Here is a 47,759-nt window from a genome sequence, read left to right on the forward strand (position 1 = left end):
CCGCCCCCGCCGATTCGATGTATTCGCGCGGCCCCTGGACCTCGCGAATACATCGACTCAGGCTGTTGGGCGAGGTCCGGCACCGCCGTCAGGTCGATGTGCCCGAAGCGGCGGAACATCACCAGGATGACCGCCAGCGCGATGCTGATCTCGGCGGCGGCGATCGTGATGACGAACAGCGTCACGACCGGCCCGGCGGCCAGCGGTGCGTCCGGTCGGACCCCGGCGGTCACGAGCAGCAGGTTCGCCGCGTTGAGGATCAGCTCGACCCCGATCAGCACGAGGACCGCGTTGCGGCGGGCGATGACACCGTAGACGCCCAGCCCGGCCAGGACCGCGGCCAGCATGACGGGCCACTGCAGGTGGGTCACGACCGGGACCTCCGGTGCAGGACGACCCGCGAGACGGCGAAGGCGCCGACCAGCGCGACCAGCAGCAGCACGGAGAGCAGCTCGAACGGCCAGACCCAGGTGCCGAAGATCGCCGACGCGATCTGCGGCGTGGTCACGGCCGGGGTGTCGAGGTCGACCGCCTGCCCGGCGATCACGGGCAGGGTGGTCGCCGCCACCAGCGCCGTGGTGGCCGCCCCGAGCAGGGCCGCGACCGCCCGCTGCCAGACCGGCGCGTCGATGTCCGGCTGGGGACCGATGGGTGCGCGGGTCAGCATGAGCGCGAACAGGACGAGCACGACGATCGCCCCGACGTAGACGAGCAGCTGCACGATCCCCACCAGCTCCTGCCCGAGCACGATGTAGCAGCCGGCGAGCGAGCCGAGGCAGACCAGCAGCCACAGGGCGGCGTGCACGACGTGCCGGGTGGAGACGGCGAGCAGTCCGGACAGGGCGGTGATGACGCCGACGACGACGAAGACGATGTCCCGTGTCGTCACGCGTCATCTCCTGCGGGCGGGGTGGGAGGCGCCTGCGGCGGGTTCGATCGCGGCGGGCGGGGGGCACGCGGCGGGCGCGCGGCACCGCCGGCGCCGGCCTCCCCCCGGGCGGCACCGCCGCCGCCGGGCTCCGCCCCGGGCGCTCGGGGCGCCCGAGCGGGGCGGGCCGGCTTCGCGGCCGCGGTGACCTCGGCCGGGTCGGCGCTGCCGGGGTCCAGCGCGGGCGGGGCCGGGACGGTGGCCATCCACTGGCCGAGGCGCTGCTTCTCGTGCAGCAGGTCGTGGATGTCCAGCTCGGCATACTCGAACTCGGGGCTCCAGAACAGCGCGTCGAACGGGCACACCTCCACGCAGATGCCGCAGTACATGCACAGCGAGTAGTCGATGGCGAAACGGTCCAGCACGTTGCGCTGCCGGGCCCGCCCGCCCTCGGTGGCCGGCGGCAGCTCCTCCTTGTGCGAGTCGATGTAGATGCACCAGTCGGGGCACTCGCGCGCGCACAGCATGCACGAGGTGCAGTTCTCCTCGAGCAGCGCGATGACCCCCCGGCTGCGCGGCGGCAGCTCGGGGCGCACGTCGGGGTACTCCGCAGTGTGCGTGTGACGGGTCATCGTGCGCGCGGTGGTCGCCAGCCCCTGCACGATCCCGGGCAGTATGCCGCCCAGCCCGCTCCGCGCGCGCCCGCCGGCCCGCCCGACGCCCTTGGTCACCGTCGCAGGGCCGGCGTGCGACGGGGAGCGGTCGACCACGGGCCGTTCGAGGTCGCCCGGTCCCGGCTCGACGGGGCCAGGCTCGACGGGGCACGGCTCGACGGGGCCCGGCTTCTCGGCGCTGTCGGTCATCGCACCAGCACCACCCCGACGGCGGTGACCCCCAGCTGCAGCAGGGCGACCGGGACGAGCCAGAGCCAGGCGAGGCGCTGCAGCTGGTCCTCGCGCAGCCGCGGCCAGGACACCCGGAACCAGATGACGACGACGGCGACGAGCAGGCCCTTCAGCAGGGTCCAGACCCACCCGAGGACCGCCGACCACGGCCCGGCCCAGCCGCCGAGGAACAGCACGGCGAACAGCAGCGCCATGACGACGATCCCGGCGTACTCGGCCAGCAGGAAGAAGGCGAACCGCAGCCCGGTGTACTCGGTGTAGGGGCCGAAGACGATCTCGGAGTCGGCGACCGGCATGTCGAACGGGACGCGCTGCAGCTCGGCGAGCCCGGCGACGAAGAAGACGAGCGCACCGGGCAGCTGCCAGAGCAGCCACCACGGCGTCCAAGCCTGCGCGATCCCGACGAGCGAGAGCGTGCCGGCCGCGAGGGCGACCGAGGCGACGACCAGGACCATGGGCAGCTCGTAGGAGACGAGCTGGGCAGCGGCGCGCATCGCCCCGAGGAGGGAGTACTTGTTGGCCGAGGCCCAGCCGGCCATCAGGGTGCCGATGATGCCGACCCCGCTGACAGCCAGCACGAGCAGGGCGCTCGCCTCGACGTCCGCGCCGACCAGGTCGGGCGACAGCGGGACGAGTGCGAGCGCGACCAGGTAGGGCACCAGCGCGACCGCCGGGGCGAGCCGGAAGGCCGACCGGTCGGCGCGGGCCGGCACGACGTCCTCCTTCTGCACGAACTTGACCCCGTCGGCGACCAGCTGGGCCCAGCCGTGGAACCCGCCGGCGTACATCGGCCCCAGCCGGCCCTGCATGTGCGCCATGACCTTGTGCTCGGTCTGCCCCACCAGCAGGGGCAGCACGAGGAAGGCGGCGAGCACGGCGAGCGTGCGCAGCACGACCTCCAGCCAGGTCAGGCCGCTCATCGCGGGCCCCACTCCGGCGGCGGGACGCCCGGGGCCTGGACCCGGCGGCGGGCCGGCGACCCCTTGACCGCCTCGCCGTGCCCCTCCCCCGGCTCCTTGCCGCCGGGCCACGGTTTGCTCGCCCGGGCCGGCAGCACGAACGACTTGCGCAGCGGGGTCCCCTCGAACCCGTCCGGGAGCAGCAGCGGGCGCAACCCGAGACCGGTGCCGTCGTCGAACCCGGCGAAGTCGATGCCGAACATCTCGTGGGTCTCGCGCTCGTGCCAGGCGGCGCCGCGGAAGACCGGGGTGAGCGACGCGACCACCGCGCCGTCCGGGACGCGGGTGCGCAGCAGCACCGAGCTCAGCCGCTCCGGCGCGGAGACGTCCATCAGGTGCACGACGACGTCGAAGCCGGGCTCCTGCGCAGCGTCGGTCTCGTCGACCGCGGTCAGCCAGTCGAAGTACGAGAAGCCTTGGGCGGCATGCTCGCCCACGACGGCGGCCCACTCGTCGAGGGGGACGTCGGTGACCTCCGAGACCTTCACCGGGCAGCCTCCCCGGCCGTCCCGTGCCCGGCGCCGCGAAGGAGCGGGCGCGCGAGCTCGGCGGCGCTGGGAGTGCGGTGGGCGGCATACCTGCTGGCCAGGGCGGCCCCGGAGAGCGTCTCGCCGGCGATCTTCTCCTGCAGGCGGATGATCCCCTGCAGCAGCGCCTCCGGGCGCGGCGGGCAGCCCGGCACGTACACGTCGACCGGGATGATCTGGTCGACGCCCTTGGTGACGCAGTAGGAGTCCCAGTAGGGGCCGCCGGAGTTGGAGCAGGCCCCGAACGAGATGACGTACTTCGGCTCGGGCATCTGGTCGTAGAGCCGGCGGATCGCTGGCGCCATCTTGTCGGTGACGGTGCCGGAGACGACCATCAGGTCGGCCTGTCGCGGGCCCGGCGCGAAGGGGATGACGCCGAGCCGGATGAAGTCGTGGGTGCCCATCGAGGTCGCGATGAACTCGATGGCGCAGCAGGCGAGCCCGAAGTTGAAGACCCAGAGGGAGTAGCGCCGGCCCCAGTTGAGCACCACCTTGATCGGCCGCGGCGCGTGCTCGCTCAGCGGGCCGACGCGGGGCATGGGCAGGTCGACCGGCATCACACCCACCTCAGCAGCCCGCGCCGGGCGGCGTGGGCCAGACCGAGCACCACGACCGCGATGAAGATGGCCATCTCGACCAGGCTGGCGACGCCGAGGCGGGCGTCGCGCAGGACGAGCGCCCACGGGTAGAGGTAGACCGCGTCGACGGCGAAGACGACGTAGAGGAAGGCGAACACGAAGTAGCGCACCTTGGTCTGGGCCCAGCCCTCGCCGACCGGGTCGACGCCGGACTCGTACGTGGTCAGCTTGGCCGGGACGGGCGCGTGCGGGGCCAGCAGGCTGCGGGCCAGCATCGCCACGGTGACCAGCAGCACGCCCGCGCCGAGGACCGCCGCCACGACGATGTACCCGGACATGTTGGCAGCCTAGCCACTGGGGCCCCGGATGCCGCCCAGCCGGCCGCCCCGATTCCGCTGCGTCGGCACGGGGCGGGTGGCGCGCGGCACGCCGTCCCACGTGGTGGGGATCTCCCACTTGGTCCGCAGCCCACGATCTACGATGGAAACGACCCACGAGAACGACGAGGAAAGCGCCACATGAGCACCACCACGGTCAAGCGGCTCGATCGCGTCGTCATCCGGTTCGCCGGTGACTCCGGCGACGGTATGCAGCTCACCGGCGACCGGTTCACCTCGGAGACGGCGCTGCTGGGCAACGCCCTGTCTACCCTGCCGAGCTTCCCGGCCGAGATCCGGGCCCCGCAGGGGACCCTGCCCGGGGTGTCGAGCTTCCAGCTGCACTTCGCCGACCACGCCGTGCTGACGCCCGGCGACGCGCCCGACGTGCTGGTCGCGATGAACCCCGCCGCGCTCATGGCCAACCTGCGCGACCTGCCCCGCGGGTCGACCCTGATCGTCAACATCGACGAGTTCACCAAGCGCAACCTGGCCAAGGTCGGCTACGCGGCCAACCCGCTCGAGGACGGCTCGCTCGAGAGCTACGACCTGCACCCGGTCGCGCTGACGTCGATCACCGTCGAGGCGCTGGCCGGGTTCGCCGGCCTGACCCGCAAGGAGAAGGAGCGGGCGAAGAACATGTTCGCCCTCGGGCTGCTCTCCTGGCTCTACACCCGGCCCATGGAGGGCACCGAGCTGTTCCTGAAGGCCAAGTTCGCCGCGCAGCCCGAGATCCTCGAGGCCAACCTCACCGCGCTCAAGGCCGGCTACCACTACGGCGAGACCACCGAGGACTTCGCCAACGCGTACGAGGTCGCACCGGCCGCGATGCCGGCCGGGACCTACCGCAACATCACCGGCAACACCGCCCTGGCGCTCGGCCTGGTCGCGGCCGCGCACCGGGCCGGGCTGCCGCTCTTCCTCGGCTCCTACCCGATCACCCCGGCCTCCGACATCCTGCACACCCTCTCGCGGCTCAAGCGCTACGGCGTCACGACCGTGCAGGCCGAGGACGAGATCGCCGGCGTCGGCGCGGCTCTCGGGGCGAGCTTCGGCGGGGCGCTCGGCGTCACGACGACCTCCGGGCCGGGGTTGGCCCTGAAGGCCGAGACGATCGGGCTGGCGGTCTCGCTCGAGCTGCCGTTGGTCGTCTGCGACATCCAGCGCGGCGGGCCATCGACCGGCCTGCCGACCAAGACCGAGCAGGCCGACCTGCTGCAGGCCATGTTCGGGCGCAACGGCGAGTCGCCGGTCGCCGTGCTCGCCCCGGCGACGCCGGCCGACTGCTTCGACATCGCCCTGGACGCCGTGCGGATCGCGACGACCTACCGCACCCCGGTCATCGTGCTGTCCGACGGCTACCTGGCCAACGGCTCCGAGCCCTGGCAGGTCCCGCGCACGGCCGAGCTGCCCGACCTCACGGTGGAGTTCGCGACGGCGCCCAACGGTCAGAACGCCGAAGGCAAGCCGGTCTTCCACCCCTACCTGCGCGACCCGCAGACCCTGGCCCGGCAGTGGGCGGTCCCGGGCACCCCGGGTCTCGAGCACCGGGTCGGCGGCATCGAGAAGGCCGACGTGACCGGCAACATCTCCTACGACCCCGACAACCACGACCACATGGTGCGGCTGCGCCAGGCCAAGATCGACGACATCCGCGTGCCCGACCTGCAGGTCGAGGACCCGACCGGCGACGCGGAGCTGCTGGTGCTCGGCTGGGGCTCGACCTACGGCCCCATCGCGGCCGGCGTCCGGCTGGCCCGGGCGCTCGGGGCGAAGGTCGCCCAGGCCCACCTGCACCATCTGGCGCCGCTGCCGGCCAACACCGGCGAGGTGCTGCGGGCCTACGAGCACGTCATCGTCCCCGAGATGAACCTCGGCCAGCTCGCGCTGCTGCTGCGTGCCAGGTTCCTCGTCGACATCCAGTCCCACACGGCCGTGCGCGGGCTCCCGTTCCCGGCGACGGAGCTGGCCGACGTCATCGTGCGCGCAGGCAAGGAGCAGCTGCCGTGACCCCCGACCAGGCCCTCGACACCGCCGTCGCCCCCGGTGCGGGCCGGCCCGGCCCGGCCGAGTCCGGCACCGCCCGCGTGCCGCGCCTGGCCGAGGGCGAGACGCTCACCAAGAAGGACTTCACCTCCGACCAGGAGGTGCGCTGGTGCCCGGGCTGCGGCGACTACGTCATCCTCGCCGCGATCCAGGGCCTGCTGCCGGAGCTGGGCCTGAAGCGCGAGAACATCGTGTTCATCTCCGGCATCGGCTGCTCGTCCCGGTTCCCGTACTACCTGGACACCTACGGCATGCACTCGATCCACGGCCGGGCCCCGGCCATCGCGACCGGGCTCGCGACGAGCCGCGAGGACCTGTCGGTGTGGGTCATCACCGGAGACGGCGACTCGCTCTCGATCGGCGGCAACCACCTGATCCACGCCATGCGGCGCAACGTCAACCTCAAGATCCTGCTGTTCAACAACGAGATCTACGGCCTGACCAAGGGCCAGTACTCGCCCACCTCGCGCCTGGGCCAGGTGACCAAGTCGACGCCGCTCGGCTCGGTCGACCAGCCGTTCAACCCGGTGTCCCTGGCGCTCGGGGCTGATGCCAGCTTCGTGGCCCGCACGCTCGACTCCGACCGCAAGCACTTGACGCAGGTGCTACGGGCCGCCGCCGCGCACCGTGGGTCCGCGCTCGTCGAGATCTACCAGAACTGCCCGATCTTCAACGACGGCGCCTTCGAGGTCCTCAAGGACCGCACGTCGGCGCAGGCCCGGCTCATCCACCTCGAGGCCGGCCAGGAGGTCACGCTGGGTGACCAGGTGGCCGTCTGGGACGACGTGAGCGGCATACGGCTCGTGCCGCGGGAACAGGCCGACCCCGCCCGCATCGTCGTGCACCACCCCGAGGCCCCCGACCCGAGCGCGGCCTACGCGCTCTCCCGGCTCGACACGCCCGACATGACGCACGTGCCACTGGGGATCTTCCGCGACGTGACGCGGCGCACCTACGACGACGCGGTCCGCGAGCAGGTCGCGGCGGCCCGCACCGCCCCGGTGACCGATGCGGACATCGACGCCCTGCTGGCCGGACAGGACACCTGGACCGTGAGGGAGTGACGTCGGGCCGGCCGATGTCCACCAGCCTGCGCTCGCCGGCGGGCGTGCGCACCAGGCTCGGCGGGGGGCTGTCCGAGACCGGCCGGGGGACGGTCCTCGGCTTCGCCGCCTACGGGCTGTGGGGCTTCTTCCCGCTCTACTTCGACGCCCTGCTGCCGGCCGGCCCGTGGGAGATCCTCGCGCACCGCATCCTGTGGACCCTCGCCTTCTGCGTGCTCGTGCTGCTCGTGGCGCGCGACTGGCGCTGGCTCGGGCCGGTCTTCCGAGACCGGCGGCTGCTGACGGGCCTGGCCCTCGCCGGGGTGTTCATCGCGACGAACTGGGTCGTCTACGTCGCAGCGGTCCTGTCCGGTCACACCAGCGAGGCGGCGCTCGGCTACTTCCTGAACCCGCTCGTCACGGTCGCGCTCGGGGTCGTGGTGCTCGGTGAGCGGCTGCGGGTCCTGCAGTGGGCCGCCGTCGCGATCGGTGTCGTGGCCGGGCTCTTCCTCGCGATCGCCGGCGGACGGGTGCCGTACGTCGCCCTGGTCCTGGCCTTCTCGTTCGCGCTGTACGGACTGATCAAGAAGAAGCTCGGGGCCACCCTGCCCGCCCTGCACGGGCTGACGGTCGAGACCATGGTGCTCGCCCCGGCCGCAGCGGTCATCCTGTTCGTCGTGGGACGCGCAGGCCACCTGACGTTCGGCGGGTACGGCCCGCTGCACACCTGGCTGCTCGTAGGCGCGGGGGTGACCACGGCGTTGCCGTTGCTGTGCTTCGCCGCCGCCGCCCGGCGAATCCCGCTGGTGTCGATCGGGCTCATCCAGTTCGTCACGCCGATCCTGCAGCTGCTCTGCGCGGTGCTCCTGCTCGGCGAGCACATGCCGACCGAACGCTGGATCGGCTTCGCGATCGTATGGGTCGCCCTGATCCTGCTGACCGCCGACTCGCTGCTCAGCCTGCGAGGGGCTCGCGTGCAGGAGCGGGACGTCCCAGTGGACGACTGCCCCCGCTGACGCTGCCGCACTGCCCCACCGCCCTCGGCCGCACCGGCCGTCGGCGGCATACCCGGACACCCCGCGGGCCTGATGCCGCAGGGCTGCCCTTGCGGCCACCCGCTGCTTGCGGGAGGGTGACCTTGGCCGACGAAGCCAGCCGGTCAGTGACCGGAAGTCGACATCAGGGACGCAAATGTCGCCGAACGCCTCTCGAGCACCCGGACCGGCAGATGCCGGCTCGACCCGCACCCTGCCCTACGCGGAGGACATCCTCCCCACCGAGAAGGCCAGCCTTCCGGTCGTCGTCTGGATGGCCGTCGCCCAGTTCGGCATCTTCCTGGGCCTGCTCGCGCCGGTGACGGTCAGCCTGGCCCTCAAGGTGCAGGATCTCGTTCCGGCCGCCGAGGCCCCTGGCGCGCTCGGGATGGTGCTGTCGGTGGCCGCCGTCATGGCGCTGGTCGCCAACCCGGTCGTCGGGCGCCTGTCCGACCGGACCACCTCCCGATGGGGTCGCCGGCGGCCGTGGATGATCGCCGGATGTGCCGTCTTCATCCTGGGCATGGTCGTCATCGCCACCGCCGGGTCGGTTGCGATGGTTCTCGTCGGCTGGCTGCTCGGACAGCTGGGCGACAACATGATCCTCGCCCCACTGCTGACGACGATCGCCGACCAGGTCCCCGAGTTCCAGCGGGGCACCGTGTCGGCGAACGTCGGCATCATGCAGAACGTCGGGATCCTGGCCGCTGCGTATGTCGCCAGCTGGTTCGTGCACAACATGTTCCTTCTGTTCGTCGTGCCGGCCGTGATCGCCACGATCACCGTGGTGGTCTACTGCATCGTCCTGCCGGACCGGCAGGTGCGGGTCCACGCGGAGCCCGGTGGCTGGATGAAGCTGCTGCGCACGTTCTGGGTCAACCCGCTGGAGTTCCCCGACTTCGGCTGGGCCTGGGTCTCCCGGTTCTGCATGATCCTCAGCTCGTTCCTGTTCATCACCTTCCGGCTGTTCTTCCTGCAGCACCGGGTCGAGCTGACCACCGACGAGGCGGTCCAGGCGATCACGGCCGGGGTGCTCATCTACACCATCGCCCTGGTCATCGCCGCCAAGATCGGCGGCTGGCTCTCCGACCGCTACCGCCGCCGGAAGGTCTTCGTGATCGCCACGGCCGCGCTGTTCGGGGTCGGCACCTACCTGCTCGCCCACGTCACCTCCCTGAGCGGCTACTACCTGGTCGAGGTGCTCATGGGCGCCACCTACGGGATCTACTACGCCGTCGACATGGCCCTGGTCGTCGACGTGCTGCCCAACCCCGACGACGCAGCCAAGGACCTCGGCGTGATGAACATCGCCAATGCCCTGCCGCAGTCGCTCGCCGGCGCCCTGGGCGGGTGGCTCCTCGGACTCGGCTCGACCGAGGGCACGAACTACACCCTGCTCTTCCTCGTCGCCGGCATCGTCGCGGTGCTCGGCGCCGCCGCCATCCTCCCGATCAAGAAGGTGCGCTGACATGACTGTTGCAGATCTCACCGACATCCCCCGGATCGTCGCCGAGCTCACCCTCGAGGAGAAGGCGTCCCTGTGCTCCGGGTCCGACTTCTGGCACACCCAGGGCATCGACCGTTTCGGTATCCCCGCCGTCATGCTCACCGACGGCCCGCACGGGCTGCGCAAACAGGCCGGCGAGACCGACCATCTGGGCCTGAACGACTCGGTTCCGGCCACCTGCTTCCCGTCCGCCGCGGGCCTCGGCTCGACCTGGGACCGCGACCTGCTCCGTCGGGTCGGTGAGGCGCTCGGTGCCGAGACCCGCGCCAACGACGTCGCCGTCCTGCTCGGGCCGGGCATCAACATGAAGCGCACCCCCCTGTGCGGACGCAACTTCGAGTACTTCTCCGAGGACCCGTACCTCACCGGTGAGCTGGCCGCGCCGCTGGTGGCCGGCATCCAGTCCCAGGGGGTGGGCACGTCCCTCAAGCACTTCGCGGCCAACAACCAGGAGACCGACCGGATGCGGGTCTCCGTCGAGGTCGACGAACGCACCCTGCGGGAGATCTACCTGCCGGCGTTCGAGGCCGTCGTCACCCGCGCACACCCGTGGACCGTGATGTGCGCCTACAACAAGATCAACGGCACCTACGCATCGCAGGACCGGTGGCTGCTGACCGAGGTGCTGCGCGACGAATGGGGCTTCGAGGGCCTGGTCGTCTCGGACTGGGGCGCGGTCGACGACCGGGCGGCCGGTGTGGCAGCCGGCCTCGACCTGGAGATGCCGTCGTCGAACGGGGTCAACGACGCGAAGATCCTCGAGGCCGTCCGGTCGGGGTCACTCGCCGAGGCGGACCTCGATGCCGCCGTGACCCGGGTGCTCACCCTGGTCGCCCGGTCCCAGCAGCCGGGTCCCGAGCCGATTCCGTGCGACCTCCAGGCCAACCATGCGCTGGCCCACGAGGTGGCCACTCGCACGGCGGTGCTGCTGAAGAACGACGGCGTCCTGCCGCTGGAGCCGGCCGAGCTGACAAGCACGGCCGTCGTCATCGGCGAGATGGCCCGCACGCCGCGCTACCAGGGCGCCGGGTCCTCGCAGGTGAACCCGACCCGGCTGGTCAGCGCACTCGACGCGCTCGCCGAGCGCGGCCTCGACGTGCCGTTCGCGCCGGGCTATCACTTGGCCGAGGCGGCCGACGCGACCGTGGCGAACCGCTCCGAGGAGGAGCTGCGCCGTGAGGCGGCCCTGCTGGCCACCGGCCGGACGGCCGTGCTCTTCCTCGGCCTGCCCGCAGCCGACGAGTCCGAGGGGTACGACCGTGAGCACCTGGACCTGCCGACGAGTCATGTCGCGCTGCTCCGGGCCGTCGCCGAGGTGGCCGAGCACGTCGTCGTGCTGCTCTCGAACGGCTCCGCCGTCGCCGTGGCCGACTGGGAAGAGCAGGCCGACGCCATCCTCGAGCTCTGGCTGGGTGGACAGGCCGGTGGCAGCGCCGCCGTGGACCTGCTCGTCGGCGATGCCGCACCGTCCGGTCGCCTTGCCGAGTCGATGCCGCAGCGGCTCGTCGACGTGCCCGCCCAGCTCAGCTTCCCGGGCGAGGCCGGCTCCGTGCACTACGGGGAGCGGGTCTTCATCGGCTATCGCGGCCTGGACGCCGTCGAAGCCCGGGTGTCCTATCCGTTCGGGCACGGCCTGACCTATACGAGCTTCGAGTACTCCGACCTGTCAGTCGAGGTCGCACCGGTCAACCCGCAGACCCGTGACCACGACGTCGTGCTGCAGGCCCGGGCCACGGTGACCAACACCGGCGAACGGACCGGCGTGGTGGTGCCGCAGCTCTATGTCGGCCGGCCCGGCTCGGCTCTGGCGCGGGCTCCGCGCGAGCTGCGCGGGTTCGACCGGCTCGAGCTGGCCCCCGGAGCCTCCGGGCAGGTCGAGTTCGCCCTGACCCGGCGAGACCTGAGCCACTGGGATGCCCGGGAGCACGGGTGGGCGCTCGAGCCGGGCACCGTGGTCGTGTCGCTCGGCTCGTCGTCGCGAGACCTCCCGCTCGTGCACATCGTGCAGCTCGAGGCACCGCCACTGCGCCGACCGCTGACCGACCATTCCACCATCGGGGAGTGGATGGAGCACCCCGAGGCGGGCGCCGCCCTGCGTGCCGCGATGGGCGAGGCCGGCGCGCTCTTCGGAGCGGACAGCAGCGACCCGATGATGGCCACCTTCCTAATGTCGATGCCGGTGGTCAAGGTCCCGCTGATGAGCATGATCGACTCGGTCACGCTGGACGACCTCGAGGAGCTGCTGGCCCGCTACGGCGGTCGCTGACGCTCGGCAGGCGACGCCTCGACGGTGCAGGGCATCATGGGGGTATGAGCGAACCAGTGGCGACCAGGACCGAACACGACTCGATGGGCGAGGTGCAGGTCCCGGCCTCCGCACTGTGGGGGGCCCAGACCGCGCGGGCGGTCGAGAACTTCCCGGTCAGCGGGCAGGGCATACCACCCGAGGTGGTCCACGCGCTGGCGGCACTCAAGTCCGCCGCCGCCCAGGTCAATGCCCGGCTCGGCGGGCTCGACGCGGACCGCGCGGCCGCGATCAGCGCCGCGGCCGACGAGGTCGCCCAAGGACGGCACGACGACCACTTCCCCATCGACATCTTCCAGACCGGCTCCGGCACCTCGACCAACATGAACGTCAACGAGGTGGTGGCCCGTCTCGCCCACCTCCGCAGCGGGCTCGCGGTCCACCCGAACGACCACGTCAACATGGGCCAGTCGAGCAACGACACGTTCCCGAGCGCGCTGCGGATCGCCGCGACCCGTGCGGCCCTCGAACAGCTCGTGCCCGCGCTCGAGCACCTTGCCGCCTCCCTCGGCCGCAAGGAGTCGGAGTTCGCCGAGGTCGTCAAGTCCGGCCGCACCCACCTGATGGACGCCGTCCCGGTCACCCTCGGGCAGGAGTTCGGCGGCTACCGGCGCCAGGTCGAGCTCGGGGCGAGCCGGGTCGCGCACGCCGCGACGGCCACGAGCGAGCTGCCGCTGGGCGGCACCGCGGCGGGCACCGGGCTCAACGCCGCCCCCGGTTTCGCCGCCGCGGTCATCGCCAAGGTGGCCGAGGCGAGCGGCATCGGCTTCACCGAGGCGCAGGACCACTTCGAGGCGCAGTCGGCCCAGGACGCCGTGGTCGAGCTGTCCGGAGCGGTCAAGGTCGTCGCGGTCAGCCTGACCAAGATCTGCAACGACCTGCGCTGGATGTCCTCCGGCCCCCGCACCGGCCTGGGCGAGATCCACCTGCCGGACCTGCAGCCCGGGTCGAGCATCATGCCGGGCAAGGTCAACCCGGTCATCTGCGAGGCGACCGTGATGGCCTGCGCACAGGTCATCGGCAACGACGTGACGGTCACCACGGCCGGCGCGGCGGGCAACTTCGAGCTCAACGTCATGCTGCCGGTGATGGCGAAGAACATCCTCGAGTCGATCCGCCTGCTGGCTGCGACCTCGCGGCTGCTGGCCGACCGGTGCGTGGACGGGATCATCGCGGAGGTGGAGCACGCCCGCCAGCTGGCCGAGAGCTCGCCGTCGATCGTGACGCCGTTGAACCGCTTCATCGGCTACGAGGCCGCGGCGGCCGTGGTCAAGCGCGCGATCAAGGAGCGCCGGACGATCCGTGAGGTGGTCATCGACGACGGCCATGTCGCCGACGGCAGGCTCACCGAGGCGCAGCTCGACGAGGCGCTCGACGTGCTGGCGATGACCCGGCCACCGGCCCGCTGAGCCCAGCCGTATGCCGCTGGGCCGGCGCCCGCTCGAGGACTCTGGCCTCGTCCCTGCGCGTCATCCCCAAACGCACCCGCGCACCCGCCGCACACGGCCGGGCGGTGCACCACCGTGCGGTCCGGGTCAGCGACCTGCTCCAACCGGGCCCCGGCCCGGCCTGGCTGCCCACCCGACCTACGACCGGTCTTCTTGCGCAACGACTTCGGCGGTGCCTTGTCCGGCCCGTCACCAGACGGCGGCTTGGACGAGTAGGCCGAGTTCATCCCCAGACGCCGACGCAACTCGGTGTTCTCGGCCTCGAGCTCCGCGACCCGGGCCTGCAACACCGGCAGCCGAGCAGCCTCGGCCTCCAGCTCAAGGACCCGGGCCTGCAGCCGCGCCATCGTCGCGAGGGTCTCATCAAGCGACGCAGCGAACATCTCCAGACCCTACAGAGCCACCAGCCACATCAACCCCACGTCACGCCGGACAGCACGCCGAGTCCTGAGTAGTTACGTTACGTTACGCCGGCACGCATAACGAATTGGCTACTTCGCTTGAATTACGGCCGCACTTCGGCGACGGTGGAGGCCATCTACAGTTTCCGCGATTGAGGACGGACGGATCATCTCACCCGCGGAACAAGAAGGAGGAGTTTTCAAATGACGCGCCTTTTTGCAGCCATGGTGTCGACCATTGCTTCCGCCATCGTGCTGGTGCCGTCGGCAGTGACATCAGGCACCGTCGAATCGCGCGCATCGTCATCTGATTACGGTATCCTCAGTTCTTGACAGTACGACTACTACGATGACTATTTCTATACCGAAGAATCGTGCAATGCACGCGGCTACCAGATATTCTACTACGAGAACGTACCGAATATGATGCAGTGGTACTGCCACCTTGACATCGGAGAATCGAAATGGTCGATGGACATCCAGTGGTACACCTGATCCTGAGCCCTGGCGATCAGGTCACGGCATGCGGGGTGCTCCAGTTCACCGGTGAAGATCGTGCACAGTTGTGGGTCGTAGCACCATGGAACCCGTCGAGGCCGGGAAGAGTCGCCGGTGGCGAAGTCGGGATCCAACTAGATCAGGGACCCAGCCGGGTCGCTGGGGCAATCACTCGCGTGATCGGCACGTGGGCAGATGGTCGAATCGTCAAAGCGAAAGCTACCCGTGAGATTGCGCCAGACGCTGGGTGCGGGCTGCATTCGACGAATCTAATGTCACCCAGAGACCTGGGAACAGAGCGCTGTGTTGATCTGCTGAATAGCTTAAGATCCTTTTCTCCCGCTCCTGTCCTGGGGAGCGGTGGATCGGAGTCAGCATTGAGCATTTCCGTGCTCTTTGTCACCTCCCAGTTGGTGGATGCACTTGTTCAGCTCCCCGTGTCTTGCGAGTTGTACGCATCCATATTTCCCAGCGCCCTCATGACTAGGTCATGACTGCCAGAAAGAGCCCCCAGCATTATTGAGGTCTTCTCACCGGACCCCCAGACCTCCGGAAGTAGCGGCGGGTTGAGTGTGGAGGTTCATGGTTCATGCCGGGATGACCTGGTAGGTGCTGGGGCGGCGGTCGCCGGGCAACCCACGGGCGATGGCGCGGTACTCGTCGGGGTCGGCCAGGTAGGCGTTCAGGTGTTCGGCCAGCCAAGCTTCGGCGCCCCGCGCGAGTAGCCGCAGCACCATCTGCAGGCCGCGGCGGGCCAGGTGCGGTCGGGCGCTCGTTTCGCCTCCGGGTCCAGCTCGGTCGCGGCCACCTTGGCCGGGATCGGTTTTCAGGGCGGCCTTCGCGGCGGCCGGCGCGGTCCAGTCTTGGGGTGTCGCTTCGAGGTAGCCGCTCGGCCTCGACCCAAACCATCTCAAGGCGTCCAGGCTTCCCTGCCGCGTCACCATTCAACGTTCGGACGCAGCTCTGCGGGCGACCCGGTGGAGTGGGCTCACGCTGGTTGCACTGCGGTCTGGGTGATGATCTCAGCCACGTCTTTGGGCCGGGAGAGCATCGACGAGTGCGAGGCCGCCAACTCGACCACGGTCTCGGTGCGTTGGGCGAACATGTGGCCACCGGCCCGCTGAGCCGTCGCGTGTGAGCCCGGTGAGCGGCATACCGCCGGTAGTATGCCGCTCACCGGGCTGAGCGGTGGACGGGTGCGTTGCACTCGGGTGACGAGGATGGTCGCGGTGGGCGAGCTGCCGGCCCGTCAGAGGTCCGCGCGGGCCACGAGATATGGGTCTCGGACGAGCGCGCGACGCGCCCCCACTGTCGAGGCGAGGGCCCCGAGCATCCCCAGGAACAACAGCAGGCCACCGAGCACGAGCCACGGGACCTCCAGCCCGGCCCGCGGAGAACCGACGAGGCTCAAGGCGGCCGGCAGCAGGGCGTGCGCCGCAATGACCCCCAGAACAACCCCCATGATGCCCGCGCAGGCCGTGACAAGGACGTTCTCGACCAGGACCAACGCGGACAACCGCTCCCGTCCCCAACCCAGGCTACGAAGGAGGGCGAACTCCCGGAGTCGTCGCCGACCCACGTCGAGCGATCTCGCGATGGCCGAGGTGACGAAGACGAGACACGTGAGACCCGCCAGTGCCCACGCACCGACCCGGACAAGTCCGGGGGCGCCGGCAAGATCTGCGACCCGGTCCGCAGTTGCCCGCGCGCCGAAACCGCGTTGCACAAGATCTGCAGCGACCGTCCTTGCCGCTGCGGTCGAGCCGGTCTGCAGCACTGCGGCATCCGCACCTCGAGTGGCGGCAAAGGTGCCGGCCGGTATCCCGGCCCGGGCGGCCGCCAGCTCGAGCGAGTCCTTGAAGCCGATGTAGGCGGTGTCCGGTCGCTCAGGAGTGACCTTCAGGGAGTAGATGCCGACGACACGGAAGCGCCTCGCCACGCTCTTTCCCGCTCCCTCCGCAATCCGGACCGTCGCGTCGATAACGATGTCCTGACCCAGCAGCCCGGCCGTGCTATGCGCCTGTACCCGTTCGGGCAACACGATCTGCCCGGCACCGGACGGGGACCTGCCCTCGACCAACAGCGTCTTTCGCAGCGGCTGCCAGGTCGCACCGGCCAGAACAGCGCCCCGATCCGGCCACGGCAAGGACGTCGCGTAGTTCGGGTCGACGGAGTCGACCCCGGGTAGTGCCGCCATCTCGTCGAGAGCGCTCGTGGTGAGCGCTCGAGTCGACTCGCCCGGCATCGGAGCGGTCACCTCGACCTGGCCCAGGCTCCCGGTCCGCACGTACTCGGTCGTCACCGCGGAGGTGACACTCGTCGACAACGAAAGCGTGGCGATGGCCAGCGTCAACAGCAGGACGAGCAGGGCAACCTGCGAAGCCGTGATGGCCACACCCCGCCGGACTGTGAGCAGCCCCCAACGGATCATCCTTGCACCACCCGCTCCGAAGCCCACTCCTTGGTCGTCAGGTCGGCAAGCTCCTCGTCGTGGGTGGCCATGAGCACCGTTCCCCCATGGTCGATCACTTTCTGCAGGGCTGCACGAACGAGCCTCGCGGACTGCCGGTCCAGGTTCGCCGTGGGCTCGTCGGCAAGAACCAGCGCGGGCCGGCCGACAAGCGCGCGTGCCAGGCCGACCCGCTGACGCTGCCCCCCGGACAACGTCGCCGGTTTCGCGTCCGCGTAGGGACCGAGCTCGAGCTCGTCGAGCGCGGCCAAGGCTGCCGCCCTCCTGGACCGCACCGGAAGGCCCTCCTGGGCGGCGACGTTCTCCCAGACCGACAGGTACGGAAGCAGACCCGCGTCCTGCCACACCAGGCGAATTCGATCCCGACGCAGGGCGTCCTTCTCCCGGGGCCTCAGGCCCGCGGTGCTGATGCCGTCGAGCTCGATGTCCCCGGAGAGGGGCTCGAGTATCAGGGCGACGGCGGCAAGCACGGTGGACTTGCCGCTACCGGACCTCCCCGACAGCCGGCAGACCTCGCCCCTTTCCACGGACAGGTCTATCGGGCCGAACACAGGACCGCCGGAGTAACCCACGACCGTGCTACGAAAACGTAGGACTGGGCACATTGAAGTGCTCATCGCAGGATCTCCTCCAGGTCCAGCCCCAGCCGGTTGGCCAGGTCGTACGCGGTCCAGGTGGCGGATATGGCGGCGGGCCTCGCCGGCGTCCAAGCAAACAAGCTCTTCGTCCCCTCGTCCTTGTAGCGCTTCAAGACAGGGGGGCGAAGACACGCGAGTCCGTGCCGACGCAAGCGATGTGGGCAGCGCTCCTTGGTCATCAGGTTGCTCCGCCTTGCTGAGGCTAACGGTCGTGAATGAAGGCAGTCAACCGTCTTCTATGGGAAACGGTTAAAGGGATGGTCAAATGTTCGAACAGGTCCGGCCATGTTGTAGCGGCCCCCGGGTGCCGACCCGAGCCGGGTCAGCCGAGTCGCTCGACGACCCCGATCGGGAGGGCCTGCAGGGCCACCTTGGCTGCACAGTCCGGCACCGGGTCCAGCAGTCGCTGTGCCTCCCGTGCGACGGCATACGTCTCCTCGCGGGCCCGTTCCAGGCCGGGGTGCACCCGCAGCAGGGCGAGGGCCTCCTCGACCCCGGCGTCGTCGTGCGACAGGTCGCGGGCGAGCAGCTCGTGCAGGCGCGCGTCGGCCGGGTCCCGGGAGGCCCGGGCCCGGATCACCGCCAGCGTGTCGACCCCCTCGCGCAGGTCCGTGCCCGGGGTCTTGCCGGACTCCCCAGACTCCGAGGCGATGTCGATGACGTCGTCGGCGAGCTGGAAGGCGATGCCGATCTTCTCGCCGTAGCGCCGCATGGTCTCGATGAGTGCGGGCGAGCCGCCGCTGAACATCGCCCCGTAGCGGCCTGCGGTCGCGATCAGCGCGCCGGTCTTGTCGGCCAGGACGGACAGGTAGTAGTCCACCGGGTCGGTGCCGGGCGGGCAGGCCCGGTCGTCGCGGATCTGCCCGGTGCACAACCGGATGAAGGTCCGGGCCTGGATGAGCACCGCCTCCGCGCCCAGCCTCGCGATGATCTCGGACGCCTTGCCGAAGAGCAGGTCGCCGACCAGGATCGCCGTCGAGTTGTCGAAGGCCGCGTTGACCGACGCCACCCCCCGGCGCACGTCGGCCTGGTCCATGACGTCGTCGTGGTACAGCGAGGCGAGATGGGTCAGCTCCACACCGGCCGCGGCCTGGACGACCTCGTCGTTGATGCCGCCGGCGAGCTCGGCCGCCAGCAGGGTCAGCAGCGGGCGGAAGCGCTTGCCCCCGGCTGCGGCCAGGTGCCCGGATGCCTGGGCGATGAAGGGGTCGTCGTGGTCCACGACGCGCTCCAGGAAGGCATCCACCCGGGCCAGACCGTCCTCGAGACGCGCCGTGAGCTCCGGCGTCGCCCCGGGGATGGCCAGTACCGGCGGCGTGACTTGTGTCGTCATCTAGACCCTTCGAGCATTCAACGGACGAACTGCGACGCGCGGTCGGCCAGGTCGAGCAGCGACGCGGGGACGATACCGAGCACGAGGGTGATCAGCGTACCGATCGAGATCGAGAACGTCATCGCCGCGGACGGGATGACCACCTCGACCGAGTCGTCGGCCGGCTCGCTGAAGAACATCAGCACGATCACCCGGGCGTAGACGAACACGGTGATCGCGCTGCACGCGGCACCGATGATGACCAGCCCGAGGCCGGTCGTGCCGCCGCCGCTTATCGCGGCCGCGAACACCGCGTACTTCGCGGTGAACCCGGACGTTAGCGGGATCCCGGCGAAGGCGAGCATCAGGAAGGACATGGTCCCGGCCACGATCGGGTGCTTCTTGCCGAGCCCGGCCCACTGGGACAGGTGTGTCGCCTCGCCCCCGTCCTGCCGCACGAGGGTCACCAGCGCGAACGCCGCGATGATCGAGAAGCCGTACGCCACCACGTAGAACATGACCGAGCTGACCCCGCTGCGGTCCAGGGAGAGGACGCCGACGAGGATGAAACCCGCGTGGGCGATCGAGGAGTAGGCGAGCAGCCGCTTCATGTCGGTCTGGGCCACCGACAGGACCGAGCCGACGATCATGGTCAGCACCGCGACGATGATGACGCCGTTCTGCCACTGCCACGCCGCCGTGTCCAGGCCCACGTAGGCCAGCCGCAGGATCGCACCGAACGCCGCCGCCTTGGTGCAGGCGGCCATGAAACCGGTGACCGGCGAGGGGGCGCCCTGGTAGACGTCGGGCGTCCAGGCGTGGAAGGGCACCGAGTTGACCTTGAAGAGCAGCCCGACGAAGACGAAGAAGGCACCGCCGAGCAGCAGCCCGTTCAACCCGAGCTGGTTGGAGGTGATCGCTGCGCTGAGGTCGGGGAAGTAGACCGACCCGGCGTAGCCGTAGAGCAGCGCCGTGCCGAAGAGGAAGAACGCCGAGCTGAAGGCCCCCAGCAGGAAGTACTTCAGGGACGCCTCCTGGGACAGCAGGCGGCGCCGGCGGGCTAGTCCGGACAGGATGTAGAGCGGCAGCGAGAGCACCTCGAGGGCGATGAACATCCCGATCAGGTCGTTGACCGTGGGGAAGAGCATCATGCCGCCGATGGCGAAGACCGTCAGCGGGAAGACCTCGGAGGTGATCAGGCCGGCGCGGGTCGAGGCCGCCTCGATGGCCGAGCCCGGGGTCGAGGCACCGCTCGGGGTGAACGCGTCGGAGCCGACCCCGCCGAAGCGCTCGGCCATGGTCAGGATGCCGAGGATCCCCATCAGGATGAGCCCGCCCTGCAGGAACAGGGCCGGCCCGTCGATCGCCAGGGCGAACAGGCGCCGCCCGCTCGCCCCGTCCGCGAAGCCCATCGTCATGCCCCGATGGCCCGTCGCGATGACCACGGCCACGAAGGCCAGCACGAGACCAAGGACGGCGATGGTCGCCTGGGTGGTGTGCCGCCCCTTGCGCGGCATGAAGGCCTCGACGAGCACCCCGACCAGCGCCGTGCCGAAGACGACCAGCAGCGGCAGGACGGCCAGGTAGTTGATGTTGGCCTGCTGGAAAACGGCCGGAGCAACGCCGCTCACTTGGTGCTCCCTTCAGCCAGGGTGGCCGGATGGGCCTGGACGTAGGACAGCGTGTGGTCGACGGCCGGGTTGAGCACGTCGAGGGCCGGCTTCGGGAAGAGGCCGAAGACGACGAAGAAGCCGAGCAGCGGGGCCGCCACCCACTTCTCCCGGACCGACCAGTCCTTGATGTGCGACAACCCCTCGGGCTTGGGCCCGGTCATGACCCGCTTGTACCAGAGCAGGATGTACATGGACGCGAGGATGATCACCAGGCAGGCGATGACGGTCGCGGCCGGGAAGACCCCGAACGCGCCCACCATGACCAGGAACTCCGAGACGAAGCTCGACAGGCCCGGCAGGGCCAGGGTCGAGAGCCCGGCGATCAGGAAGGCACCCGCGATCCCCGGGGTGACCCGCTGCCAGCCACCGAAGTCGGGGATCCGTTTGCTGCCTCGACGCCTGATGAACATCGCCGCGAACAGGAACAGGCCGGCGGTTCCGAACCCGTGGTTGAGCATGTACAGCGAGGCCCCCACAGTGCTGGTGTTGGTCAGGGCGAAGATGCCCAGGACGATGAACCCGAAGTGGCTCACCGAGGTGAACGCGATCAGCCGCATCATGTCGGTCTGCCCGATCGCCAGCAGCGCACCGTACATGATCGAGATGACCGCAAGGACGACGACCACGGGGGTCGCCCAGGCGTTGGCCTCCGGGAACAGCTGCAGGCAGAACCGGATCATCCCGAAGGTGCCGACCTTGTCGAGCACGCCGACGAGCAGCGTGGCCGTGGCCGGGGTCGCCTCGGTGGCCGCGTCGGGCAGCCAGGTGTGGACCGGCACCATCGGCGCCTTGATGGCGAACGCGATGAAGAAGCCGACCCAGAGCAGCCGCTCGGTCGTGGGGTCGATGGACAGGCCGGTCAGCTTGGCGATCAGGAAGCCGTCGGCGCCACCGGGACCCTGCAGGTACAGGGCGATGACGGCCACCAGCATCACGAGGCCGCCGGCGAGCCCGAAGAGCAGGAACTTCATCGACGCGTACTGCCGGCGTGGCCCGCCGAAACGTCCGATCAAGAAGTAGATCGGCACGAGCATGGCCTCGAACAGGATGTAGAAGAGGAACACGTCGGTGGCCGCGAAGACACCCACGATGAACGGGACCAGCGAGAGCAGCAGCCCGTAGTACGCCTTGACCCGGCGCCCGCCGTCGCCTTCGTCCTGCACGTCGTGCCACGCGGCGAGCAGGCAGACCGGCGTCAGCACGAGCGACATCAGGATCAGGATCAGCGCGATGCCGTCGACCCCGAGCGAGTAGCTCACCCCGAACTGGGGGATCCACGCGTGCTGCTCGGCCAGCTGGAACTGGGCCGACGAGCCCCGGTCGAACTGGCTGGCGGCAGCAGCGCCGACCCCGAGGGTGACCAGCGAGACGCCGAACGCGAACCGCTTGGCGAACTCTGCCGACCCGGGCAGTATGGCCGTGAGGAACGAACCGACGGCGGGGATGACGATCAGCAGCGTCAGCCACGGGAAACTGGACATCTCTGACATCACTGAATCACCCACAGCGCTCCGAGGATGGCGACGATGCCCGCGAGCATCGTCAGGGCATAGGACCGGACGAAGCCGTTCTGGATCTTGCGCATCCGCTCCGCCCAGCCGCCGATGAAGGCCGCCAGCCCGCCGGCTGCGCCGTCGATGCCCTCGCCGTCGGCGAAGACGAGCGATCTGGTCAGGTGGATCCCGGGACGCATCAGCAGCGCCTCGTTGACCTGGTCCTGGTAGAGGTCCACCCGGGCCGCCCGGGTCAGCGCGTTGCCGGTCGGAGCCACGGTGGGCACCTCTTCGGCCAGGTAGCGCCGCCACGCCCAGCCGCCGCCGACGAGGACGAAGACCAGGGTCACCGCGATGATCACCGGCACCGGCAGCACCGGGTGGTGCTCCTCGACCGCGCCGGTGATCGGCTCGAGCCAGGTGGAGAAGGCACCGGTCGGGCCCAGGATCAGACCCATGAAGGCGGACCCGAGCGCGAGCACGATCATCGGGACGGTCATCGAGGCGGGCGCCTCGTGCGGGTGCACGTCGTCGGTCCAGCGCCGCTTCCCGTGGAAGGTCATGAAGAACAGCCGCGACATGTAGAACGCGGTGATCCCGGCGCCGATCAGCGCGGCCAGGCCGAAGACCCACGGCCGCCATCCCTCGCCGACGAACGCGGACTCGATGATCTTGTCCTTGCTCCAGAACCCGGCGAAGGGTGGGATGCCGATGATGGCCAGCCAGCCGGCCCCGAAGGTGAGCCAGGTGATCTTCATGACGGCGGACAGGCCGCCGAACCGGCGCATGTCGACCTGGTCGTTCATGCCGTGCATGACCGACCCGGACCCGAGGAACAGCCCGGCCTTGAAGAAGCCGTGGGTGATCAGGTGGAAGATCGCGAAGGCGTAGCCGATCGGTCCGAGGCCGGCGGCCAGCATCATGTAGCCGATCTGCGACATCGTCGAGGCGGCCAGCGCCTTCTTGATGTCGTCCTTGGCGCAGCCGACGATCGCCCCGAAGAGCAGGGTGATCGCGCCGACGATGACCACGAGCAGCTGCGCCGTCGGCGAGGCCTCGAAGACCGGTCCGGAGCGCACGATCAGGTAGACACCGGCGGTGACCATGGTCGCGGCATGGATGAGCGCGGACACCGGGGTGGGGCCGGCCATCGCGTCGCCGAGCCAGCTCTGCAGCGGGAACTGTGCCGACTTGCCGCAGGCGGCCAGCAGCAGCATCAGCCCGGCCGCCGTCATGAACCCCTGGTTGATCCCCTGCAGCCCGGCCACTCCGGCGTTCACCGTGGCGAAGTCGAGGGAGCCGAAGTGGAAGAACATGATGAACATCGCGACCGAGAGGCCGAAGTCGCCGACGCGGTTGGCGAAGAACGACTTGTTGGCCGCGGTGGAGTAGGCCGGGTTCATGTTCCAGAAGCCGATCAGCAGCCAGGAGGCCAGACCGACGCACTCCCAGCCCATGTAGAGCACGAGGTAGTTGTCGGCCAGCACGAGCAGCAGCATGGAGGCGACGAAGAAGTTCAGGTAGGCGAAGAAGCGTCGCCGGTCCGTGTCCTGCGCCATGTACCCGATCGAGTACACGTGGATGAGTGAGCCCACGAAGGTCACCAGCAGCACGAAGGCCATCGACAGCGGGTCGACGAGCAGGTTCAGGTTGGCGGTGAACGAACCGGCCACCACCCACTCGTAGACCGGCACGGCCCACCCGCGGTCCCCCGGCGCCTGGGCATACATCATGAAGAACAGGATCAGCCCGACGACGAACCCGCCCCAGGACAGCAGGGTGGCCAGGTAGGGCCCCCACCGGTCGGTGCGGCGGGCCCCGAGGAGCAGGATCGCGGTGCCCAGCAACGGCAGGGCGACCAGCAGCCACGCGTATGACGCGAAGCCGGTCGCCGCTTGTGCCTCGCCTTCGCGCGTGGCGAGGCCGGCGGCATACGTGCCGGCCGAACTGAGCAGGCTGGGGAGAGCAGTTGGCATGCCTGGAGCTCCTTACAGCTTCAGCAGGTTGGCATCGTCGACGGATGCCGACCGGCGGGCCCGGAAGATCGCCATGATGATGGCGAGCCCGACGACCACCTCGGCCGCGGCGACGACCATCACGAACAGGGCCATCACCTGCCCGTCGAGATCGCCGTGCATCCGGGAGAAGGTGACGAGGGACAGGTTCGCGGCGTTGAGCATCAGCTCGACACCCATGAAGACGATGATCGCGTTGCGCCGCACGAGCACGGTGACGCCGCCGATGGCGAACAGCAGCATCGACAGGTAGATGTAGTGGACCAGGCTCACTTCGTGTCTCCCTCCGCGATCTCCCGCTCGATGTGGCGTTCGACGTCCCGAAAGCCGTCGGCCCGGGCGACCTGGTCGCGAGCGACCAGTACCCGCGAGACCGACTTGGGCTCGGGCCGCCCGTCCGGCAGCAGCGCCGGCGTGTCGACCGCGTTGTGCCGGGCGTAGACCCCGGGCGCGGGCAGGCCGGCCACGGCCCGATTCTCCCTGACCCGGCGCGCTGCCCACGCGGCCTGTGTCTGCCGCGGCAGGATCCGCTCCCGGTGGGCCAGCACCATCGCCCCGAGCGCCGCCGTGATCAGCAGCGCGGAGGTCACCTCGAAGACCCAGACGTACTGGCCGAAGATCTTCTCCGCGATGCCGGTCACGTTGCCGGTCGCGTCGTTGTTGGCCACCAGGCGGTCCATGCCGGCCTGCATCGACTTCTCGTCGAAACTGACCTGCGCCAGGGTGAAGAAGAGCACCCCGGCCAGTCCGATGGTGAAGATGAACGACCACCACCGCTGGCCCTTGATGGTCTCGACGAGGGACTCGGACGAGTCGACGCCGATGAGCATGATGACGAACAGGAAGATCATCATGACCGCGCCGGTGTAGACGAAGATCTGGATGACGCCGAGGAAGTCCGCCTTCTGGATCAGGTAGATGACCCCGAGGGTGACCATGGTCAGCGCCATGCCCAGCGCCGCGTGCACCGCCTTGCGCGCGAAGACCAGACCGAGAGCGCCGAAGGTGGCCACGGCCGCGAGGACCCAGAAGGCGACGGCCTCAGCGGTGCTGGTCACTGGCTCATCTCCTCGTCCATGCGGGCGTTCCGGGCCTGGACGTAGGCGCGCTGCGCGTCCGTGGGGCCGGTGACCTTGCCGCGGTAGTAGTCCTTGTCCTCCATGCCGTCGGCCATCGGGAACGGCGGCTGGAGCATGCCCTCGTGGACCGGAGCGAGCAGCTCGTCCTTGGTGAAGATGAGCTTGGCCCGGTCGTTGTCGGCGAGCTCGTAGAAGTTCGTCATCGTCAGGGCACGGGTCGGGCAGGCCTCGATGCAGTAGCCGCAGAAGATGCACCGCAGGTAGTTGATCTGGTAGACGCGGCCGTAGCGCTCCCCCGGCGAGAACCGGCCGGTGCCGCCCGGGCTGTCGTCGTTGTCGGCCCCCTCGACGAGGATCGCGTCGGCCGGGCAGGCCCAGGCGCACAGCTCGCAGCCGACGCACTTCTCGAGCCCGTCCGGGTGCCGGTTCAGCTGGTGGCGCCCGTGGAAGCGGGGCGCAGTGCGGCGTGGCTTCTCCGGGTACTCCTCGGTGGCGACCTTGCGGAACATCGTCGCGAACGACACGCCGAAGCCCGCGACGGGCGCCAGCAGGTCGGCCCAGAAGGCCGGGGGCCGGCCGAACCCGCTGTCGGAGCCGCTGGGCAGTGCCTTCGACGCGCCGTCCTGCGGCAGCCCGCCGGCGCTGGTGTCGTCAGCCATGGTCCTCCTCCTTGACGGCGGTGACGGTCCCACCCGTCACGACGGACTGTCCGCTCGAGCCGCCCGCGGTGAGCGCCACGCTCGGCTCGCGCAGCCGCTGACCGGGCAGGGGCGGGACGGGGTAGCCCCCGGCGAACGGGTCGATCTCCTCGGGCGGGGCGACCCGCTGGGCCGCCAGGCGTGCCTCGCGGCGGCCGTCCCAGATCCAGGCGACGGCCAGGGCGATGACCGCCACGACCGCGATGATGACCAGCGTCGAGTTGTTGAAGCCGAGCGGGCCGATCGAGACGGTCCCCTCGCCCAGGAAGCCGAGCTGCGCGCCGCGGATGAACGCGACCGCGATGACCCACGCGAGGGTGATCGGGATGAGGACCTTCCAGCCGAACCGCATGAACTGGTCGTACCGGGTGCGCGGCAGGGTGCCGCGCAGCCACACGTAGCCCCAGATGAACAGCCACATCTTGAGGGTGAGCCAGAAGATGCCCCACCAGCCGTGGTTGAACATCCCGTCGTTGATGGCCGAGATCAAGGGCGGGGCCTGCCAGCCCCCGAGGAACATCGTCGTGGCGAGCGCCGAGACGGTGAACATGTTGATGTACTCGCCGAGGAAGAACATCGCGAAGCGCATCGACGAGTACTCGGTGTGGAACCCGCCGGTCAGCTCCCCCTCGCCCTCGGCCAGGTCGAACGGGAGCCGGTTGGTCTCGCCGACCATCGTGACGACGTAGACGGCGAAGCTGAAGAAGGCGGGCAGGATGTACCAGAGCGAGCTCTGCGCGGTGACGATCTGCGAGGTCGACATCGACCCGCTGAACAGGAACACCACCACCAGCGACAGGCCCATCGCGATCTCGTAGGAGATGACCTGGGCGGTCGAGCGCAGCCCGCCGATCAGCGGGTAGGTCGAGCCCGAGCTCCAGCCGGCCAGGATGATCCCGTAGACGCCGACGGACGCGATGGCCAGCACGAGCAGGACCGCGACCGGCACGTCGGTCACCTGCAGCGGGGTGCGGTGCCCGAACATCCACACCTCGGGCCCGAAGGGGATGATCGCGAAGGCGACGAACGCCATGGTGCCGGCGATCAGCGGGGCGAGCAGGTAGACGATCTTGTCGGCCTGCGTCGGGGTGATGTCCTCCTTGAGCATGAGCTTGGCACCGTCGGCGAGCGTCTGCAGGATCCCGAAGGGGCCGTTGCGGTTCGGGCCGGGGCGCTGCTGCATCCGGCCGATGACGCGACGCTCGAACCAGATGACCAGCAGGGTCGACAGCAGCAGGTAGACGAAGACGACCACGGCCTTGATCAGGGCGATCCACCACGGCGTGTCGCTGAAGTCCGCCGACGGGTTCTCGGTCGCGGGCAGCGTGCTGAGCAGCCCGTATGCCGCTGAGCTGAGGGTCATGCGACACCACCCTTCGTGACGGTGACGTGCTCGCCCGCCCGCGCCCCGAGGTCGCGGTAGACCGAGCAGCCCCTGGAGTTGGTCGGCAGCCACACCACGCCCTCGACCATGTCGTCGGTGACGACGGCCGGGACGCTCACGGCCCCGGCCGGGCCGGTGACGGTCACGGTGTCGCCGTCGGCGAGGCCGAGCCAGGTGGCCGCCCCAGGCGAGAGCCGGGCGACGGTGCGCGGCGCGGTGCCGGCGAGGAACGGCTCGCCGTCCTGCATGCGGCCGGCGTCCAGCAGCGTGGCCCACGTGGCGAGGACGAACTCGCCGGCACCGGCCGGGGCGACCGGCGCGGCGGACGTGGCCGGGGCGGGCGCACGTCGGCCGGTCCACGGACCGAGCGCCTCGAACTGGGCCTGGACCTCGCCGTGCGTGCGGGTCTGCAGGAAGTGCCCCATCTCGCTGGCGAGCATGTCGAGCGCGCGGTAGTCGCTCACGGCGTTCGAGGACAGGGCCCGCTCGAACGGCCGGACGCGCCCCTCCCAGTCGACGAAGCTGCCGGCCTTGTGGGCGTGCGGCGCCACCGGCAGGACCACGTCGGCGACGGCAGTGACCGGCGACTCGCGCAGCTCGAGCGACACCACGAAGGCGCGCTCCAGGGCGGCGGCGGCCTCGGGCAGCCCGAGGTCGAGCGGGTCGACGCCGCCGACGACGAGCGCGTCGAGGCCGCCGTCGGCCGCCGCCGCGATGATCCGGGCCGTGTCGCGACCGGGTGTCTCGGGCAGCGAGTCGGTGTCCCAGACCGCGGCGACCTCGGCGCGCGCGGCCGGGTCGGCGACCGGGCGACCACCGGGCAGCAGGTGGCCGATGGCCCCGACCTCCAGGGCGCCCCGCTCGCCGGCGCGGCGCGGCACCCAGGCGAGCCGGGCCCCCTTGGCGGCGGCGAGCTCGGCCGCGGCGGTGAGGGCGCCGGGGACCTGGGCGAGGCGCTCCCCGACCAGCACGATCCCGCCCTCGGCGAGCGCCTCGTCGGCGGCCCGGCCGGCCGCGGTGGCGGACCCGAGGTTGCGCAGGGTGTCGGTCTCGTGACCCGGGGCGGTCGGCACGACGGTGCCACCCATCTTCTTCAGGCCGCGGGACCGGAACGGGGCCAACGAGAAGACCCGGGTGCGGTGCTTGCGGAACGCCTTGCGCAGCCGCAGGAAGACGATCGGGGACTCGTCCTCGGGCTCGAAGCCGACGAGCAGGACGGCTGTCGCCTGCTCGAGGTCGGCGTAGGTGACGCCGGTCGTGCCGGCGCCGCCGGTCGAGGGACCGGTGCCGACGACGTGCTGGGCCAGGAAGCCGGCCTCCTCGACCGTCGCCGGCCGGGCCCGGAAGTCGACGTCGTTGGTGCCGAGCACGACGCGGGCGAACTTGCCGTAGGCGTAGGCGTCCTCGGCGCTGACCCGCCCGCCCACGAGCACCGCGGCCCGTGCGCCGGTAAGGCCTGCGCCGGCGGCGGCGAGCGCCTCCGGCCAGCCGACCACGCGCAGCTCACCGTCGTCGCCGCGCACCATGGGCAGCTCGATCCGGTCGGGCTGGGTGGCGTAGGTGAACGCCCAGCGCCCCTTGTCGCAGTTCCATTCCTCGTTGACCTCGGGCGTGTCGAAGCCCATCCGGCGCAGCACGACGCCGCGCCGGTGGTCGGTGCGGATGCCGCAGCCGCTGGCGCAGTGCTCGCAGACGCTGGAGGTCGACACCAGGTCGAAGGGCCGCGAGCGGAAGCGGTAGGCCGACCCGGTCAGCGCGCCGACGGGGCAGATCTGCACGGTGTTGCCGGAGAAGTAGCTCTCGAAGGGCTTCTCCTCGTAGATGCTGACCTGCTGCAGACCGCCACGCTCGGCCAGGACGATGAACGGGTCGCCGGCGATCTCGTCGGCGAACCGGGTGCAGCGCGTGCAGAGGATGCAGCGGTCGCGGTCGAGCAGGATCTGCGAGGAGATGTTGATCGGCTTCGGGTAGGTGCGCTTGACGTCCTCGTAGCGAGAGTCGGGGCGGCCGTTGCTCATCGCCTGGTTCTGCAGCGGGCACTCGCCGCCCTTGTCGCACACCGGGCAGTCGAGCGGGTGGTTGACCAGCAGGAACTCGATGTTGCCGTGCTGCGCCTTGTCGGCCACCACGGAGGTGTTCTGGGTGTTGACCACCATGCCCGGCGAGACCGTCATCGTGCACGACGCCTGCGGTTTGGGCATCGGGCGCGGGGTGCCCTCGCGGTCGGGCAGCGCGACGTCCACGAGGCACTGGCGGCACGCCCCGATCGGGTCGAGCAGCGGGTGGTCGCAGAAGCGCGGGATCTCGATCCCGATCTGCTCCGCGGCCCGGATGACCAGGGTGCCCTTGGGCACGGTGACCGGCACGCCGTCGATCGTCAGGCTGACGCCGTCGGGGTTCTTCGGGGGCTGCCCGCCGCCGGCGGTGGTTGAGGTCGTGGTGGTGGTCATGTGGTCACCATCCCGCTCGACTCCTTCGTGTCACGGACCGGGAAGAGCACGGACTTCTCCGGTGGGAACAGCTCGGCGGCGGGGGTGTGCGTGCCCGCCTCGAACTCCTCGCGGAACTGCTTGATCCCCGACGTGACGGGCATCGTCGCCGCGTCGCCGAGCGCGCAGAACGCCCGGCCGAGGATGTTCTCGCACATGTCGAGCAGCTTGTCGACGTCGTCGGGGGTGCCCCTGCCGTGCTCGAGGCGCGTCATGATCTGGCGCAGCCAGTAGGTCCCCTCGCGGCACGGGGTGCACTTGCCGCACGACTCGTGCTGGTAGAACTCCGTCCACCGGGCGACGGCACGCACGACCGAGACGGTCTCGTCGAAGACCTGCAGGGCCCGGGTGCCGAGCATCGACCCGGCTGCGGCGACGGAGTCGAAGTCGAGCGGGATGTCCAGGTGCTCCTCGGTCAGGATCGGCGTCGAGGACCCGCCGGGGGTCCAGAACTTCAGCCGGTGCCCGTTGCGGATCCCGCCCGCGAGCTCGAGCAGCTCGCGCATGGTGATGCCGAGCGGCGCCTCGAACTGGCCGGGGTGGGCGACGTGGCCGGACAGGCTGAAGATGCCGAACCCGGTGGACTTCTCGGTGCCCATGCTCTTGAACCAGTCGGCACCGTGCCGGATGATGCCGGCCACCGAGGCGATCGACTCGACGTTGTTGACCGACGTCGGCCGGGCGTACAGACCCTGGGCGCCGGGGAACGGCGGCTTGCTGCGCGGCTGCCCGCGACGACCCTCGAGCGAGTCGAGCAGCGCGGTCTCCTCGCCGCACTCGTAGGCGCCGGCGCCGGCGTGCACGACGATGTCGAGCGTGACGCCGCTGCCCAGCACGTCGCGCCCGAGGTATCCGGCGGCCCGGGCCTCGGCCACCGCCGACAGGAGCCGGCGGTAGACGTGCACGACCTCGCCGCGCAGGTAGATGAAGGCCTTCTCGCAGCCGATCGCGTAGGAGCCGATGGCCGCACCCTCGACCAGCTCGTGCGGGTTGGCCATCATCAGCGGGATGTCCTTGCAGGTGCCCGGCTCCGACTCGTCGGCGTTGACGACGAGGTAGCGCGGCCCGCCGTCGGGCGGGGACATGAACGACCACTTCAGGCCCGTCGGGAAGCCGGCGCCACCGCGCCCGCGGATGCTCGAGTCCTTGACCTCGGCCAGCACCTCCTCCGGCTTCATGGTCAGGGCCCTGCGCAGGGCCCGGTAGCCGTCGTGCTGCTCGTACGTCGCCAGCTTCCACGACTCCGGGGCGTCCCAGAAGCGGGTCAGGATGGGGGTCAGCGTGTCGGTCACTTGGGCTTCTCCTTCCCATCAGGGGCCGGCCCGGGGTCGGCAGCGTCGTCACCCGGCGCGCGCCAGCCGCGTTCCTTGGCGATGCCGAGGCCGAGCAGCGAGGCGGGTCCCGCGCCGACGCCCTCGTCGGCCCGTCCGTCGTTGAAGCCGGCCAGGACGCGGGAGATCTCCTTGAAGGTGCAGACGTGGTGCGCCCCGCGGGTCGGCACGACGTCCTTGCCGGCGCGCAGGTCGTCGACGAGCGCAGTGGCCGACTCGGGCGTCTGGTTGTCGAAGAACTCCCAGTTCGTCATGATGACGGGCGCGTAGTCGCAGCCCGCGTTGCACTCGATGCGCTCGAGGGTGATCTTGCCGTCCGGTGTCGTCTCGTCGTGCCCGACCCCGAGGTGCTCGGAGAGCCGCTCGAAGATCAGGTCGCCGCCCATGACGGCGCAGAGCGTGTTGGTGCAGACCCCGACCGTGTACTCGCCGTTGGGGTGGCGCTTGTACTGGGTGTAGTAGGTCGCGACGGCGCTGATCTCGGCGGTCGTGAGGTCGAGCAGCTCGGCGCAGAGCCGGATGCCCCGGCCCGTGACGTACCCGTCGACGGACTGGACCAGGTGCAGCAGCGGCAGCAGCGCCGAACGCGCCACGGGGTAGCGGGCGATGATCACCGCCGCGTCCGCGCGCAGCCGCTCGAGGACGTCGGGCTCGTACGGCTTCTTGCTCTCCGCGTCGACGTGCAGGTAGCCCGCCTGCTGCGTCATGTGCAGCGACCAGGTCTCTCCGTAGCCGTACTCACTCATCGGTCCACGCCTCCCATCACGGGGTCGAGCGAGGCCACCGCGACGATGACGTCGGCGACCTGGCCGCCCTCGCACAGCGCGGCCACGGCCTGCAGGTTGTTGAAGCTCGGGTCACGGAAGTGGGCCCGGTAGGGTCGGGTGCCGCCCTGCGAGACGACGTGGCAGCCGAGCTCGCCCTTGGCGGACTCGACCGCCTGGTAGGCCTGGCCCGGCGGGACCCGGAAGCCCTCGGTGACGAGCTTGAAGTGGTGGATCAGCGCCTCCATCGAGTCGCCCATGATCTCGCGGATGTGGTCGAGGCTGTTGCCGTAGCCGTCGGGACCGAGGGCGAGCTGGGCCGGCCAGCCGATCTTCTTGTCGGCCACCATGACCGGACCCGGGTTGTCCTGGAGCCGGTCGGCGCACTGGGCGATGATCCGCAGCGACTCGTACATCTCGTCGAGGCGGATCCGCAGCCGGCCGTAGGCGTCGGCGGTGGTCCGGGTGATGACGTCGAAGTCGTAGGTCTCGTAGCCGCAGTACGGGGCGCTGCGGCGCAGGTCGTGGGGCAGACCCGTGGCACGCAGCACCGGCCCGGTCATGCCGAGGGCCATGCAGCCGGCGAGGTCGAGCACGCCGATGCCGACCATGCGGCCCTTGACGATCGGGTTCTCGTTGAGCAGGTCCTCGAGCTCCTTGATGCCTTGGCGGACCTGCGGGATCATCTCGCGGATCGCGTCGATCGTGCCGGGCGGCAGGTCGGCGACCACTCCGCCGGGGCGGATGTAGGCGTTGTTCATGCGCAGGCCGGTGACCATCTCGATGATCCGCATGAGCCGCTCGCGCTCCCGGAAGCCGACCGTCATGACGGTCGTGGCGCCCATCTCCATGCCGCTCGTGCCGAGCCCGACCAGGTGCGAGCTGATCCGGGTCAGCTCCATCATCAGCACACGGATGACGCTGGCCCGCTCCGGGATGTCGTCGGTGACCCCGAGCAGCTTCTCGATGCCGAGGCAGAAGGCCGCCTCCTGGAACATCGGGGTCAGGTAGTCCATCCGGGTGCAGAACGTCACGCCCTGCGTCCAGGTGCGGAACTCCATGTTCTTCTCGATGCCGGTGTGCAGGTAGCCGATGCCCGCCCGGGCCTCGGTCACCGTCTCGCCGTCGAGCTCGAGGATCAGCCGCAGCACGCCGTGGGTCGAGGGGTGCTGGGGCCCCATGTTGACCACGATGCGCTCCTCGTGCAGCGAGGTGGCCTCGTCGACCAGGTCGTCCCAGTCACCCCCTTCGACGTTGAAGACCTTGGCGCCCTCGGCCAGCTGCTCGTCGAGGGGGCTGGTGGCGTACGGGTCGGTGGTGTTGGTGCTCATCAGTTGTACGACCTCCGCTGGTCCGGCGCCGGGACCGTCGCGCCCTTGTACTCGACGGGGATGCCGCCGAGCGGGTAGTCCTTGCGCTGGGGGTGGCCCGGCCAGTCGTCGGGCATCAGGATGCGGGTCAGCGACGGGTGGCCGTCGAAGATGACCCCGAACATGTCCCACACCTCGCGCTCGTGCCAGTCGTTGCCGGGGTAGACCGAGACGATGGACGGGATGTGCGGGTCGGCGTCGGGGCAGCTGACCTCGACGCGCAGCCGCCTCGTGCCGTGGGTGATCGAGGCGAAGTGGTAGACGGCATGCAGCTCCGCGCCGGACATGTCCGGGTAGTGCACGCCGCAGACGCCGGCGCAGAACTCGAAGCGCAGCGCAGGGTCGTCGCGCAGCACCCGGGCGACCGCGAGCAGGTGCTCGCGCCGGACGTGCAGGGTCAGCTCGCCCCGGTCGACCACGACGCTCCCGACGGCCTCGTCGAACGGGGCGCTGCCACCGACGAGGGCCCGCTCGAGCTCGTCGGCGACCTCGTCGAAGTAGGAGCCGTACGGGCGGGGCGCGGACCCCGGGAAGAGGATCGGCTTGCTCAGCCCGCCGTAACCGGAGGTGTCGCCGCCGAGCGAGGGACCCCACATGCCGTGGCGCACCCCGACGACCTCGGGCTCGCCCGCCTCGCCGGCGCGGGCCCGGTCCAGCGCGTCGATGTCGGCGGCGGTCAGGCCGGTGCCGGCGGTGCCCTCCGCCCGCTGCGAGGACGACGGCGGCTTCGGGGTCTCGGGAGGCGGGTTGACACTCATGCCAGCAGCCCCTTCATCTCGTGGGTCGGCGTCGCGCGCAGCGCCGCCTCCTCCGCGGCCCGCGCCGCGGCCTCGCGCTGCACGCCGAGGTGCGAGCTCTGGATCTGCTTGTGCAGCTCGATGATCGAGTTGAGCAGCATCTGCGGGCGGGGTGGGCACCCGGGCAGGTAGATGTCGACCGGGACGACGTGGTCGACGCCCTGCACGATCGCGTAGTTGTTGAACATCCCGCCCGAGCTGGCGCAGACGCCCATCGCGATGACCCACTTGGGGTCGGACATCTGGTCGTAGACCTGGCGCAGCACCGGGGCCATCTTCTGGCTGACCCGGCCCGCGACGATCATCAGGTCGGCCTGGCGCGGCGTGGCCGCGAAGCGCTCCATCCCGAAGCGGGCGATGTCGTAGTCGGGGGTGCCGACCGCCATCATCTCGATGGCGCAGCAGGCCAGGCCGAACGTCGCCGGCCACATCGACGCCTTGCGGACCCACCCGGCCGCGAGCTCGAGAGTGGTGAGCATGAAGCCGGCCGGCAGCTTCTCTTCCAGACCCATGTTTTCTCCTTCAGTCCCAGTCCACTCAGTCCCAGTCGAGCCCGCCGCGGCGCCACACGTAGGCGTAGGCGATGAACACGGTGAGGATGAACAGGACCACCTCGACGAGGGCGAACAGTCCCAGCTTGTTGAACGCGACCGCGAACGGATAGAGGAACACCGACTCGATGTCGAACACGATGAACAGCATCGCGGTCAGGTAGTACTTGATCGGGACCCGCCCACCCCCGGCGGCCTGGGGCGAGGGCTGGATGCCGCACTCGTAGGCCTCGAGCTTGGCGCGGTTGTAGCGCTTGGGCCCGACGACGAGGGAGGTGAACACCGACAGCGCGGCGAAACCGAACCCGAGCGCCAGCATGAACAACACGGGTACGTAAGGGGCGTTGCTCATCCTTGCTCACTTCCCTTTCGGTCGGCCAAGAGGCGTGGCGCCCCCATCCTAGGGGCGGGCCCCCCAAACGTCTTGACGGGCACGCGGGTCTCCTCTCAGGCCATTGGCGCCAGTCGCGCGAGCGTGTTGATGATCCGGTCACCCGCTCCCTTGCCCGCGGGCTCGGAGAGGTTGGCCATCAGCTTCAACAGGAACTTCATGAGGGTCGTGCGCGGCAGGCCGTACCTGGTCGCCAGGCGCATCACCTCGGGCCGGCCGATGAGCGCGGCGAAGTGGCGCCCGAGGGTGTAGTAGCCCCCGAGCTCCAGCTTCAGCCTGGTGTTGTAGGACTGCAGCACCCGCTCGCGGCCGGCTGCGTCGGCCCGCGCGAAGGCGTGGGCCATCACCTCCGCGGCGACGCGGCCGGACTCCATCGCGTAGGCGATGCCCTCGCCGTTGAACGGGTTGACCATGCCGCCGGAGTCACCGACGAGCAGCAGCCCGTCGGCGTAGTGGGGCTGGCGGTTGAAGCCCATCGGCAGGGCCGCGCCCCGGATCGGCCCGGTCATCGTCTCGTCGGTCATGGTCCAGTCGCCCGGCATCGCGCCCACCCAGCGACGCAGGACGTCCTTGTAGTCGACGTTGCCGAACGCCTTGGAGGTGTTGAGGATCCCGAGCCCGACGTTGGACCGGCCGTCGCCGACGCCGAAGATCCACCCGTAGCCCGGCAGCAGGACCTGCTTGCCGGAGGGGTCCTTGGCCCACAGCTCGAGCCACGACTCGAGGTAGTCGTCGCTGGTCCGCGGGCTCGTGTAGTAGGTGCGCACCGCGACGCCCATCGGCCGGTCGACGCGCTTCTCGCGGCCCATCGCCAGCGAGAGCCGAGAGCTGTTGCCGTCGGCGGCGACCACGAGCGGCGCCCGGAACTCGTGGCGCCGACCGGTCGGGCGACCGCGCTCGTCGACCGACCTGGCGGTGACCCCGACGATCCGGCCGGCCGCATCGGTGACCGGGCCGGTGACGTTGCAGCCCTCGAGCAGGCGCGCGCCGTTCTTGACGGCGTGCTGGGCCAGGACCTCGTCGAAGTCATGGCGGGTGCGCACCAGGCCGTACGGCGGGAACGCGCTGCTCTCGGGCCAGTCCAGCTGCAGCCGCATGCCGGCGCCGATGATGCGCAGCCCCTTGTTGCGGATCCAGCCCTCCTCCACCGGGGTGGGCACGCCGAGGTTGATCAGCTCACGCACCGCCCGTGGGGTCAGGCCGTCACCGCAGACCTTCTCGCGCGGGAAGAACGTCTTCTCGAGCAGCAGCACGTCGACCCCGGCCATCCCGAGGTAGGCGGCCGTCGCCGAGCCCCCGGGCCCGGCACCGACGACGATGACGTCGGCCGTGGTCGAGGCGGCACCCGACACGCTCATGCTGGCGGCTCCTGGACTCGAGATGGCCTTGTGAAGTCCTTCACGAACTGGTTTCGCCGAGCCTACCCCGTGCGTCCCGTCGCGTCAGGTCAGGGTGTCCTAACCTGTCGGGCGAGCCGGCCCGTCCGGTCGTCGGCGGCCCGCCCGACGGCGGGCGGACCGGTCGACCACCCGGCAGACCGCGCGAACCCCCGGGAGGCAGGTGGGCGGCATACGGCCGATCATTCGGGCGCGACCGCGGTGTGCAGCGCCACGATCCCGCCGGAGAGGTTGCGCCACCCGACCTGCGACCAGCCGGCCTGCTCGATCATGGCCGCGAGGGCGGGCTGGTCCGGCCAGGCCCGGATCGACTCGGCGAGGTAGACGTAGGACTCGGGGTTGGAGGAGGTGCGGCGCGCGACGGACGGCAGCAGCCGCATGAGGTACTCGGTGTAGACCGTCCGGAACGCCCGGCTGACCGGCCGGCTGAACTCGCACACGACGAGGCGCCCGCCGACTCTCGTAACCCGCCGGAGCTCACGCAGCGCCGCGCCGGTGTCCTGGACGTTGCGCAGGCCGAAGCTGGTGGTCACGACGTCGAAGCCGGCGTCGGCGAACGGCAGGCAGAGCGCGTCGGCGGCCGTGAAGGCCATGTCGGGGCGACGGCGGCGCCCGACCCGGAGCATGCCGAGCGAGAAGTCGACCGGCACGACCTCGATGTCCTGGTCGGCCCACGGCTCGCTCGAGGTACCCGTACCGGCCGCGACGTCGAGGACGCGCTCCCCGCGCCGGGCCGCGACGGCCCTGACCACGGCGCGTCGCCAGCGCCGGTCCTGCCCGAGCGAGAGGACGTCGTTGGTCACGTCGTACTTCTCGGCGACGGTGTCGAACATCGACGCGACGTCGACGGCCTGCTTGTCGAGCTGGGCACGGGTCATGCGGCCATCCTCGCACCACGCCAGGGTCGGGCCCGGCCACGAGCGGACTGCCGCCCCCGCGCAGTGCGGGTGGCCCGCCCCGCGCGGCGGGCCCGCCCCGCGCGGCGCACCCACGACCCGCGGGACCGGGCACCGTAGAGTTTGGCTCGATGTCCACCCTCCCCACCCCCGCCGCCGTCCCGACGCTCGTGGTGCGCACGGTCCCCGTCGACACCGCCGCGCCGCTGCTGCACCTGATCCCGGCGGGGCTGCCCGTCGAGCAGTGCGCCTCGTGGGTGCGTCGTGGTGAGGGCATCGTCGGCTGGGGCTGCGCGCTGCGTTGCGAGACCCGGGGGGCCACCCGGTTCCGGGAGGCGCAGGACTGGTGGGATGCCGTCCGCGCGCACGCGGTCGTGCGTGACGAGGTCGGCACGTCCGGGTCCGGCCTGGTGTGCTTCGGGTCCTTCCCGTTCGCCGACGACTCGGCCGAGGCCGCCTGCCTGCTCGTGCCGGAGGTCGTCGTGGGGCGCCGCGACGGCCGGACGTTCCTGACCTCCATCACGACCCGGCCCGAGCTCTCGCCGCTCATCGCCCCGCCGCCCGCCGCGGCCCCTGCGGCGCCGCGCGGGGTCGCCTTCTCCGACGGGGCCCTGACCCCCACCGAGTACGCCACCACCGTCGCGCGGGCCGTCGAGCGGATCAACGCGGGCGAGGTCGACAAGGTCGTGCTGGCCCGCGACCTCGTCGTGACGGCGGCCGACCCGATCGACCCCCGCTGGCTGCTGCGGCGCCTGGCGGAGGACTACGAGAACACCTGGGTCTTCGCCGTGGCCGGCCTCACCGGCGCCACCCCCGAGCTGCTGGTGCGGCGCGACCACGGCCTGGTCACCAGCCGCGTCCTCGCGGGGACCATCCGCCGCACCGGCGACGACGCGAAGGACCTGGCGCTCGCCGCCTCGCTGGCCAGGTCGTCGAAGGACCTGGAGGAGCACGAGTACGCGGTGCGCTCGGTCGCGGAGTCGCTGGCCCCGCACTGCTCGTCGATGAACGTGCCCGAGTCGCCGTTCGTGCTGCACCTGCCCAACGTCATGCACCTGGCGACCGACGTCGCCGCGGTGGCCGCCAACGGCGCGACCTCCCTGGCGCTGGCCGCCGCGCTCCACCCGTCGGCGGCCGTCGGCGGGACGCCCACCGCCGACGCCGTGCGGATCATCGGGGAGCTGGAGGGGATGGACCGCGCCTGTTATGCGGGACCGGTCGGCTGGATGGACGCGGCGGGCGACGGTGCGTGGGGAATCGCCTTGCGCTGCGGGGCGATCGACGTCGACGACCCACGCCAGATCCGGATCTTCGCCGGCTGCGGGATCGTGGCCGGCTCCGACCCGGAGGACGAGGTGGCCGAGTCCGTCGCGAAGCTGGTCCCGATGCGCGATGCCCTGACGGGCTCCTGAGATGAGTGCCCGGCCGACGGCGGCCCGGCTGGCCCGGGCGGTGCTGCAGCAGCTGTGGCTGGCCGGGGTCCGCGCGGTCGCCCTGTCGCCCGGCTCGCGCTCCGCCCCCCTCGCGATCGCCCTGTATGCCGCCGAGCGGGCCGGGGACCTGCGGCTGCACGTGCGCGTCGACGAGAGGTCCGCCGGCTTCCTGGCCCTCGGTCTCGCCCTGGGCTCGGGGGCGCCGGTGGCGGTCGTCACGACCTCCGGCACCGCGGTGGGCAACCTGCTCCCAGCGGTCATGGAGGCCCACCACGCGGGCCGGCGCGTCGTGGTGCTGAGCGCCGACCGGCCCGCGCGGCTGCGCGGCACCGGAGCCAACCAGACCACCCGGCAGGCGGGGATCTTCGGCTCCTTCGCCCCCTGCCACGACCTGGCCCAGGACGCCCCGGACGCGGTGGTGGCCGAGGCGGTCACCGCGGCGGTCCGGGCCTTCGGGCCGACCCAGCTCAACCTCCAGTTCGACGGGGACCTGCTTCCCTCCAGCGCCGAGCCGGACACGTGGTGGACCCGTCCGACCGCGCAGCGCCCGCCCGCGGACGGGGTGCTCGGTCTCGGGCGCGCCGGTGTCGCGACCGGTCCGGCCGGACCCGCCGGGGCCGCCGTGCGCTCCGGCCCGTACCCGGTCCCGGGGGGTGAGGTGCTGCCCGAGGGGCCACGCACGGTGGTCGTGGCGGGTGACGACGCCGGCCCGCAGGCCCGGCTGCTCGCCGAGGCGGGCAGCTGGCCGCTGCTTGCCGAGCCGACCTCCGGCGCACGGACCGGGGACCGGGCGCTGCGCACCTACCGGCTGCTGCTGGCCACGCCGTTGCGCGACGAGGTCCAGCGGGTCGTCGTCGTGGGCCACCCGACGCTCTCGCGACCGGTGATGGGCCTGATCGGCGACCCCGGGCTCGAGGTGCTCGCGGTGCGCGGCAGGTCCGGCGTGGCGACCGACCCGGGACGGGTCGCGCGACATCTCGACGTGGTCCCGACCGCCGCGACGGCCGACCCACCGGGCTGGTTCGAGCGCTGGAAGCGGGCCGACGGGCGGCTGGCCGCACGCATCGACGAGGAGCAGGACCGGACCCGCCCGACCGGCCTGACCACCGCCCGCGTGGTCGCCGCGGCCGTCGGGCCGGCGACGACCCTGGTGGTGGGCTCGTCGAGCCCGGGACGCGACCTCGACGTCATGGCCGATCCCTGGCCGCCGCGGGAGCACCGCTTCGTGGTGGGCAACCGGGGCCTGGCCGGCATCGACGGGACGACCTCGACCGCCGTCGGGGTCGCCCTCGGCCGGTCCGGGGCGACCCGGTCGCTGGCGCTGATGGGCGACCTGACCTTCATCCACGACTCCAACGGGCTGCTCATCCCGCGGGGGGACCGGCGCCCCGCCCTGACCATCGTGGTCGTCAGCGACGACGGCGGGTCGATCTTCGCCACCCTGGAGCAGGGGGACCTGCGGTATGCCGCGGCCTTCGAGCGGGTCTTCGCGACCCCGCACGGCACGGACATCGAGGTGCTCTGCCGGGCCAGGCACACGGCATACGAGCGGGTGACGGAGCTGGACCGGCTGGCCGAGGTGCTGCGCGAGCCGCAGGCCGGGCTCAAGGTGGTCGAGGTGCCGGTGCCGCGTGAAGGGCGCCGCGCCGAGGCGGCCCGGCTGCGCCGCCTCGCCACGACGTTGCCGCTCTGAGGTGCGCGCGGCTCGGTCAGGTGGGCCGACGCAGGGGCCACGTCGCCACCCCGCCGACCTCCTGACGGGCGGCCTCGACGAGCGCGGCGTTGTCGTGGGCCTCGCGCCCGGAGGGCAGCACCAGCGTGTCCTCGAGCCCGATCCGGATCGCGTACCCGGCGGACCGCGCCCAGCGCAGCACCGGCCAGGTCCACACATCTGCCCCGTGCACGAGCACCTGGGCCGGCAGCATCCCGAGCGCCGCGAGGATCCGCTCGACGGCCCACCTCCCGGTCGAGCCGCGGCTGGTGCCGGGGACGGCCTCGACGAGGATGCGCTCGACCTGCCACGGCCAGTGGGTCGCGACGAACCGGGTGGCCGCCTGCGGCGTCCAGATGCCGGCCTCCACGGTGATTCCCCTGGTCACGAGGGTCCGGGCCAGCTCGGCGGCGCCGTCCTCGTGCCAGTTGACGCTCGCACAGTCCGGCCCGCCCAGCTCCGGACCGGGCCAGGCCTGCACGAGGGCGAGCTTCTCGTGGCTCGTGCCGGCGATGCCGTCCCGCGTCGTCACCGAGACCCGGACGCCGGGCGCCCGCTCCCGGATCGCGCCGACCGCGGCCACCACCTCGTGCGGGTCGAGGGTCTCGAGACCCCGCTCGTCGCGCGGGTGCACGTGCACCATGGCTGCGCCTGCGGTCGCGGACGACAGCGTCGCCTCCGCGAGCTGCGCCGGGGTCAGCGGCAGCCGCGGGTGGGTTCCCGGCCGCCGGCTCCCGTTGAGGCAGGCCTGGATCACGGTCGCGACTCCTCGAGCACCCGCGCGCAGCGGACCAGCCGGTCGCGCCACCACTGCTCCCGGTCCGCCGGTGCGGCCAGCGCTGCGAGCCGGTCGGGGCTGACCGGGGGCCGCCGGACCGGTAGCGCTCCCCCGGCCGGTCGCAGCGGAGCGTCGGTGACATCGCCGTCGAAGAACCCGACCGTACCCAGCCCACAGGCGAACTCGAGCGAGGGCAGCGCCGCCGCGAGCGCGGCGCCGGCGGCGATCCCGACGCTCGTGTCGAGTGCGGACGACACGACGGCGGGCAGCCCGCACTCGGCGACGACCTGCAGCGCCGCAGCGACCCCGCCGAGCGGGGCGGCCTTGACGACGACGACATCCGCTGCGCCGAGCCGCGCGACCCGGAGCGGGTCGGCCGCCTTGCGGATCGACTCGTCGGCAGCGATGCGCACGTCAATGCCCTTGTGTGCCAAGGCGGTCCGGAGCCGTCTCAGGTCCTCGACCGTGGCACAGGGCTGTTCGGCGTACTCGAGGCCGTATGGCGCCAGCCGGCACAGCGCGTCAACCGCGGTGTCGAGGTCCCACCCGCCGTTCGCGTCCACGCGGACACGTCCGCTCGCCCCCAGCGCGTCCCGGGTGGCCGCCACCCGGCAGACGTCGTCGGCGAGGCTCTGTCCGGCGTGGGCGACCTTGACCTTGGCCGTGCTGCACCCGTCGAACCGGGCCAGCACCCCGGCGACCCGATCCGGCGCCACGGCGGGGACGGTCGCGTTGACCGGGACCACGTCACGCGCGGGAGCCGGCTGGGCGGCATACGCCCAGTCGATCCCGGCCGCGAGCCAGCGGGCGGACTCGGTGTCGTCGTACTCGACGAACGGGGCGAACTCCCCCCAGCCACGCGGCCCCTCGAACAGGAGCGCCTCGCGCGTGCGCAGCCCGCGGAAGGGGACGCGCATCGGGATCGAGACGACCCGCGCGGTGGCGAGCAGGTCGTCGGTGCTGGGCAGGTCGGTCACGAGGCCATCATGACCGACGCGGCCGGCCGTCCTGCGCGCACCTTGCTCAGTGCGAGCCCGGGAAGGCCTCGTGCCGGTCACGGGTCGGGTCGGGCGCCGGCGGGTCGGCCGGGTCGGCCGGCGAGGCATCCTGCTCCCGGCGCGGGTCGGGGCAGCGGCCGCGGTGGCGCGCGCCTCCGCACGAGCGGTGGCCGGCGAACCAGATGAGGGGGAAGACGACCCAGAACCCGTGCCCGCCCGTCATCAGGACGACCGCGAGCACGACGAGCACGAGCCCTGCGGTGATGGCGTGGCGTGGGGTGAGCATCGAGACCTCCAGCGGTGATTTGCTTCCCTCACGGTACGTCGCGCGGGCTGGAGCCCCCGGGTGCGGTTGTCAGCACCTGGCCATGACATCTGTCAGTCGGTCAGCGCGGTCAGGAACACCTTGTCGAGGTCCTTGGCGTCGCGCGCCACGTAGGCCTGCCCTCCGGTGGCCTGCGAGATCTGGCGCAACGCGTTGGTGTCCGCCTTGCTGCCCAGGGCGATGCTCAGGATCCGCACCGGACGTCTCGGGTCCTTCAGCGCAGCCACCTGCTGGCGCACCTGGGCGAGCGTGGCACTGCCCGGGTCCTCGTTGCGGCCGTCGCTGATCAGCACGATCGTGTTGGACCCCTGTCGCCAGTGGGACTGGGCCGTCCGGGCCGCCGCGATGACCGTGTCGTACAGCCCGGTCGCCCCGTCGGCCTGCAGCCGCGCCACCGCCTGCTGCAACCGGTCCCGGGCGCTGACCCCGCCCACCGTGCGCGAGAGCGGGCCCGGGTCGAGCACCACCGTGTGGTCGGTGCGCCCCTCGTGCCGCGAGAACGTCCACAGCCCCACCGCGGTGCGGTCGGAGAACAGCGGCAGCGACGCTGTGATCGAGGCCTTGGCGAGGTCGAGCCGGGTCGCGTTGTCGGCTGCCGGCACCCGCTCCCTCATCGACCCGGACACGTCCAGCACGACCAGCACCGACCCGGGACGGTCCAGGGCACTCCACCGCTGCATCGTCTGGGCGACCGTGCTGACCGCCGGCGCGGCCGGCACGTACTGGGGCTCGCTGGCGATCGCGCCCTCCGCGGCCACCGGCGAGGGCGTCAGCCGTGGGGTGCGCCAGCCCGCCTGCGCGAACGCGCGGGCCGCCTGACCGGTCACCAGGAACTCGGCGAAGCGGTCCAACGCGGCCCGCTGGGCGTCGTCGACCCACGGCGCACGGACCGTGATCAGCGGCACCTGCACCGGGTCGACCCCGTCGCTGGGGTACATGGCCGCCAGCGGGATCTTCGGCCGGGAGTCGTTGAAGGCGATGACCTCCTGCTCGGTCATCGGCACCAGCGGCGCGTTCTGCAACGCCGCACCGGGGCCCTTGGCCTCGGCCTTGAGCGGCGCCAGGTCCCTGGCCGGGTTCGCGTCCAGCCCGGCCATCGCGCTGTGCGCCCCCAGCAGGGCCCGGCGCACGTCATCGACGCTCTCCGTGTCCGCGACCACCCGCTCGGTCAGGCTGACCGTCGCCTCCAGGGCCACCGCGGTCCGTAGCGGGTCGCGCCAGAGCAGCCGTACCCGGCCCCACTCCGGATGTCCTTGGGCACCCCAGCCCCGGCCGTCCTTGGCCAGCCCCAGCAACCGGTCCCAGCTGGGCTGCCGGCCCGGCCACCCCAGCGCCTGCGCCATCGGCTTGGCCGCGGCCACGACCACCGGGCTGACCGCGACGACGGGGTAGGCCCGGGGCAGCAGGGCCGACAGCTCCGGTCGCCGAGCCAGCACCTCACGCCACACCGTGCCGTCCGGCACCCACGCGGTCGGTGCCGCAGCGCCGCCCTTGGACTCCGATGCGGCCAGCAGGGTGTCCCCGAACTCCATGGCGTCGGCCGTCACCACCCGGGTGTGGGTACACCGTCCGTCGACCAGGGACGCCGTCCCGGCGTCGAAGGCCTTGGCCGCCTGCGCCACCAGCGGCGCCACCGACGCCGATGCCGTGATCGACAACGGCACCCGCTGCGGCCCGCACGCCGCGGCGGCCACCGCCTCCGACCCCGGCGTGCGGTGCGACACGGTCCACCACCCCAGGCCCAGGGCCAGGGCCACCACGACGACGAACGCCGTAGGTGTCAGGAGACGGCTCACCCGCGACACCGGTGCCCGGTGTCTGCCCCCCCGCCCCGAGGAAGATCTGTGCGTGGTATGTGCAGCGGCGTCAGAACCGCCCGGTTCGCTCCCCATGCGCAGATTCTGACAGCCCGGCGCGCCCTCGACAACGGAGGTCGACCGGATTGGTCGCTGCCGCCCGCCCCGCGGGGCGAGGCGCCGGGTGTCCCCCGGGTGCCTCAGTGCTGGTAAGTGCCCACCACGATCGCGCGTCCGAGCGTCTTGAAGGCCAGGTTGAAGCTGAGCAAGGCGTTCGAGGTGGTCGCGTCGATGCCGAGCGAGTCCTCGCCGACCGCGTGCACCACCACGTAGTACCGGTGCACCATGTCGCCCGGCGGCGGCGCGGCCCCCATGAAGGCCACCTGACCGCCGTCGTTGCGCAGCATGAAGGCACCCGGCGGCAGGCCCGCCCCACCGGCCGCCCCGGCCCCGGCCGGCACCGAGGTGACCTCGGCGGGGATGTCGACCACGGCCCAGTGCCAGAAGCCGGACGGCGTCGGCGCATCGGGGTCGAACATCGTCACCACGTAGCTTCTCGTCCCCTCCGGCGCGCCGGACCAGGTGAGCTGCGGGCTCGTGTTGCCCCCCGCCGCGACCTGGTCGTCCTTGAGGGGCCGGCCGTCGGTGACGTCTGCGCTCGTCACGGTGAACGAGGCGACCTTGGGCAACAGCTCGTAGGGATCGGGGTGCTGGGGTCGATCGAGGCTCATACCTGCACCGTAGCCGCCCGGTGCCGGCGCCAACCCACCCAGGCGGTCCGATCCGACCGAACGTCCGGCCCCTACCGGCCGAGTCGCACCTCGCGCGGGTCCGCTACCGCACAAGCGACCCGTTCGACGTGTCGTCGCGGCATGGGCGGCAGCGCGCCCAGCTCGAACCACGCCGTCTCGGTCGCCTCGTCGTCACCGGGCCGCGGCTCGCCGGAGACCCACCGGCAGCGGAACGTGTGGTCGAGGTACTGGCCCCGGTCACCGTTGACGTGCCGGATCACCTCGCCCGCGCTCACCCACACCAGCCGCTCCACCTCGGCGACGACGCAGGTCTCCTCGAGCACCTCGCGCACGGCGGCGACGTGGGGCTCCTCGCCCGGGTCGACGATCCCGGTCACCGGGGTCCACTCACCGGTGTCCGACCGGCGCAGCAGCAGCACCTCCGTGCCGTGCCCGACCTCTCGCAGCACGACCGCGGTGCACCCGGGCAACCACAGCAGGTCGTGGCCGATCATCGTGCGCAGGTGGGCGACATACGGAGGGATCGGCATACCGGCGACCCTAACGCCGCCGGCCCCTCACCCACCGATGCGGGTATGCCGCTCAGCCGGCGCCCGTGCGGGGGCGCCGCCGGGTGGTGGGACCCGCGGCCGGCGGCAGTGCGGCCGGCGGCAGTGCGGCCCGCAGCAGGGTGCACGCGGTGTGGACGGTGAGCGCGCGGGCGGCCGGCGGCTGCAGCGCGCGCACGTCGAGCAGCACGATGAAGGCCTCCCACCCGATGACCATCGCGAGCGCCGAGACCAGGTCGCCGTACTCCGTCGGGGTGAGCAGGTCCTTGGCCGGCTCGAGCGCCCACTCGATCCAGGCGATCCGGCGGAAGCCTCGCCGCGGCGTGCCGTCCGGGCTGGGGACTCCTTCGACGGTTAGCTTGACCAGCCTGCGCCCCAAGGGGAGCGACGGCTCCATCGACCGGTACAGCTCCGCGACCAGGACCGTGAGCCGTTCCTCCGGGTCGCGGGAGGTGACGCGCTCGAGGGCGTGGTCCACGTCGACGTTCATCAGCCCGACGGTGGCGTCGAGGACGAGCTGGTCGACCGTTGGGAAGTGCAGGTAGATCGTCCGGCGGGACACGTCGGCCTCCGTCGCGATCTCGGCCATCGACGGCTCCACACCGCGGGCGAGCAGGGCCATGGTCGCATCGACGATGGCGCGTCGGGTACGGCGGCGCTGGGCCGCCCTTCCGGTGGTGGGTGGGGAGGTCGTGGTCACCCTGCAAGAGTAGCCAGGCCTGCACTGAGTGCATACCAATGCACTTGACAGGGCGACTCTCTTACTTTACAACTGTGTTGTCGCTACACATCAGTGCACTACGAGGAGAACATCATGACCGAGCTGAGCCCCGAGGACCGGACCGCCGCGGCGAACGCCGCAGAGGTCGACGGCCCCGTCACCCTCATCAACGGCTTCGTCGTCGACGAGAGCCGGGACGAGGCGTTCACCGCGCTCTGGCGGCGGACCAGCGAGTACTTCGTCCGCCAGCCCGGCTTCGTCTCGCTCCGGCTGCACCGGGCGCTCAGCCCGGGTGCGCAGTTCCGGTGGGTCAACGTGGCCGGCTGGGAGTCCGAGCGCGCCTACCGCGCGGCCCATTCGACCGACGAGTTCCGCCGGGTCGTGACGGCCGCGGGCTGGCAGGCGTTCCCCAGCGTCCCCACGCTCTACGAGGTGGACACCGAGGTCGTGCCGGCCTGAGTCGTGGGACTCCGGCCGGGTCGTCGTTAGGGTCGGTCCGTGAGCACCGAGCGCGCTGCGGGCGCCCCCTCCGAGATCTTCGACCCGAGCGAGTGGGATGTCGTCCCCGGCTTCGGCTTCACCGACATCACCTACCACCGCCGTCGCACCCGCGAGGGGCGGCCACGGCCCGAGTCGGGTGTGGTGCGGGTCGCCTTCGACCGGCCCGAGGTGCTCAACGCGTTCCGCCCGCACACCGTCGACGAGCTCTACCGCGCGCTCGACCACGCCCGGATGACACCGGATGTCGGGGTCGTGCTGCTCACCGGCAACGGGCCCTCGCCGAAGGACGGCAAGTGGGCCTTCTGCTCCGGCGGCGACCAGCGGATCCGTGGTCGGTCGGGATACCAGTACGCGACCTCTGCGGACGCCGACCCGACCGCGGCCGGCGTCGACGAGGCGCGCGCCAGGGCGGCCGGCGGACGGTTGCACATCCTCGAGGTCCAACGCCTCATCCGGACGATGCCCAAGATCGTGATCGCCGTCGTCAGCGGCTGGGCCGCCGGGGGCGGGCACTCGCTGCACGTCGTGTGCGACCTGACGATCGCCTCGCGGGAGCACGCCCGGTTCAAGCAGACCGACGCCGACGTGGGCTCCTTCGACGCGGGCTACGGGTCGGCCTACCTGGCCAGGTCGGTCGGCCAGAAGCTCGCCCGCGAGATCTTCCACCTGGGCCGCACCTACACCGCCGAGGACATGCACCGGATGGGCGCGGTCAACATCGTCGCCGACCACGCCGACCTCGAGCGGGAGGCGCTGCAGGCCGCCGCCGAGATCATGGGCAAGAGCCCACAGGCCCAGCGGATGCTGAAGTTCGCCTTCAACCTGGTCGACGACGGGCTCACGGGCCAGCAGGTGTTCGCCGGCGAGGCGACGCGACTGGCCTACATGACCGACGAGGCGATCGAGGGCCGCGACCAGTTCCTGGAGAAGCGCGACCCCGACTGGACGCCCT

Annotated in this window: 45 protein-coding genes and 1 pseudogene; 11 read left to right on the forward strand and 35 right to left on the reverse strand. The window is 71.2% G+C overall.

Annotated elements, in window-relative coordinates; genetic code table 11:
- The 7 genes from nuoK (WMI84_RS02780) to WMI84_RS02810 form a co-directional block, all read right to left on the reverse strand.
- A partial coding sequence (gene nuoK / locus WMI84_RS02780) for an NADH-quinone oxidoreductase subunit NuoK (RefSeq protein WP_347350481.1) occupies positions 1-371 on the reverse strand: 371 nt, incomplete at its 3' end.
- Positions 368-889 (reverse strand): NADH-quinone oxidoreductase subunit J, encoded by a 522-nt coding sequence (locus WMI84_RS02785; RefSeq protein WP_347350482.1) that lies wholly within the window; start codon positions 887-889, stop codon positions 368-370. The genes WMI84_RS02785 and nuoK (WMI84_RS02780), both read right to left, overlap by 4 nt.
- The gene (locus WMI84_RS02790; protein ID WP_347350483.1) at positions 886-1,731 is read right to left on the reverse strand and encodes an NADH-quinone oxidoreductase subunit I; all 846 of its coding nucleotides are present in this window, start codon (positions 1,729-1,731) and stop codon (positions 886-888) included. The genes WMI84_RS02785 and WMI84_RS02790 overlap by 4 nt, the downstream gene beginning before the upstream one ends.
- Entirely contained in the window at positions 1,728-2,693 is a 966-nt protein-coding gene (nuoH, locus tag WMI84_RS02795) for an NADH-quinone oxidoreductase subunit NuoH (RefSeq protein WP_347350484.1), read from the reverse strand. Before nuoH (WMI84_RS02795) ends, WMI84_RS02790 begins: the two co-directional genes overlap by 4 nt.
- Entirely contained in the window at positions 2,690-3,220 is a 531-nt protein-coding gene (locus WMI84_RS02800; protein WP_347350485.1) for an NADH-quinone oxidoreductase subunit C, read from the reverse strand. Before WMI84_RS02800 ends, nuoH (WMI84_RS02795) begins: the two co-directional genes overlap by 4 nt.
- Positions 3,217-3,816 (reverse strand): NADH-quinone oxidoreductase subunit B family protein, encoded by a 600-nt coding sequence (locus WMI84_RS02805; protein ID WP_347350486.1) that lies wholly within the window; start codon positions 3,814-3,816, stop codon positions 3,217-3,219. The genes WMI84_RS02800 and WMI84_RS02805 overlap by 4 nt, the downstream gene beginning before the upstream one ends.
- On the reverse strand, positions 3,816-4,175 hold the full coding sequence (locus tag WMI84_RS02810) for an NADH-quinone oxidoreductase subunit A (RefSeq protein WP_347350487.1): 360 nt from the start codon (positions 4,173-4,175) through the stop codon (positions 3,816-3,818). The genes WMI84_RS02805 and WMI84_RS02810 overlap by 1 nt, the downstream gene beginning before the upstream one ends.
- Before the next feature lie 180 nt (positions 4,176-4,355).
- Between WMI84_RS02810 and WMI84_RS02815 the strand changes: the two genes are divergently transcribed.
- The 6 genes from WMI84_RS02815 (at position 4,356) to WMI84_RS02840 (ending at position 13,558) form a co-directional block, all read left to right on the forward strand.
- The gene (locus WMI84_RS02815; RefSeq protein ID WP_347350488.1) at positions 4,356-6,224 is read left to right on the forward strand and encodes a 2-oxoacid:acceptor oxidoreductase subunit alpha; all 1,869 of its coding nucleotides are present in this window, start codon (positions 4,356-4,358) and stop codon (positions 6,222-6,224) included.
- A 77-nt stretch (positions 6,225-6,301) separates the two neighbouring features.
- Positions 6,302-7,324, forward strand: coding sequence for a 2-oxoacid:ferredoxin oxidoreductase subunit beta (locus WMI84_RS02820; protein WP_347350524.1), 1,023 nt, complete (start codon positions 6,302-6,304; stop codon positions 7,322-7,324).
- Positions 7,325-7,338: 14 nt separating this feature from the next.
- Entirely contained in the window at positions 7,339-8,319 is a 981-nt protein-coding gene (gene rarD / locus WMI84_RS02825; protein WP_347350489.1) for an EamA family transporter RarD, read from the forward strand.
- Positions 8,320-8,494: 175 nt separating this feature from the next.
- Positions 8,495-9,805: an MFS transporter gene (locus tag WMI84_RS02830; RefSeq protein ID WP_347350490.1), complete on the forward strand. Its 1,311-nt coding sequence runs from the start codon at positions 8,495-8,497 to the stop codon at positions 9,803-9,805.
- 1 nt (position 9,806) lies between these two features.
- Positions 9,807-12,110, forward strand: coding sequence for a glycoside hydrolase family 3 N-terminal domain-containing protein (locus WMI84_RS02835; protein ID WP_347350491.1), 2,304 nt, complete (start codon positions 9,807-9,809; stop codon positions 12,108-12,110).
- 44 nt (positions 12,111-12,154) lie between these two features.
- Complete coding sequence (locus WMI84_RS02840) at positions 12,155-13,558, forward strand: class II fumarate hydratase (protein ID WP_347350492.1); 1,404 nt, start codon at positions 12,155-12,157, stop codon at positions 13,556-13,558.
- 155 nt (positions 13,559-13,713) lie between these two features.
- On the opposite strand, the pseudogene WMI84_RS02845 reads toward WMI84_RS02840, so the two are convergent.
- Positions 13,714-13,980, reverse strand: a pseudogene (locus tag WMI84_RS02845) (DUF6444 domain-containing protein); the annotation flags it as partial.
- Positions 13,981-14,202: 222 nt separating this feature from the next.
- On the opposite strand from WMI84_RS02845, the gene WMI84_RS02850 reads away from it, so the two are divergent.
- On the forward strand, positions 14,203-14,331 hold the full coding sequence (locus WMI84_RS02850) for a hypothetical protein (protein ID WP_347350493.1): 129 nt from the start codon (positions 14,203-14,205) through the stop codon (positions 14,329-14,331).
- 752 nt (positions 14,332-15,083) lie between these two features.
- Here WMI84_RS02850 and WMI84_RS02855 read toward each other — a convergent pair.
- The 20 genes from WMI84_RS02855 to WMI84_RS02950 all read right to left on the reverse strand — a co-directional run bounded on the left by WMI84_RS02855 (position 15,084) and on the right by WMI84_RS02950 (position 37,226).
- Complete coding sequence (locus WMI84_RS02855; RefSeq protein WP_347350494.1) at positions 15,084-15,230, reverse strand: hypothetical protein; 147 nt, start codon at positions 15,228-15,230, stop codon at positions 15,084-15,086.
- A 515-nt stretch (positions 15,231-15,745) separates the two neighbouring features.
- Complete coding sequence (locus tag WMI84_RS02860; RefSeq protein ID WP_347350495.1) at positions 15,746-16,891, reverse strand: ABC transporter permease; 1,146 nt, start codon at positions 16,889-16,891, stop codon at positions 15,746-15,748.
- 32 nt (positions 16,892-16,923) lie between these two features.
- On the reverse strand, positions 16,924-17,538 hold the full coding sequence (locus WMI84_RS02865) for an ATP-binding cassette domain-containing protein (protein ID WP_347350496.1): 615 nt from the start codon (positions 17,536-17,538) through the stop codon (positions 16,924-16,926).
- Positions 17,539-17,926: 388 nt separating this feature from the next.
- Positions 17,927-18,937 carry a polyprenyl synthetase family protein gene (locus WMI84_RS02870; protein WP_347350497.1) on the reverse strand — a complete coding sequence of 337 codons (1,011 nt, stop codon included), beginning with the start codon at positions 18,935-18,937 and terminating at the stop codon, positions 17,927-17,929.
- A 17-nt stretch (positions 18,938-18,954) separates the two neighbouring features.
- Complete coding sequence (gene nuoN / locus WMI84_RS02875) at positions 18,955-20,547, reverse strand: NADH-quinone oxidoreductase subunit NuoN (protein ID WP_347350498.1); 1,593 nt, start codon at positions 20,545-20,547, stop codon at positions 18,955-18,957.
- Complete coding sequence (locus tag WMI84_RS02880) at positions 20,544-22,070, reverse strand: NADH-quinone oxidoreductase subunit M (RefSeq protein WP_347350499.1); 1,527 nt, start codon at positions 22,068-22,070, stop codon at positions 20,544-20,546. The genes nuoN and WMI84_RS02880 overlap by 4 nt, the downstream gene beginning before the upstream one ends.
- 8 nt (positions 22,071-22,078) lie before the next feature.
- A complete protein-coding gene (nuoL, locus tag WMI84_RS02885) occupies positions 22,079-24,058 on the reverse strand; it encodes an NADH-quinone oxidoreductase subunit L (protein ID WP_347350500.1) in 1,980 nt (659 codons plus the stop codon).
- Between the two features lie 12 nt (positions 24,059-24,070).
- Positions 24,071-24,370 (reverse strand): NADH-quinone oxidoreductase subunit NuoK, encoded by a 300-nt coding sequence (nuoK, locus tag WMI84_RS02890; RefSeq protein WP_347350501.1) that lies wholly within the window; start codon positions 24,368-24,370, stop codon positions 24,071-24,073.
- Entirely contained in the window at positions 24,367-25,155 is a 789-nt protein-coding gene (locus tag WMI84_RS02895) for an NADH-quinone oxidoreductase subunit J (protein WP_347350502.1), read from the reverse strand. Before WMI84_RS02895 ends, nuoK (WMI84_RS02890) begins: the two co-directional genes overlap by 4 nt.
- A complete protein-coding gene (gene nuoI / locus WMI84_RS02900) occupies positions 25,152-25,835 on the reverse strand; it encodes an NADH-quinone oxidoreductase subunit NuoI (protein WP_347350503.1) in 684 nt (227 codons plus the stop codon). The genes WMI84_RS02895 and nuoI overlap by 4 nt, the downstream gene beginning before the upstream one ends.
- Positions 25,828-27,237 carry an NADH-quinone oxidoreductase subunit NuoH gene (nuoH, locus tag WMI84_RS02905; RefSeq protein WP_347350504.1) on the reverse strand — a complete coding sequence of 470 codons (1,410 nt, stop codon included), beginning with the start codon at positions 27,235-27,237 and terminating at the stop codon, positions 25,828-25,830. Before nuoH (WMI84_RS02905) ends, nuoI begins: the two co-directional genes overlap by 8 nt.
- Entirely contained in the window at positions 27,234-29,708 is a 2,475-nt protein-coding gene (locus WMI84_RS02910) for an NADH-quinone oxidoreductase subunit G (RefSeq protein WP_347350505.1), read from the reverse strand. Before WMI84_RS02910 ends, nuoH (WMI84_RS02905) begins: the two co-directional genes overlap by 4 nt.
- The gene (gene nuoF / locus WMI84_RS02915) at positions 29,705-31,039 is read right to left on the reverse strand and encodes an NADH-quinone oxidoreductase subunit NuoF (RefSeq protein ID WP_347350506.1); all 1,335 of its coding nucleotides are present in this window, start codon (positions 31,037-31,039) and stop codon (positions 29,705-29,707) included. Before nuoF ends, WMI84_RS02910 begins: the two co-directional genes overlap by 4 nt.
- Positions 31,036-31,785, reverse strand: a complete 750-nt coding sequence (gene nuoE, locus WMI84_RS02920) for an NADH-quinone oxidoreductase subunit NuoE (protein ID WP_347350525.1) — start codon at positions 31,783-31,785, stop codon at positions 31,036-31,038. Before nuoE ends, nuoF begins: the two co-directional genes overlap by 4 nt.
- Positions 31,786-31,820: 35 nt before the next feature.
- Entirely contained in the window at positions 31,821-33,173 is a 1,353-nt protein-coding gene (locus tag WMI84_RS02925) for an NADH-quinone oxidoreductase subunit D (RefSeq protein ID WP_347350507.1), read from the reverse strand.
- A complete protein-coding gene (locus WMI84_RS02930; protein WP_347350508.1) occupies positions 33,173-33,970 on the reverse strand; it encodes an NADH-quinone oxidoreductase subunit C in 798 nt (265 codons plus the stop codon). Before WMI84_RS02930 ends, WMI84_RS02925 begins: the two co-directional genes overlap by 1 nt.
- Positions 33,967-34,521 carry an NADH-quinone oxidoreductase subunit B family protein gene (locus WMI84_RS02935; RefSeq protein ID WP_347350509.1) on the reverse strand — a complete coding sequence of 185 codons (555 nt, stop codon included), beginning with the start codon at positions 34,519-34,521 and terminating at the stop codon, positions 33,967-33,969. The genes WMI84_RS02930 and WMI84_RS02935 overlap by 4 nt, the downstream gene beginning before the upstream one ends.
- Positions 34,522-34,546: 25 nt before the next feature.
- Positions 34,547-34,912 carry an NADH-quinone oxidoreductase subunit A gene (locus WMI84_RS02940; RefSeq protein WP_347350510.1) on the reverse strand — a complete coding sequence of 122 codons (366 nt, stop codon included), beginning with the start codon at positions 34,910-34,912 and terminating at the stop codon, positions 34,547-34,549.
- A gap of 95 nt (positions 34,913-35,007) precedes the next feature.
- On the reverse strand, positions 35,008-36,309 hold the full coding sequence (locus tag WMI84_RS02945; RefSeq protein ID WP_347350511.1) for a geranylgeranyl reductase family protein: 1,302 nt from the start codon (positions 36,307-36,309) through the stop codon (positions 35,008-35,010).
- A gap of 221 nt (positions 36,310-36,530) precedes the next feature.
- Positions 36,531-37,226, reverse strand: coding sequence for a demethylmenaquinone methyltransferase (locus WMI84_RS02950; protein WP_347350512.1), 696 nt, complete (start codon positions 37,224-37,226; stop codon positions 36,531-36,533).
- 149 nt (positions 37,227-37,375) lie between these two features.
- On the opposite strand from WMI84_RS02950, the gene WMI84_RS02955 reads away from it, so the two are divergent.
- Together WMI84_RS02955 and menD are read left to right on the forward strand one after the other, a co-directional pair.
- On the forward strand, positions 37,376-38,656 hold the full coding sequence (locus WMI84_RS02955; protein ID WP_347350513.1) for an isochorismate synthase: 1,281 nt from the start codon (positions 37,376-37,378) through the stop codon (positions 38,654-38,656).
- Between the two features lies 1 nt (position 38,657).
- Entirely contained in the window at positions 38,658-40,370 is a 1,713-nt protein-coding gene (gene menD / locus WMI84_RS02960; protein ID WP_347350514.1) for a 2-succinyl-5-enolpyruvyl-6-hydroxy-3-cyclohexene-1-carboxylic-acid synthase, read from the forward strand.
- 16 nt (positions 40,371-40,386) lie between these two features.
- On the opposite strand, the gene WMI84_RS02965 is transcribed toward menD, so the two are convergent.
- The 7 genes from WMI84_RS02965 to WMI84_RS02995 all read right to left on the reverse strand — a co-directional run bounded on the left by WMI84_RS02965 (position 40,387) and on the right by WMI84_RS02995 (position 46,285).
- Positions 40,387-41,145: a 3-keto-5-aminohexanoate cleavage protein gene (locus WMI84_RS02965; RefSeq protein ID WP_347350515.1), complete on the reverse strand. Its 759-nt coding sequence runs from the start codon at positions 41,143-41,145 to the stop codon at positions 40,387-40,389.
- On the reverse strand, positions 41,142-42,143 hold the full coding sequence (locus WMI84_RS02970) for an o-succinylbenzoate synthase (RefSeq protein WP_347350516.1): 1,002 nt from the start codon (positions 42,141-42,143) through the stop codon (positions 41,142-41,144). Before WMI84_RS02970 ends, WMI84_RS02965 begins: the two co-directional genes overlap by 4 nt.
- Before the next feature lie 46 nt (positions 42,144-42,189).
- Positions 42,190-42,450, reverse strand: a complete 261-nt coding sequence (locus tag WMI84_RS02975; RefSeq protein ID WP_347350517.1) for a hypothetical protein — start codon at positions 42,448-42,450, stop codon at positions 42,190-42,192.
- A 92-nt stretch (positions 42,451-42,542) separates the two neighbouring features.
- A complete protein-coding gene (locus WMI84_RS02980; protein WP_347350518.1) occupies positions 42,543-44,285 on the reverse strand; it encodes a VWA domain-containing protein in 1,743 nt (580 codons plus the stop codon).
- A 200-nt stretch (positions 44,286-44,485) separates the two neighbouring features.
- Positions 44,486-45,016, reverse strand: coding sequence for a YbhB/YbcL family Raf kinase inhibitor-like protein (locus WMI84_RS02985; RefSeq protein WP_347350519.1), 531 nt, complete (start codon positions 45,014-45,016; stop codon positions 44,486-44,488).
- A 71-nt stretch (positions 45,017-45,087) separates the two neighbouring features.
- Positions 45,088-45,567 (reverse strand): NUDIX domain-containing protein, encoded by a 480-nt coding sequence (locus WMI84_RS02990; protein WP_347350520.1) that lies wholly within the window; start codon positions 45,565-45,567, stop codon positions 45,088-45,090.
- A gap of 52 nt (positions 45,568-45,619) precedes the next feature.
- Positions 45,620-46,285, reverse strand: coding sequence for a helix-turn-helix domain-containing protein (locus tag WMI84_RS02995; protein ID WP_347350521.1), 666 nt, complete (start codon positions 46,283-46,285; stop codon positions 45,620-45,622).
- 114 nt (positions 46,286-46,399) lie between these two features.
- Here WMI84_RS02995 and WMI84_RS03000 point away from each other — a divergent pair, with 114 nt between their 5' ends.
- The gene (locus WMI84_RS03000) at positions 46,400-46,765 is read left to right on the forward strand and encodes an antibiotic biosynthesis monooxygenase family protein (RefSeq protein ID WP_347350522.1); all 366 of its coding nucleotides are present in this window, start codon (positions 46,400-46,402) and stop codon (positions 46,763-46,765) included.
- Positions 46,766-46,804: 39 nt separating this feature from the next.
- The coding region (locus WMI84_RS03005) for a 1,4-dihydroxy-2-naphthoyl-CoA synthase (protein WP_347350523.1) at positions 46,805-47,759 on the forward strand (955 nt) is incomplete at its 3' end.

This window comes from Intrasporangium sp. (assembly GCF_039812505.1).
Lineage (GTDB): Bacteria > Actinomycetota > Actinomycetes > Actinomycetales > Dermatophilaceae > Intrasporangium_A.

Bases quoted from the DNA above. Each gene is read 5' to 3' on its own strand.
- WMI84_RS02990 (WP_347350520.1), bottom strand. From the start codon at position 45,567: ATGCCGATCCCTCCGTATGTCGCCCACCTGCGCACGATGATCGGCCAC.
- WMI84_RS02945 (WP_347350511.1), bottom strand. From the start codon at position 36,309: ATGAGCGTGTCGGGTGCCGCCTCGACCACGGCCGACGTCATCGTCGTC.
- WMI84_RS02810 (WP_347350487.1), bottom strand. From the start codon at position 4,175: ATGTCCGGGTACATCGTCGTGGCGGCGGTCCTCGGCGCGGGCGTGCTG.
- nuoE (WP_347350525.1), bottom strand. From the start codon at position 31,785: ATGACGCAGCAGGCGGGCTACCTGCACGTCGACGCGGAGAGCAAGAAG.
- WMI84_RS02805 (WP_347350486.1), bottom strand. From the start codon at position 3,816: ATGCCGGTCGACCTGCCCATGCCCCGCGTCGGCCCGCTGAGCGAGCAC.
- WMI84_RS02975 (WP_347350517.1), bottom strand. From the start codon at position 42,450: ATGCTCACCCCACGCCACGCCATCACCGCAGGGCTCGTGCTCGTCGTG.
- WMI84_RS02935 (WP_347350509.1), bottom strand. From the start codon at position 34,521: ATGGGTCTGGAAGAGAAGCTGCCGGCCGGCTTCATGCTCACCACTCTC.
- WMI84_RS02910 (WP_347350505.1), bottom strand. From the start codon at position 29,708: ATGACCACCACCACGACCTCAACCACCGCCGGCGGCGGGCAGCCCCCG.
- nuoH (WP_347350484.1), bottom strand. From the start codon at position 2,693: ATGAGCGGCCTGACCTGGCTGGAGGTCGTGCTGCGCACGCTCGCCGTG.
- WMI84_RS02830 (WP_347350490.1), top strand. From the start codon at position 8,495: ATGTCGCCGAACGCCTCTCGAGCACCCGGACCGGCAGATGCCGGCTCG.
- WMI84_RS02985 (WP_347350519.1), bottom strand. From the start codon at position 45,016: ATGAGCCTCGATCGACCCCAGCACCCCGATCCCTACGAGCTGTTGCCC.
- nuoL (WP_347350500.1), bottom strand. From the start codon at position 24,058: ATGCCAACTGCTCTCCCCAGCCTGCTCAGTTCGGCCGGCACGTATGCC.
- rarD (WP_347350489.1), top strand. From the start codon at position 7,339: ATGTCCACCAGCCTGCGCTCGCCGGCGGGCGTGCGCACCAGGCTCGGC.
- WMI84_RS02925 (WP_347350507.1), bottom strand. From the start codon at position 33,173: ATGAGCACCAACACCACCGACCCGTACGCCACCAGCCCCCTCGACGAG.
- WMI84_RS02840 (WP_347350492.1), top strand. From the start codon at position 12,155: ATGAGCGAACCAGTGGCGACCAGGACCGAACACGACTCGATGGGCGAG.
- nuoI (WP_347350503.1), bottom strand. From the start codon at position 25,835: ATGGCTGACGACACCAGCGCCGGCGGGCTGCCGCAGGACGGCGCGTCG.
- WMI84_RS02950 (WP_347350512.1), bottom strand. From the start codon at position 37,226: ATGACCCGTGCCCAGCTCGACAAGCAGGCCGTCGACGTCGCGTCGATG.
- WMI84_RS03000 (WP_347350522.1), top strand. From the start codon at position 46,400: ATGACCGAGCTGAGCCCCGAGGACCGGACCGCCGCGGCGAACGCCGCA.
- menD (WP_347350514.1), top strand. From the start codon at position 38,658: ATGAGTGCCCGGCCGACGGCGGCCCGGCTGGCCCGGGCGGTGCTGCAG.
- WMI84_RS02955 (WP_347350513.1), top strand. From the start codon at position 37,376: ATGTCCACCCTCCCCACCCCCGCCGCCGTCCCGACGCTCGTGGTGCGC.
- WMI84_RS02870 (WP_347350497.1), bottom strand. From the start codon at position 18,937: ATGACGACACAAGTCACGCCGCCGGTACTGGCCATCCCCGGGGCGACG.
- WMI84_RS02930 (WP_347350508.1), bottom strand. From the start codon at position 33,970: ATGAGTGTCAACCCGCCTCCCGAGACCCCGAAGCCGCCGTCGTCCTCG.
- WMI84_RS02850 (WP_347350493.1), top strand. From the start codon at position 14,203: ATGACGCGCCTTTTTGCAGCCATGGTGTCGACCATTGCTTCCGCCATC.
- nuoH (WP_347350504.1), bottom strand. From the start codon at position 27,237: ATGACCCTCAGCTCAGCGGCATACGGGCTGCTCAGCACGCTGCCCGCG.
- WMI84_RS02815 (WP_347350488.1), top strand. From the start codon at position 4,356: ATGAGCACCACCACGGTCAAGCGGCTCGATCGCGTCGTCATCCGGTTC.
- WMI84_RS02940 (WP_347350510.1), bottom strand. From the start codon at position 34,912: ATGAGCAACGCCCCTTACGTACCCGTGTTGTTCATGCTGGCGCTCGGG.
- WMI84_RS02790 (WP_347350483.1), bottom strand. From the start codon at position 1,731: ATGACCGACAGCGCCGAGAAGCCGGGCCCCGTCGAGCCGTGCCCCGTC.
- WMI84_RS02835 (WP_347350491.1), top strand. From the start codon at position 9,807: ATGACTGTTGCAGATCTCACCGACATCCCCCGGATCGTCGCCGAGCTC.
- WMI84_RS02880 (WP_347350499.1), bottom strand. From the start codon at position 22,070: ATGTCCAGTTTCCCGTGGCTGACGCTGCTGATCGTCATCCCCGCCGTC.